This window comes from Bacillus paralicheniformis, assembly GCF_002993925.1.
Classification (GTDB): domain Bacteria; phylum Bacillota; class Bacilli; order Bacillales; family Bacillaceae; genus Bacillus; species Bacillus paralicheniformis.
In genome coordinates, this window is record NZ_CP023665.1 from 197,501 (window position 1) to 253,500 (window position 56,000).

Annotated in this window: 60 protein-coding genes, 6 tRNA genes and 1 pseudogene (2 of these 67 running past the window's edge); 47 read left to right on the top strand and 20 right to left on the bottom strand. The window is 42.6% G+C overall.

Annotation, left to right across the window (positions count from 1 at the left end):
- Window positions 1–16, top strand: a tRNA-Thr gene (locus tag CP943_RS01135); it begins 57 nt to the left of the window's first position.
- 433 nt (window positions 17–449) lie between these two features.
- Here the strand turns inward: CP943_RS01135 and CP943_RS01140 are convergent.
- Window positions 450–1,619: a serine hydrolase domain-containing protein gene (locus CP943_RS01140; RefSeq protein ID WP_023857673.1), complete on the bottom strand. Its 1,170-nt coding sequence runs from the start codon at window positions 1,617–1,619 to the stop codon at window positions 450–452.
- 175 nt (window positions 1,620–1,794) lie between these two features.
- Between CP943_RS01140 and CP943_RS01145 the strand changes: the two genes are divergently transcribed.
- The 3 genes from CP943_RS01145 to CP943_RS01155 all read left to right on the top strand — a co-directional run bounded on the left by CP943_RS01145 (window position 1,795) and on the right by CP943_RS01155 (window position 3,557).
- Window positions 1,795–2,016, top strand: coding sequence for a hypothetical protein (locus tag CP943_RS01145; RefSeq protein WP_020449908.1), 222 nt, complete (start codon window positions 1,795–1,797; stop codon window positions 2,014–2,016).
- 151 nt (window positions 2,017–2,167) lie between these two features.
- Entirely contained in the window at window positions 2,168–3,109 is a 942-nt protein-coding gene (locus CP943_RS01150; RefSeq protein ID WP_095292699.1) for a bile acid:sodium symporter family protein, read from the top strand.
- Window positions 3,110–3,143: 34 nt separating this feature from the next.
- Window positions 3,144–3,557: a DUF5391 family protein gene (locus tag CP943_RS01155; RefSeq protein WP_026580420.1), complete on the top strand. Its 414-nt coding sequence runs from the start codon at window positions 3,144–3,146 to the stop codon at window positions 3,555–3,557.
- 29 nt (window positions 3,558–3,586) lie between these two features.
- Here CP943_RS01155 and CP943_RS01160 read toward each other — a convergent pair whose 3' ends face one another.
- The 8 genes from CP943_RS01160 to CP943_RS01195 form a co-directional block, all read right to left on the bottom strand.
- On the bottom strand, window positions 3,587–4,456 hold the full coding sequence (locus CP943_RS01160) for a PhzF family phenazine biosynthesis protein (RefSeq protein ID WP_025810886.1): 870 nt from the start codon (window positions 4,454–4,456) through the stop codon (window positions 3,587–3,589).
- Between the two features lie 118 nt (window positions 4,457–4,574).
- The gene (locus CP943_RS01165; protein WP_105980632.1) at window positions 4,575–5,804 is read right to left on the bottom strand and encodes an exo-beta-N-acetylmuramidase NamZ family protein; all 1,230 of its coding nucleotides are present in this window, start codon (window positions 5,802–5,804) and stop codon (window positions 4,575–4,577) included.
- Window positions 5,804–7,735 (bottom strand): glycoside hydrolase family 3 protein, encoded by a 1,932-nt coding sequence (locus CP943_RS01170; protein WP_059231532.1) that lies wholly within the window; start codon window positions 7,733–7,735, stop codon window positions 5,804–5,806. The genes CP943_RS01165 and CP943_RS01170 overlap by 1 nt, the downstream gene beginning before the upstream one ends.
- 14 nt (window positions 7,736–7,749) lie before the next feature.
- Window positions 7,750–9,099, bottom strand: a complete 1,350-nt coding sequence (gene pbp4b, locus CP943_RS01175; RefSeq protein WP_105980633.1) for a penicillin binding protein PBP4B — start codon at window positions 9,097–9,099, stop codon at window positions 7,750–7,752.
- A gap of 66 nt (window positions 9,100–9,165) precedes the next feature.
- The gene (locus tag CP943_RS01180; protein ID WP_020449915.1) at window positions 9,166–10,533 is read right to left on the bottom strand and encodes a PTS transporter subunit EIIC; all 1,368 of its coding nucleotides are present in this window, start codon (window positions 10,531–10,533) and stop codon (window positions 9,166–9,168) included.
- A 16-nt stretch (window positions 10,534–10,549) separates the two neighbouring features.
- Window positions 10,550–11,407: a MurR/RpiR family transcriptional regulator gene (locus tag CP943_RS01185; RefSeq protein ID WP_020449916.1), complete on the bottom strand. Its 858-nt coding sequence runs from the start codon at window positions 11,405–11,407 to the stop codon at window positions 10,550–10,552.
- Window positions 11,408–11,425: 18 nt separating this feature from the next.
- Window positions 11,426–12,343, bottom strand: coding sequence for an N-acetylmuramic acid 6-phosphate etherase (gene murQ, locus CP943_RS01190; RefSeq protein ID WP_105980634.1), 918 nt, complete (start codon window positions 12,341–12,343; stop codon window positions 11,426–11,428).
- A 174-nt stretch (window positions 12,344–12,517) separates the two neighbouring features.
- A complete protein-coding gene (locus CP943_RS01195) occupies window positions 12,518–12,970 on the bottom strand; it encodes a 2-thiouracil desulfurase family protein (RefSeq protein WP_023857681.1) in 453 nt (150 codons plus the stop codon).
- Window positions 12,971–13,154: 184 nt separating this feature from the next.
- Here CP943_RS01195 and CP943_RS01200 point away from each other — a divergent pair.
- The 13 genes from CP943_RS01200 to CP943_RS01260 all read left to right on the top strand — a co-directional run bounded on the left by CP943_RS01200 (window position 13,155) and on the right by CP943_RS01260 (window position 22,608).
- Window positions 13,155–13,229, top strand: a tRNA-Glu gene (locus CP943_RS01200).
- A gap of 164 nt (window positions 13,230–13,393) precedes the next feature.
- A tRNA-Val gene (locus tag CP943_RS01205) sits at window positions 13,394–13,469 on the top strand.
- Window positions 13,470–13,528: 59 nt separating this feature from the next.
- A tRNA-Thr gene (locus tag CP943_RS01210) sits at window positions 13,529–13,601 on the top strand.
- Between the two features lie 8 nt (window positions 13,602–13,609).
- A tRNA-Tyr gene (locus tag CP943_RS01215) sits at window positions 13,610–13,694 on the top strand.
- A 4-nt stretch (window positions 13,695–13,698) separates the two neighbouring features.
- Window positions 13,699–13,770, top strand: a tRNA-Gln gene (locus tag CP943_RS01220).
- Between the two features lie 125 nt (window positions 13,771–13,895).
- On the top strand, window positions 13,896–14,810 hold the full coding sequence (gene rocF, locus CP943_RS01225) for an arginase (protein ID WP_025810878.1): 915 nt from the start codon (window positions 13,896–13,898) through the stop codon (window positions 14,808–14,810).
- Between the two features lie 223 nt (window positions 14,811–15,033).
- Window positions 15,034–15,597, top strand: coding sequence for an RNA polymerase sigma factor SigW (gene sigW / locus CP943_RS01230; RefSeq protein ID WP_003178438.1), 564 nt, complete (start codon window positions 15,034–15,036; stop codon window positions 15,595–15,597).
- Between the two features lie 13 nt (window positions 15,598–15,610).
- On the top strand, window positions 15,611–16,231 hold the full coding sequence (gene rsiW, locus CP943_RS01235) for an anti-sigma-W factor RsiW (protein ID WP_023857683.1): 621 nt from the start codon (window positions 15,611–15,613) through the stop codon (window positions 16,229–16,231).
- Between the two features lie 165 nt (window positions 16,232–16,396).
- Window positions 16,397–17,218, top strand: coding sequence for a diadenylate cyclase CdaA (cdaA, locus tag CP943_RS01240; protein WP_003178443.1), 822 nt, complete (start codon window positions 16,397–16,399; stop codon window positions 17,216–17,218).
- Window positions 17,211–18,527: a CdaR family protein gene (locus tag CP943_RS01245; RefSeq protein WP_025810877.1), complete on the top strand. Its 1,317-nt coding sequence runs from the start codon at window positions 17,211–17,213 to the stop codon at window positions 18,525–18,527. Before cdaA ends, CP943_RS01245 begins: the two co-directional genes overlap by 8 nt.
- A gap of 20 nt (window positions 18,528–18,547) precedes the next feature.
- Complete coding sequence (glmM, locus tag CP943_RS01250) at window positions 18,548–19,894, top strand: phosphoglucosamine mutase (RefSeq protein ID WP_105980635.1); 1,347 nt, start codon at window positions 18,548–18,550, stop codon at window positions 19,892–19,894.
- Window positions 19,895–20,335: 441 nt separating this feature from the next.
- Window positions 20,336–22,138, top strand: a complete 1,803-nt coding sequence (gene glmS, locus CP943_RS01255) for a glutamine--fructose-6-phosphate transaminase (isomerizing) (RefSeq protein ID WP_023857686.1) — start codon at window positions 20,336–20,338, stop codon at window positions 22,136–22,138.
- Between the two features lie 149 nt (window positions 22,139–22,287).
- Window positions 22,288–22,608, top strand: coding sequence for a hypothetical protein (locus CP943_RS01260; protein ID WP_025810876.1), 321 nt, complete (start codon window positions 22,288–22,290; stop codon window positions 22,606–22,608).
- 139 nt (window positions 22,609–22,747) lie between these two features.
- Here the strand turns inward: CP943_RS01260 and CP943_RS01265 are convergent, their stop codons facing one another.
- Genes CP943_RS01265 through CP943_RS01275 form a run of 3 tightly spaced genes read right to left on the bottom strand, consistent with a single transcriptional unit; the run spans window position 22,748 to window position 24,595 of the window.
- Window positions 22,748–23,356: an ABC-2 transporter permease gene (locus CP943_RS01265; protein ID WP_103750382.1), complete on the bottom strand. Its 609-nt coding sequence runs from the start codon at window positions 23,354–23,356 to the stop codon at window positions 22,748–22,750.
- Window positions 23,337–24,218 (bottom strand): ABC transporter ATP-binding protein, encoded by an 882-nt coding sequence (locus CP943_RS01270; protein WP_035337445.1) that lies wholly within the window; start codon window positions 24,216–24,218, stop codon window positions 23,337–23,339. Before CP943_RS01270 ends, CP943_RS01265 begins: the two co-directional genes overlap by 20 nt.
- Entirely contained in the window at window positions 24,218–24,595 is a 378-nt protein-coding gene (locus tag CP943_RS01275) for a GntR family transcriptional regulator (protein ID WP_023857690.1), read from the bottom strand. The genes CP943_RS01270 and CP943_RS01275 overlap by 1 nt, the downstream gene beginning before the upstream one ends.
- 159 nt (window positions 24,596–24,754) lie before the next feature.
- Between CP943_RS01275 and CP943_RS01280 the strand changes: the two genes are divergently transcribed.
- The 5 genes from CP943_RS01280 (at window position 24,755) to CP943_RS01300 (ending at window position 28,457) form a co-directional block, all read left to right on the top strand.
- Window positions 24,755–25,111, top strand: a complete 357-nt coding sequence (locus CP943_RS01280) for a DUF4870 domain-containing protein (protein ID WP_025810874.1) — start codon at window positions 24,755–24,757, stop codon at window positions 25,109–25,111.
- A complete protein-coding gene (locus CP943_RS01285; protein ID WP_023857692.1) occupies window positions 25,101–25,835 on the top strand; it encodes a MerR family transcriptional regulator in 735 nt (244 codons plus the stop codon). The genes CP943_RS01280 and CP943_RS01285 overlap by 11 nt, the downstream gene beginning before the upstream one ends.
- Window positions 25,836–25,925: 90 nt before the next feature.
- Complete coding sequence (locus CP943_RS01290; protein ID WP_023857693.1) at window positions 25,926–26,420, top strand: small multi-drug export protein; 495 nt, start codon at window positions 25,926–25,928, stop codon at window positions 26,418–26,420.
- Between the two features lie 411 nt (window positions 26,421–26,831).
- Window positions 26,832–27,134, top strand: a complete 303-nt coding sequence (locus tag CP943_RS01295) for an ArsR/SmtB family transcription factor (RefSeq protein ID WP_025810872.1) — start codon at window positions 26,832–26,834, stop codon at window positions 27,132–27,134.
- Between the two features lie 141 nt (window positions 27,135–27,275).
- The gene (locus CP943_RS01300; RefSeq protein WP_105980636.1) at window positions 27,276–28,457 is read left to right on the top strand and encodes an MFS transporter; all 1,182 of its coding nucleotides are present in this window, start codon (window positions 27,276–27,278) and stop codon (window positions 28,455–28,457) included.
- A gap of 131 nt (window positions 28,458–28,588) precedes the next feature.
- Here the strand turns inward: CP943_RS01300 and CP943_RS01305 are convergent, their stop codons facing one another.
- Window positions 28,589–29,113, bottom strand: coding sequence for a DinB family protein (locus CP943_RS01305; RefSeq protein ID WP_105980637.1), 525 nt, complete (start codon window positions 29,111–29,113; stop codon window positions 28,589–28,591).
- Between the two features lie 441 nt (window positions 29,114–29,554).
- Between CP943_RS01305 and CP943_RS01315 the strand changes: the two genes are divergently transcribed.
- The 6 genes from CP943_RS01315 to CP943_RS01340 all read left to right on the top strand — a co-directional run bounded on the left by CP943_RS01315 (window position 29,555) and on the right by CP943_RS01340 (window position 35,914).
- Entirely contained in the window at window positions 29,555–31,516 is a 1,962-nt protein-coding gene (locus CP943_RS01315; RefSeq protein ID WP_230368423.1) for a lantibiotic dehydratase, read from the top strand.
- 125 nt (window positions 31,517–31,641) lie between these two features.
- The gene (locus CP943_RS01320) at window positions 31,642–32,346 is read left to right on the top strand and encodes a lantibiotic protection ABC transporter ATP-binding protein (RefSeq protein ID WP_023857699.1); all 705 of its coding nucleotides are present in this window, start codon (window positions 31,642–31,644) and stop codon (window positions 32,344–32,346) included.
- 11 nt (window positions 32,347–32,357) lie between these two features.
- Window positions 32,358–33,116 carry a lantibiotic immunity ABC transporter MutE/EpiE family permease subunit gene (locus tag CP943_RS01325; RefSeq protein ID WP_105980638.1) on the top strand — a complete coding sequence of 253 codons (759 nt, stop codon included), beginning with the start codon at window positions 32,358–32,360 and terminating at the stop codon, window positions 33,114–33,116.
- Window positions 33,116–33,883, top strand: coding sequence for a lantibiotic immunity ABC transporter MutG family permease subunit (locus CP943_RS01330; protein ID WP_105980639.1), 768 nt, complete (start codon window positions 33,116–33,118; stop codon window positions 33,881–33,883). Before CP943_RS01325 ends, CP943_RS01330 begins: the two co-directional genes overlap by 1 nt.
- A 13-nt stretch (window positions 33,884–33,896) precedes the next feature.
- Window positions 33,897–34,565: a response regulator transcription factor gene (locus tag CP943_RS01335; RefSeq protein ID WP_023857702.1), complete on the top strand. Its 669-nt coding sequence runs from the start codon at window positions 33,897–33,899 to the stop codon at window positions 34,563–34,565.
- A complete protein-coding gene (locus CP943_RS01340; protein WP_023857703.1) occupies window positions 34,556–35,914 on the top strand; it encodes a sensor histidine kinase in 1,359 nt (452 codons plus the stop codon). Before CP943_RS01335 ends, CP943_RS01340 begins: the two co-directional genes overlap by 10 nt.
- 117 nt (window positions 35,915–36,031) lie before the next feature.
- On the opposite strand, the gene CP943_RS01345 is transcribed toward CP943_RS01340, so the two are convergent.
- On the bottom strand, window positions 36,032–37,768 hold the full coding sequence (locus CP943_RS01345) for an ABC transporter ATP-binding protein (RefSeq protein WP_105980640.1): 1,737 nt from the start codon (window positions 37,766–37,768) through the stop codon (window positions 36,032–36,034).
- A gap of 195 nt (window positions 37,769–37,963) precedes the next feature.
- On the opposite strand from CP943_RS01345, the gene CP943_RS01350 reads away from it, so the two are divergent.
- The 9 genes and pseudogenes from CP943_RS01350 to CP943_RS01390 all read left to right on the top strand — a co-directional run bounded on the left by CP943_RS01350 (window position 37,964) and on the right by CP943_RS01390 (window position 44,546).
- Window positions 37,964–38,608: a DsbA family oxidoreductase gene (locus CP943_RS01350; protein WP_095292716.1), complete on the top strand. Its 645-nt coding sequence runs from the start codon at window positions 37,964–37,966 to the stop codon at window positions 38,606–38,608.
- Window positions 38,609–38,682: 74 nt separating this feature from the next.
- Window positions 38,683–39,102: a hypothetical protein gene (locus CP943_RS01355; protein ID WP_023857706.1), complete on the top strand. Its 420-nt coding sequence runs from the start codon at window positions 38,683–38,685 to the stop codon at window positions 39,100–39,102.
- A 66-nt stretch (window positions 39,103–39,168) separates the two neighbouring features.
- A pseudogene (locus CP943_RS22915) lies at window positions 39,169–39,345 on the top strand (hypothetical protein); the annotation flags it as partial.
- Between the two features lie 4 nt (window positions 39,346–39,349).
- Window positions 39,350–40,489, top strand: coding sequence for an erythromycin esterase family protein (locus CP943_RS01365; RefSeq protein ID WP_023857707.1), 1,140 nt, complete (start codon window positions 39,350–39,352; stop codon window positions 40,487–40,489).
- Window positions 40,490–40,685: 196 nt separating this feature from the next.
- The gene (locus CP943_RS01370) at window positions 40,686–40,823 is read left to right on the top strand and encodes a hypothetical protein (RefSeq protein WP_153247060.1); all 138 of its coding nucleotides are present in this window, start codon (window positions 40,686–40,688) and stop codon (window positions 40,821–40,823) included.
- Window positions 40,824–41,058: 235 nt separating this feature from the next.
- Window positions 41,059–41,928: an aminoglycoside 6-adenylyltransferase gene (locus CP943_RS01375; RefSeq protein WP_020449938.1), complete on the top strand. Its 870-nt coding sequence runs from the start codon at window positions 41,059–41,061 to the stop codon at window positions 41,926–41,928.
- A 63-nt stretch (window positions 41,929–41,991) separates the two neighbouring features.
- The gene (locus tag CP943_RS01380; RefSeq protein WP_023857709.1) at window positions 41,992–42,939 is read left to right on the top strand and encodes an aminoglycoside phosphotransferase family protein; all 948 of its coding nucleotides are present in this window, start codon (window positions 41,992–41,994) and stop codon (window positions 42,937–42,939) included.
- Window positions 42,940–42,961: 22 nt separating this feature from the next.
- Window positions 42,962–43,669 carry a YjjG family noncanonical pyrimidine nucleotidase gene (locus CP943_RS01385; protein ID WP_026580432.1) on the top strand — a complete coding sequence of 236 codons (708 nt, stop codon included), beginning with the start codon at window positions 42,962–42,964 and terminating at the stop codon, window positions 43,667–43,669.
- A 148-nt stretch (window positions 43,670–43,817) separates the two neighbouring features.
- Window positions 43,818–44,546, top strand: a complete 729-nt coding sequence (locus CP943_RS01390) for an alpha/beta fold hydrolase (protein ID WP_039073121.1) — start codon at window positions 43,818–43,820, stop codon at window positions 44,544–44,546.
- A gap of 83 nt (window positions 44,547–44,629) precedes the next feature.
- On the opposite strand, the gene CP943_RS01395 is transcribed toward CP943_RS01390, so the two are convergent.
- Window positions 44,630–45,523 carry a LysR family transcriptional regulator gene (locus CP943_RS01395; RefSeq protein WP_105980641.1) on the bottom strand — a complete coding sequence of 298 codons (894 nt, stop codon included), beginning with the start codon at window positions 45,521–45,523 and terminating at the stop codon, window positions 44,630–44,632.
- 122 nt (window positions 45,524–45,645) lie between these two features.
- Between CP943_RS01395 and CP943_RS01400 the strand changes: the two genes are divergently transcribed.
- The 4 genes from CP943_RS01400 (at window position 45,646) to CP943_RS01415 (ending at window position 48,601) form a co-directional block, all read left to right on the top strand.
- Window positions 45,646–46,863, top strand: coding sequence for an ATP-grasp domain-containing protein (locus CP943_RS01400; protein ID WP_105980642.1), 1,218 nt, complete (start codon window positions 45,646–45,648; stop codon window positions 46,861–46,863).
- Complete coding sequence (locus CP943_RS01405; protein WP_105980643.1) at window positions 46,847–48,073, top strand: MDR family MFS transporter; 1,227 nt, start codon at window positions 46,847–46,849, stop codon at window positions 48,071–48,073. The genes CP943_RS01400 and CP943_RS01405 overlap by 17 nt, the downstream gene beginning before the upstream one ends.
- A 71-nt stretch (window positions 48,074–48,144) precedes the next feature.
- Window positions 48,145–48,393 carry a sporulation protein gene (locus tag CP943_RS01410; protein WP_105980644.1) on the top strand — a complete coding sequence of 83 codons (249 nt, stop codon included), beginning with the start codon at window positions 48,145–48,147 and terminating at the stop codon, window positions 48,391–48,393.
- Between the two features lie 16 nt (window positions 48,394–48,409).
- Window positions 48,410–48,601 (top strand): YbxH family protein, encoded by a 192-nt coding sequence (locus CP943_RS01415; RefSeq protein WP_003178500.1) that lies wholly within the window; start codon window positions 48,410–48,412, stop codon window positions 48,599–48,601.
- A 119-nt stretch (window positions 48,602–48,720) separates the two neighbouring features.
- Here CP943_RS01415 and CP943_RS01420 read toward each other — a convergent pair whose 3' ends face one another.
- From CP943_RS01420 to CP943_RS01440, 5 genes are all read right to left on the bottom strand, one after another.
- Window positions 48,721–48,987, bottom strand: coding sequence for a hypothetical protein (locus CP943_RS01420; RefSeq protein WP_039073125.1), 267 nt, complete (start codon window positions 48,985–48,987; stop codon window positions 48,721–48,723).
- Window positions 48,988–49,045: 58 nt separating this feature from the next.
- Window positions 49,046–50,923 carry a thioredoxin domain-containing protein gene (locus CP943_RS01425; protein WP_105980645.1) on the bottom strand — a complete coding sequence of 626 codons (1,878 nt, stop codon included), beginning with the start codon at window positions 50,921–50,923 and terminating at the stop codon, window positions 49,046–49,048.
- A 38-nt stretch (window positions 50,924–50,961) separates the two neighbouring features.
- Window positions 50,962–51,123, bottom strand: a complete 162-nt coding sequence (locus CP943_RS01430; RefSeq protein WP_076792961.1) for a DUF255 domain-containing protein — start codon at window positions 51,121–51,123, stop codon at window positions 50,962–50,964.
- Window positions 51,124–51,207: 84 nt separating this feature from the next.
- The gene (locus CP943_RS01435) at window positions 51,208–51,729 is read right to left on the bottom strand and encodes an ImmA/IrrE family metallo-endopeptidase (protein ID WP_105980646.1); all 522 of its coding nucleotides are present in this window, start codon (window positions 51,727–51,729) and stop codon (window positions 51,208–51,210) included.
- Between the two features lie 37 nt (window positions 51,730–51,766).
- A complete protein-coding gene (locus tag CP943_RS01440; RefSeq protein ID WP_076792964.1) occupies window positions 51,767–52,141 on the bottom strand; it encodes a helix-turn-helix domain-containing protein in 375 nt (124 codons plus the stop codon).
- 286 nt (window positions 52,142–52,427) lie between these two features.
- Here CP943_RS01440 and CP943_RS01445 point away from each other — a divergent pair, with 286 nt between their 5' ends.
- The 6 genes from CP943_RS01445 to CP943_RS01470 all read left to right on the top strand — a co-directional run.
- The gene (locus CP943_RS01445; protein ID WP_076792967.1) at window positions 52,428–52,622 is read left to right on the top strand and encodes an ICEBs1 excisionase; all 195 of its coding nucleotides are present in this window, start codon (window positions 52,428–52,430) and stop codon (window positions 52,620–52,622) included.
- 30 nt (window positions 52,623–52,652) lie between these two features.
- Window positions 52,653–52,865 (top strand): hypothetical protein, encoded by a 213-nt coding sequence (locus CP943_RS01450; protein WP_234026570.1) that lies wholly within the window; start codon window positions 52,653–52,655, stop codon window positions 52,863–52,865.
- A gap of 57 nt (window positions 52,866–52,922) precedes the next feature.
- Window positions 52,923–53,210 (top strand): hypothetical protein, encoded by a 288-nt coding sequence (locus CP943_RS01455; RefSeq protein ID WP_076792973.1) that lies wholly within the window; start codon window positions 52,923–52,925, stop codon window positions 53,208–53,210.
- A 354-nt stretch (window positions 53,211–53,564) separates the two neighbouring features.
- Window positions 53,565–53,951 (top strand): DUF961 family protein, encoded by a 387-nt coding sequence (locus CP943_RS01460; protein WP_105980647.1) that lies wholly within the window; start codon window positions 53,565–53,567, stop codon window positions 53,949–53,951.
- Between the two features lie 27 nt (window positions 53,952–53,978).
- The gene (locus CP943_RS01465) at window positions 53,979–55,421 is read left to right on the top strand and encodes a DNA translocase FtsK (protein ID WP_105980648.1); all 1,443 of its coding nucleotides are present in this window, start codon (window positions 53,979–53,981) and stop codon (window positions 55,419–55,421) included.
- Window positions 55,414–56,000 carry the 5' portion of a replication initiation factor domain-containing protein gene (locus tag CP943_RS01470; RefSeq protein WP_095646284.1) on the top strand. 472 nt of this gene lie beyond the right edge of the window, so 587 of the gene's 1,059 nt are visible here — the first part of the coding sequence; its start codon is at window positions 55,414–55,416; its stop codon lies beyond the right edge, outside the window. Before CP943_RS01465 ends, CP943_RS01470 begins: the two co-directional genes overlap by 8 nt.

Genomic DNA, 56,000 nt, shown 5'->3' on the forward strand with positions numbered 1-56,000 from the left:
AGCCCGCTTGGAAGCTTAAGTGAATACGTTGATATGACAAGGTTTCTCCTATGGTGGAGAAAGCTTTTTTGTTTTATGATATTTTGCTTTCAACTTATAGAATGTATAAAAGCAGGCTTAACGCCTGCTTTTATTGCTATATCCACTCATATAAAACGTTAATTGTGACTTCTAAGACAAGAAGGAACAACATATAACTCCCGTACTTTAACGTATCAGGTTCATGCTGTTTTGAGTCTTTAAAAGTCCATATAAATAATGCTACAACGCCAATAACGGTCACGATTTTGCTAAGCGTTAATAAAGACATGACAACCTTCCTTTATATTGAAAATTATTTATTATCCATCTTCCATATTTATAATTAAAATCCCTTTTAACCGTAAAAACTTTTTCTGCTATTAAACAAGCTCTCTGACTCGGATGACAGAGAGCTTGTTTAAATATGTTTAAAATCCATTTAAAATAGAGAAGATCCGATTGTTTACACTGCCAAAAGATTTGATGTTGTTTTGGATGTTAGAAAATAGAATGACGTATCTGCTCCCTGTCAGACTGAAGCTGTTTAATATGTTATAGCCGGGCATGACACCGTGACTAGAATAGCTTCCCGGCGACACATAAAAGCCCATACCGTATGTTGCTTTGTTTGGCGTAAACATTTTCATAAAACTTTCATTGGAAATGATTTTTCTTTCGTAAAGTGCTTTATCAAATAAATACATATCATAAGCGGTCATATAAATATCACCAGCCCCATAAAGCTGTGATAAATTCGGCATGTCAGGCGTATAAAGCTCTTTTTGCGGGTTTAATTTATACCCTGTCGACGGATTTGACTCTTTAGCAAATGTTTTATAAAAGCCTGCGTGTTTCATACCGGCAGGTTTAAAAACGTGCTTTTTGATGTATTGATCGACTGGTTCACCGCTTACCATGGAGACAATGTATGCCAGAACCGAGTAATTGGAGTCTCTATAATCCCATTTCCCAGTTGGGTATTTTACGCCTCGTTTTTCGATATCTTTCATTAAATCTTCCGGCGAAATATATCCGTGGCCTTCTTTGTGCCCCCTAATCCCTGATGTGTGTGTCAAGAAATGATAAAGGGTGATCTTTGAGCCGTTTGGAAAGTCAGGAAGATACTTAGAAACGGGGTCATTTACTGATAGCAATCCCTTTTCCTCAAGCTGTAAAATTGCCGTTGCAATAATTGCTTTTTGTGATGACCCAACATAAAAGACGGTGTCCGGTGTATTGGGGACCATTTCCTCGCGGTTTGCATATAAATACCCTTTGCTTGTCACAACGTTTCCGTCTTCTACAATTAATGCTGTGCCGCTGAATCCAATGCTTTTTAAATATTGATCCAATTGAGCATTATCATTTTTTGTGATGATAGGGTTCTTTTTTGTTTCATTTTGATTTGTCTTCTTCTTTGCTTCAGGCTGTTCTTTTTTTTCAGTTGCCTGTAGTTGATTTTCTTGGTGATCTCGCATACCGCTTGGAAGTGCAAGATAAATTACCCCACAAACAAGAAGAAAGGAAAGAATGATGAGCCTTCTTTTTGTTTTCTTCTTTTTTCTTTTCTTTATTCGCGTTCTGTATGTTCTTGCCATGGCGGGTACTCCTTCTTTTATATGTGACGTATTTACTGACGCAATAACCCCTTAAAAAGTTTCTTCAAAATGCTAATATTTTCATACATGGTTTGGGATAATGCCAAAATTTACATTTTGTTTACACTTGAATAAGAACAAATGTTCGCATAAAATAAAGATGTGAGGTGAGACGATGAATAAGCTGTTGTATCGTTCAATGGAAGACGGTTTTCCGGTAGAAATCATTTACATGAAAGAAAGTAGTTTTTCTAAACGGGCGATTCTCGTGAAAGAAATTAAAAACGGTTATGTGAAAGCATTTTGCTTCCAAAAACAGCAGTTCAGAATGTTTAAGATAGAGGCCATTTTAACCGTGTTCCCCTATAAAAAAAGAAGCATAGCTCATTATGCCTAAAAGCTGCTCTTTCATCTTGCTGTCTTCTTTTCTGTATTCCCTTCCTGTTTTGATATTCCATCTTTTGTTATAATGAATGTAAATTCGATTTAAAGAGAGCGGGCGTTTTACATCTATGCTTCAGACGATCAATAAAACACTTGGTAAGATTATGCCTTTACTGACGCCTTTAAGTGTTGTCAGCGGGGTGTTGCTTGCGGATTACTTAAATGGGCTGGCGGGTCTTGTGCCGTGGATTTTTGCGTTTATGACATTTGCCGGCAGCCTTGGGGCAAATTTTCAGTCGCTGAAAACAGCGATGGTTCATCCCTTGCCGATGCTACTCGCTTTATTTGTTTTGCACATATTTATGCCTGTTCTGGCATGGGGCACGGGGCATCTTGTGTTTAGCGGAGATTCATTAACGATTACAGGGCTTACCCTTGGTGTTGTCATTCCGACGGGTATTACGAGTATGATTTGGGCTGCCATGTATAAAGGAAACATCGGCTTAACCCTATCGATTATTTTAGTGGACACGATTCTTTCGCCTTTCATCGTTCCGTTCAGTCTTTCCATCCTGGCCGGGGCGCATGTTGAAATGGATGTAATCGGTATGATGAAAGGTTTAGTCGGAATGATTGTGATTCCTTCTTTGTTAGGAATGCTCGTCAATCAATTTTCAATACCGGAGCGGACAGCGCGTTTAAGCGCAAATTGCGCTCCATTTTCGAAAATCGGGTTAGCCGCCGTGGTGGCGATTAACAGCTCAGTTGTCGCTCCTTACCTGAAAAACGTCGATTTAAAGTTTTTAACGATAGCCGTTACGGTTTTTTTGGTGGCATTTACTGGATACATGACAGCTTGGCTGATCGGTCGGCTGATGAAACGGCCCCAGGAGGAAATCGTGGCTTTAATTTTTACCGGAGGAATGCGGAATATTAGCGCCGGCGCTGTGTTGGCCACCGGATTTTTTCCGCCGCAAGTGGCGGTGCCCGTTGTCATCGGCATGCTGTTTCAGCAGATCCTGGCTGCGCTATATGGGCATTTGCTTGCAAGAAGCGAGCTGAAAAAAACGTATCATTTAGACAAAAAAACGAGTCTGCCCTCATAGTTGGCAGACTCAAACCTTACAGGAGTGAAAAAAAATGAAAACCAATAGGGTAAGTGTGATGATGTGGACTTTAATTTCCGCATTTTTGTTTTGTTCTTTATTAGTCACAGCTTCACTTTCTCCGCTCGCTCATTCAGGCCCCCATGCTAATGAGTTTGGCACTTTGGGGATGTGGGCGGCAATCGGAACCGTTTTACTCTTTTATATCCTTCCCCTTGCTGTTTATATGGCCGGGTTTGATGCGATGAAGTTTGTAATGGCTGTTCTTTGCGGAATTGGATTAATCATCACGCTGACCATGATTCCAGTGGTTATGTTGATTGGCGCTTTTGGCGGATATGCTTCTGCTTTATTGGGCGTCGTATGCCTTTGCATTCTGTCAGCGATCGTGAATGTGATTTGGTTAGTCGCCGCTTTTCGCAGGCCGTCAGCGGCTGCTTCTTTCTAATATTTAAAAACCGCTTTCCCGCGTTGTGTTCAAGTTCGCCAAGTTCCTTTTGCGATCAGGTGGACGTTTCCCCCGATGTGAATTTCTATGCTGTTTTCCGTTGTATGCGCTTCAATATAAAGCAGGGAAGGCCGGTTTATTTCATACCCTTGTTCAGCCCTTATGCTGAGGTCATTTTGATTAAAATAACCGTGATGCAGTAAATATCCTGCGAGATCCCCGATCGCGCTTCCTGTTGCCGGATCTTCGGGAACGCTGAGACAGTCGCAAAAAACTCGTGTATTGATATGATTTTGTTCATGATAGGTTTCCGTAGAAAAAACGAGCAGACTGGCTTCTGTTTCTTTCATAAAAGCTTCAAACCGATCCTTGTTGATTTTGCATTTTTTAACTGCACTTAGCGAATTTAACGGGACGATAACTGCTGGCAGACCTGTGGAAACCTCTTGTATCGGGAAATCCAAATCCATATCACATGTGTCGATACCGAGTACTTCTGCCATCATTTCTTTATCAAAAGTTCGATTAAATACAGGCGGATTTTGCTTCATCCAAATGATCTGATCTTCACCTTTGTCAAACGATACCGGTATTGCGCCTGCTCGAACATTTAAAATGACGCTTGAAGATGGTTCAGTTTCGATTTCATTCTTTATGATAAACGCTGTGCCCAGCGTCGGATGTCCTGCAAACGGAATTTCTTTTTCCGGGGTGAAGATTCGGACATCATACCCGCTGTTTTCCTGTTTCCCTAATATAAATGTTGTTTCGGAAAAATTAATTTCCCTAGCTATTTTTTGCATTTTATCACTTGATAGGTTCTTTTCTGCTTTAAAAACGGCGAGCTGGTTTCCTGTATATTTTGTTTCTGCAAACACGTCCACAAGGTAAAATTCCATCCGATGTCTCTCCCCTTTAAAATGACCTTCCTGCCCTAAAGGCAGTTTTACATATCTTACATGAGATGAGAATCATTGAACAGTCTAAAAAAATAAAGAAGAGCGGATCCCGCTCTTCCTAATAAAGCAAATACTTCTTTCTGATATTCATAAACCGTTTTTGATCTGCTTCGTATTTTTTGACGATTTCATCAATTGAAGCGCCTTGTTCAATCATAGCTTTGACCCATCCATTCCCGATCAGACGGTTGAAATTGCCTGAAGGGAGGAACTCAAAGTCGTCCGGGTAGAGGTCATGGACGGTTTTGATGATCGCGATACCGGTATTTACAGGCTTAAAAGCGGACCTGTTTGTCACGTAAAGCTCCACCCCGTGGCACAGTTTATTTTGATGCTTTGAAAATGTCGGAGTGAACGAGGCGGCTCTGAATCGGACGCCAGGAAGCTTCAGACCGTTTAATTTTTCGGCGAGTTCCGTACTTTTCATGTAGGGCGCACCAATTAATTCAAAAGGCTTTGTCGTGCCCCTTCCTTCTGACATATTGGTTCCTTCAATTAAACCTGTGCCCGGGTAGACGATGCCCGTATCCGGCGTCGGCATGTTCGGGGAAGGCAGGACGAAAGGAAGACCAGTGTCTTCAAAGAACATCTGTCGCTTCCACCCTTTCATTTTGATGATGGTTAAATCGGCGCCGATGTTAAATTCGTCATTAAACAGCTTTGCCAGTTCTCCTGCGGTCATTCCGTGCTTTAAAGGGATGGGATACATTCCGACAAATGAAGAATAATCTGGATCAAGGACAGGTCCTTCAACTTTTAAGCCGCTTTGCGGGTTTGGCCGGTCAAGAACAATGAATGGAATGCTGTTTTCTTTTGCCGCCTCCATCGCATAAGCCATTGTGTAAATGTAAGTGTAAAACCGCGTTCCGACATCTTGGATGTCAAATAGCAGGACGTCAACGTTTTTCAACATCTCCGGTGTCGGTTTTCTCGTATCTCCGTAAAGGCTGTAGACGGGGAGACCGGTTTTTTCATCAATATAAGAGTCAACCTTATCGCCGGCTTGAGCGTCTCCCCTTACACCGTGCTCTGGACCATAGAGAGCGGTCAGCTCAATACCGGGGGCTTGGTGAAGCAAATCGATGCTGCTTGTTAATGCTGAATTGACACCGGTTGGATTTGTGATGAGACCGACCCTTTTTCCTTTTAATATGCTTTTCTTGTTCATGATCACTTCAATACCCGGTGAGACCTTTGCTTTCTTTTCTTTGTCCGGAAAGGCCGCTGCTGCGGTTAATGTACTGAAGACAAACATTCCCGCAAGCAGCCAGATCGCTTTTTTTCTCATTATGACCCTCCTTTGTGAAGCGGCTTGCCGTTTTTAATATTCAACCCGTAGCCGAACGGGTAAAGGGTTTCTCCGGGGCGTGTGACCGAAGGAATGTCTACGGGCAATGTTCCTTTAGGCTTTGCCTTTCCGAAGATAACTTCCACTCCGGCCGGAATATTCGGCTGCCTGAAGCCCCCGTTTGCATAGCCTTTAAAGCCATATACTGCGATCACGGCAGCGGCTTCTTCAAAATTTGCCGTGTCATAAGGGTTTCGTAAGCTCATTAAGACAAATTTTTTCCCGTTTGCCTGAGCGTATTTCATGGCGGCGCGCGGAAAAGCAGTTGCCCACTTGCTTGAGTCTTGAATGCTGTCATCAATGACACCGTCGTTCACAACAGGATCGTTTTTGACTACATATGATCCTGTGATGACATAATCGGCCTCGTCAATTTTCTTTTGAATCTCTTCATCAAACGTTTTTTCTGCAAATCGATATTCGACGACCTTGATGTTTTTCTTTATTTTGCTGATGGTTTTGGCGATTGCTGCTGTTTGCTCTTCGTATGGGGCGAGAATGAGGACGGTATCCCCTTTTTTCGGTTTGAATGGCAAGGTGCTTTTTTCATTTTTAAGAATGGTGACGCTTTCTCTTGCCATTTTCCTTTCGGATTTCATGTGTTTGTTGCTGCCGACCGTTTTCAAGGCGTATTTGATTTTTTTCTGAAGCGGTTCGGAGCCGGTGTGATCGATGATACCGCGGTTTATTTTTAATTGAAGGATTCGCTCCACCGACTGATCGATTTGTTCGATAGGGATCTCACCTTTTTTAACGGCTGTCAGAAGAGCTTCGAATACACGCGCTAGATTTTTTTCGGTCTCAAGCGATGTGACTTGTGCGGGCATGAGGGCGATGTCGACTCCTGCTTTGACAGCCATGACGACGGCTTCCTCCTGTCCGAAATTATCAGAAATGGCTTTCATATTTAAAGCGTCTGTTACGACAACGCCCTTAAAGCCGAGGTCTTTGCGGAGAAGGTCTGTCATGACTTTTTTGGAAAGTGTTGCAGGCACCATGATGTCCTCGCCGTCTTTTTTGCTTTTATAGGTTGTATTGTCAAAGGCGGGGAACTGGACATGCGCTGTCATGATCATGTCAATCCCTGCATCGATCGCTTTTTGAAATGGCGCAAGTTCAATGCTTCTCAGCCTTTTTTCATCATGCGGAACAAGCGGCAATCCGTAATGACTGTCAACCGCTGTATCGCCGTGTCCGGGAAAGTGCTTTGCTGTAGCGATCATTTGCTCGTCCTGCAGGCCCTTCATCATCTGGATGCCGAGCTTTGAAGTCAGCTCAGGCTTGGAACTGAAAGAACGAACGCCGATGACCGGGTTGCCGGGATTGTTGTTGACATCAAGTACAGGACTGAAGTTCACGTTGATGCCCAGCGATGCTAATTCTTTTCCGATGATTTTTCCTGATTTGAAGGCATTTTTGCTGCTTCGCGATGCACCGACTGCCATATTGCCGGGCAGGTTTGTGCCTGATTCAAGTCTGGTGACAATCCCGCCTTCCTGATCGATCGTGATAAAGAGCGGAATGTCAGGACTCGCTTTTTGCAAGCCGTCCGTTAACCGTACAGTCTGCTCTGTGCCTGTGACATTTTCAGCAAAAAGAATGACACCGCCGAGCCGGTATTTTTGAATGATTCCCGCGACTTCGTCATTCATTTTTGTTAATCCTTTGGCGTTCGATTCCCCTTTTTTCTTCCAGTTTCTAAAGTCAGGCATCAGCATTTGTCCGATTTTCTCTTCAAGCGACATGCTGCTGACCATTTGTTTGAGGTGTTGTTCCGGCTGCTGTTTCGCTTCTGCTTCGCGAGCGGCGGGCTGCAAAGCGAGAGACGATAACAGCAATGCAATCAACGCGCATTGAAGAAATCTTTTCATATAAGGGTCGCCTCCTATTGGTGATGTAACGCCTCGTAAATAGCTGTAATGGCGCTGCCGTACTTTCCGGTTGCAAATGCGTCACCTTCAAATTGATTCGGGTTTTCTTTAGGGTTGATGACAGGAGAGTGCTTTTTATTGGTTAACAACACAATGCCGATTTGATACACGGGATCGATGATAGTGACGGTTCCCGTCCAGCCGGTATGGCCGTATGCCTTGTTGCTGGCGTGCTTGCCGAACATCCACTCCATATCGGTATTGCCGTTAAGCCGCCATCCTAGTCCATATGTGGGATTTGTTTTTGACGGCTCAGTAAATTGTGAAATGACCGAACGGCTGAATAGATGTTGTTTCCCGTAACCGCCGCCGTTCAGCATGACTTGAAGGAGCACTGCTGCGTCGTCAACGGTGGAAAAAAGGCCGGCATGCCCAGAGACGCCTTCCATTGAATAGAACGCTTTTTCATCGTGGACTTCCCCTTGAAGCGTGTAAGTTCTGATATTTGGAAACAAGATGGTGCCATCTCTGGTGTTTCCCTTTCGTTCCGTAGCTGCAAAATGCGGCGGTTTAAAGCCCTTTTGGAGCGGATTAAACAAAGTATGCCGCAACCCGAGAGGCCGGTAAAATTGGTTTTCAACAAAGGTATCTAAACGCTCGTTTGTGACTTTTTCTATGATCAGCCCGAGGAGCATATAGTCGATGTCACTGTAAATTTGTTTTGTGCCGGGTTCATATGACAAGGGGGTTTTGACAAGATATTCAAGCGTTTTGCTCCGTGACTGAGAGTAGAGGTGTCCGGCTGCTTTCGGGTCGTAATAGTTCCAGCTTGCAGGGAAGCCTGCGTTATGGTGGAGCAAATCAATGACGCGGAGCCGGTTTTTTCCCTTTACATCGTCTTCCGGGTGATCTTTGAAATCAGGAAGATAATGTGAAATGTTTTTGTTCAAGTCAAGCTTTCCGGTGCTCACTAAATGCTGCAAGGCAAAATTGACGGCATACATTTTTGTATTGGAGGCGAGGTCAAACATCGTGTTTGCTTTCATTTTTTTTGGATGTTTGAGCGTCGAGAGGCCGTTGTATTTCTGCTTGTAGCCGTATGCTTCTTTTTTGACGATTTTTCCGTCTTTTATCAATATCAAGGCAGCCCCGGGAAAGCCCGCTTTGACATCCTGTTCGATCAGACGGTCCACGACTTTAAGCTTTTCCGAAGAAAAACCGGCTTCTTCAGGTGTTTTCGCCTTCGTTAATACGGGATATGTCAGCTGACCTGTTGTCTCGTTCGCAATTGCAGTCTGTGCTGATGACGGAAGCGGGAAAAAGCATGTCAGCAGCAATAGGGACGATGCTGCAGCGCTGATCATAAACTTTTTCAGCTTGCTTCACTCCTTTCTGTCAAAAAATGCATAGTGGGAATTTTAAACAAACGTTTAATCAAATTCAACTGCCATATCGTCTTTAAAACCAAAGAGATATGTTAAGGCAAAGCCGGCAGCATAGGAAATAAACAAACCGAGAATATACAAAAGAACTTGGTGGGTATGGACTAAAAATGACAAAGGAAGACCTGATACGCCTATCGATTCGGTCGCGATTTTGAAATACGCTTGAAAGGCTCCACCTACTCCGGCGCCGAGGCACGCGGTTAAAAACGGACGTCCGAGTGGAAGAGTCACACCGAATATGAGCGGTTCACCGATTCCGAGCAGGCCTGACGGCAGTCCGCCGGCAATGGCTCTTTTGAGCTTTGCTTTTTTTGTTTTGAAATAGATCGCAAAAGCGGCGCCTACTTGACCTGCGCCCCCCATAGCCAGAATCGGCAGCAACGGGTCATCGCCGATTGAATTGATTAATTCCATATGAACGGGTGTCAATCCCTGGTGCAGTCCGGTTACGACGAGCGGAAGGAAGGTGGCCCCCAGTACAAAGCCGGCGATAATGCCGCCGAGATCTAAGATGGCGAGAAGTCCTGACGTAATGGCGTCAGATATCAAGCCGCCGACAGGCATGAAGACAACGTAAGTGACGATTCCTGTGATGAGAAGGGAGACTGTAGGTGTGATGATGATGTCGAGTGAATGAGGTACAAGGCGCCTGACCCGTTTTTCGAGAAAAGCGATAAATGCAGCTGCGAATAAAATACCGATTAAACCTCCGCGTCCCGGCAAAAGCGCTTCACCGAAAAGCGAAATATCACCAACGGCCGGGTTAATGATTAAAATACCAGCTAATCCGCCGAGTGCGGGGGAGCCGCCGAATTCTTTCGCCGTATTGACCCCGACCAGGATGCCCAAATACGTAAATAAACCTGAACCTATTACCGTTAAAATAATGGCGGTTTGTGATGTTTCAGCGAGCCAGCCTGCTTGGATAACGGCTTTGGTGATTCCGGTAATCAAGCCTGAGGCGACCAAAGCGGGGATCAGCGGTATAAAAATGCTTGCGATCCGCCGAAGAAACAATTTAAAAGGCGTCGCGTTTTTCTTGGAAATCTCAGCTTTATGTTTGGCTGCGGATTGTTTTAAGTCAACGTCTTCCGCGGATTGAAGCAACTTCCCGAATTCGTCTGATACGTGCTGTACGACGCCGGTGCCGAGGATAATCTGAAGCGTTTCCTCCTCAACGACGCCAATCACGCCTTCAAGCGCTTTGATTGAGCCGATGTCGGTTTTTTGACTGTTGACAGGCGTGATGCGCAGGCGCGTCATACAATGGGTATAATCCGCGACGTTAGACGGGCCGCCGATGTGTTGTAAAATCAATTTTGCCAGGCCGGCATATTTTTTCTCATCGCTCATTTTATATCCCCCTTTTTTACAATTCGCTCATTCCCATCATGCGGATGGCCGCTTTTGTTTGATCAATATACTGAATGATGTCCTCGTAGCGCTCCGCGGCTATGCCTAAAAACAGAATGTCAATCATGTAAAGCTGAGTTAAACGAGAGGAGGTGGCGGCGCTGCGAAACGGCGCTTCGTTTGAGCATGACGTATACAAGGCGATATCGCTTAATGAAGAGACAGCAGACTGTCCAAACCGCGTCAGTCCAATGGTTTTAATGCCATGTTTTTTGGCGAGTCTGACTGCATTGGCGATTTCATGTGTTTCTCCTGAATGGGATATGGCAAACAGAACGTCATTCTCGCCGGCATTGGCGATTAATGTCGCGACAAGATGCATATCACTAAAAGCGGTGGCTTTTTTATTGATGCGCAAAAATTTCTGCTGGGCATCTTGTGCGACGATTCCTGAAGCCCCGATCCCGCAAAAATGAACCGTTTCTGCGTTGATCAGTATTTGAATCGCTTTTTGAAGATCTTCGTGGTCAATGTTTTCAAAGGTATCGCGAATCGCCTGAATCGAATTGCTGGTTGTTTTTTGAACGATTGAATGGAGCGGCTCTTGCGGTTCGATATCCCGGTATCCCTGATCAGACGGTTTCATTAAATCGCCGGCAACCCTCATTTTTAAATCTTGAAAGCCTTTCAGCCCCAGAGATTTGCAGAGCCGTATTGCCGCCGCCCCGCTTGTCTTAGCCGAAGAGCTCACCTCTTGAATGGTGCCGTTTACGACCTCGTGTGGGTTTTTCAAAATGTATTCGGCAAGCTTTCGTTCAGATTGCGGCAATCTGTGAAGCATATTCTGAATGATTTCCAACCCTCCTGCAGCCATTGTTTCTTCCTTTCTTCTTTAAACTTGGTCTTCATAAATGGATAGAGCTTTTTCGATATCGCCTTCTGATTTCTCAAGCAGGTTTTCGGAAGCGGCCGCATCTTCGTTTGTTTTCAGCATGATGATGGCGGTTTTGACCTGGTTATGGGATTTTTCTAACGCTAGTGCCGCCGCTTCTTTTGGAACACCTGTGACCGTTTGGATGATGCGAATCGCCCGCTCCTTTAATTTGTCATTGCTTACTTTTACGTCTACCATGAGGTTTTCATAGACTTTTCCCATTTTGATCATGGCCGCCGTTGAAATCATGTTTAAAATCATTTTATGAGCGGTTGCTGCTTTCATTCTCGTCGATCCGGCAATAACTTCAGGGCCGACGACCACTTCTATGCTGTGATCTGACACCTGGCTGATCGCCGAGTTTTTGTTGCATGTCAGTGAGACGGTCTTGGCGCCACTTTCCCTGGCATACTTCAAAGCGCCGAGAACGTATGGAGTCCGACCACTGGCGGCGATTCCGATTACGGTATCATTGTTTGAGAGGTTAACGGCTGATAAATCCCGTCTGCCGAATGCCTCGTGATCTTCAGCGCCTTCGACGGCTTTGTACAGAGCTTTTTCTCCTCCTGCAATGATGCCAATGACCGACTCGGGAGATATGCTGAACGTCGGCGGGCATTCAGCTGCATCGAGTACGCCGAGTCTCCCGCTTGTACCGGCACCGATGTAGATGATCCGTCCCCCTTTCTTTAACGACCCGACGGCGAAGTCAACGGCGGTCTTAACTTCTGGTAAGACTTCTTGTACAGCTTCGGCCACAGTTTTGTCTTCATCATTGATGATTTTCAAAATATCAATCGTCTTTGCCTGGTGAATGCGCCTGGATCTTTCATTCCGGCGTTCGGTCGTTAATGAACCTAAATGGCTGTTTTCCATCGACAACTCCTCCTGATAATGAAGTGCATATATTTCTTAATTTTCAGTATATTAAGAGTGGAATATTATTTCAATAACAAAAGGTAAATATTAAAATTTTATTTCAATGAAGTTCTAAACAACGGATTGCCGACATAAAATAAAGCGCAGATGAACTGCGCTTATGTTCAGGTATTACAGCTCGTCTATTTGGTGTTCGGAAATCACGCGGAAGCCTTCTTTTTTCAGAAGCGCCGCCGTAACGCCGTTGCCGGCTATTTTTTGGCTTGAGAAACTTCCATCGTATATATGGCTGCTGCCGCAAGACGGGCTGTTTTCCTTCAACACGATCGTATCAGCCTTGATTTGCCTTGCCATCTCCAATGTTAGATAAGCTCCTTTTATATACAGGTCTGTTACGTCTTTTCCCGATTGTGTGTTGATCACCGCCCTGCCGTCTAAAACGTCTTCTCCCGACCCGCCTATAATTTCGGCCGGTTCCCTTGGCGTTTGAAATCCGCCGAGCAGCTCGGGACAAGCAATCACCGCTTTTTTTTCTTCAACAAGCTTATTGATTTTCCCCACATAGCTGTGCGATCCGTTATAGCGGCATTCCACCCCGGCCAGACATGAACTTACCAGTATCATTTTTCGCGTCCCCTCTCTTGCACATCAGATAGCCCTATTTTAAACAAAATTTCTGCGTTTTTCTCAATGTTTATGAATAAAAAATTTGAAAATAAAAATTTTAATTTACCCCTTTACAAATGGGGAGGAACCTGTATATAATAACTTTTGTCAGCTTTACGAGAGCTGCTTGAAACACGATGATGGCCCGTTGGTCAAGTGGTTAAGACACCGCCCTTTCACGGCGGTAACACGGGTTCGAATCCCGTACGGGTCACCATTCTTTTTTGGACAGCACGCTGCGAATGCCGGAATTTTTAAAAGGAAGGCATGCTAAGGTCGCAACGTCCTGTTGCAACGCGCACTTGTACTTTAAAGGCAAGGAAGGCATGCTAAGATCGCAACGTCCTGTTGCAACGCATGCACTTGTACGTCCTGTACTGCGGAGGATTAGCTCAGCTGGGAGAGCATCTGCCTTACAAGCAGAGGGTCGGCGGTTCGATCCCGTCATCCTCCACCATTTTTTCGGATCGGTTTTTGTCACAACCGCGCCGGTAACTGCATAAGATACCGTATCATGCCGGTCTAGCTCAATTGGTAGAGCAACTGACTTGTAATCAGTAGGTTGGGGGTTCAAGTCCTCTGGCCGGCACTGTTTTTGGAGGGGTAGCGAAGTGGCTAAACGCGGCGGACTGTAAATCCGCTCCCTCAGGGTTCGGCGGTTCGAATCCGTCCCCCTCCACCATTATTGGGCTATAGCCAAGCGGTAAGGCAACGGACTTTGACTCCGTCATGCGCTGGTTCGAATCCAGCTAGCCCAGTTTTTGGACATCCTGTTAGGATGTCCTTTTTATTTTGTCTTTTTTGTATAACTATTCAAAAAAATGTCTTGTTGAGTCAATTCCGAATTGGAAGGTACAATGAAGGTCTGAAAGGGGGATATCATATGTTAAAACAGCAGATTTCAATGATCGGCGTACCGATGGATCTCGGTCAGCTGAGGCGGGGAGTCGATATGGGACCGAGCGCGATTCGCTGTGCCGGTGTTAATGAACGGTTGGAAAGCCTTTGTCAGGATATTGAAGACCTCGGCGATATGACAATCGGGCAAAGAGAGGATGAGAAAGAAGGCGGGGAGCCGGCATCTGAAGAGCTGAGAAACTTGAAAGCGATTACAAAAGCGAGTGCAAAACTTGCTGAGACCGTTGATAAGATCGTGGCTTCAGGTGCTTTTCCGCTCGTGCTGGGCGGTGACCACAGCATAGCGATCGGAACGCTAGCCGGCCTTGTGAAGCATTATCAAAACCTGGGTGTGATCTGGTATGATGCCCATGCTGATTTAAATACGAAAGAAACGTCTCCTTCAGGCAATATTCACGGCATGCCGCTCGCCATCAGCCTGGGGATCGGCCATGAAGGGCTGACAGGCATCTATGGAAAAGAAACGAAAATTAAAGCGGAGAACATCGTCATCATCGGTGCGAGGTCACTTGATGACGGGGAAAAAGAATTGATTCGCGACAAAGGGATCAAAGTGTATACAATGCATGAAATCGACCGCCTCGGTATGACGAGGGTGATGGAAGAAACGATAGACTATTTGCGCGGCAGAACGGACGGTGTCCATCTGTCACTCGATTTAGACGCGCTTGATCCGAACGATGCCCCGGGTGTCGGAACCCCGGTAGCGGGAGGCATCAGCTACAGGGAAAGCCACCTGGCGATGGAAATGCTGGAAGAATCGAAGCTGATTACGTCCGCTGAGTTTGTCGAAGTCAACCCGATATTGGATGAGAAAAACAGGACGGCTGAAGCGGCAGTCGCCTTAATGGGGTCGCTGTTTGGCGAAAAGCTGCTTTAGGTGCGGTTGAAGAGCGGCCTTAGGCTGCTTTTTTTATAAAAAAGTCTCAGTTTCATAATATTTAGATTGTATAATAATTTTAAGCTAATATTAAGCGCATGATCCCTGTCAAAGCATCTACACCCTGCCAAAAATTTGATAAACTATTTTTATGAATTTAATGAAACCTTATAAAAATCAATTCGTATACATAAAGACCGGTGAAGGCAGAGGTTAGATAAATATGGAAACAATGATTAAAAAAAGAATCAAACAGGTGAAAAAAGGCGATCGTAATGCATTTGCAGACATCGTGGATATTTACAAAGACAAAATTTATCAGCTTTGCTACCGTATGCTCGGCAATGCGCATGAGGCGGAAGATATTGCGCAGGAAGCGTTTATCAGAGCATACGTGAATATCGACAGTTTTGATATCAACCGGAAATTTTCCACATGGCTTTATCGAATCGCAACCAATTTGACCATCGATCGTATCCGTAAAAAAAAGCCGGACTATTACTTGGATGCAGAGGTGGCGGGGACTGAAGGACTGACGATGTATTCCCAGGTTGCGGCGGATGTTGCGCTTCCAGAGGATGAAGTGGTTTCTTTGGAGCTGCACAGCACCATCCAGGAAAAAATCTTAAGGCTTCCCGATAAATACAGGACGGTCATCGTATTAAAGTACATTGATGAGCTCTCACTCATTGAGATCAGTGAAATCCTTAATATTCCCGTAGGTACGGTGAAAACGAGGATACACAGGGGCAGAGAGGCTCTCAGAAAACAATTAAGGGATCTTTAAGTGGGGTGATGAAATGAGCTGTCCGGAGCATATTGTTCAGCTTATGCATAAATACCTTGACGGAGACATACTACCGGAAGATGAATCGCAATTAAAAGAGCACCTCCAATCATGCGAAGACTGCAAAAAGCACCTTCATGAAATGGAAAAATCCATCGCTCTTGTCCAGAGCACGTCACATCTTACAGCTCCGGCGAACTTTACAGCCGATGTGCTGGCGAATCTGCCGAAGGAAAAGCGAACGGCATCGATCAACAGGTGGCTTAAAGCCCATCCGTTTTTAGTGGCGGCAGCTTTGTTTATCATTTTGATGGGCGGCAGCTTTTTCTCCAGCTGGAAAAACGATCAGGATTTCAGCGTATCCAGCCAGCCCAATCTCGTAGTGAAAAACAACACGGTCATCGTACCTGAAGGCAAAGTTGTCAAAGGCGATGTGACCGTGAAAAACGGAAAGCTGATTATAGAAGGCAAAGTCGACGGCGATGTCACGATTGTTAATGGCGAAAAATATACGGCTTCAGCAGGACAAGTCACTGGTCAGATCCATGAGATCAACGAAGTGTTCGACTGGATGTGGTATAAGATTAAATCGACCGGAAAATCGGTTTTTGACATGAAGGAGTCTAAAGAGTAGAGCAAAGCGGGCGAATGAGCTTTGCTCTTTTTTTATGAGGGGCCGCCATTTCACTTGGAAAATCAATTTGTGCTATAATAGCGTCTGTATATGTAAAAATAATAGATCATACCATTTTGAAACATATTAACCTTACTAATGACTGAATTCTTGGAGGACGAGGAAATGGCTTTTGAGGATATCCCTTTCTTGCAGTACCTCGGCGATGCCGTTGATATTCTCCTTGTTTGGTACGTAATATATAAATTAATGATGGTCATCCGCGGGACAAAGGCGGTTCAGCTTTTAAAGGGAATCGTGGTCATTGTTCTCGTCAGGCTGGCCAGTCAATATTTAGGATTAAGCACCCTGCAGTGGCTGGTTGACCAGGCGATCACATGGGGGTTCCTGGCGATCATTATCATCTTCCAGCCTGAATTGAGGAGAGCGCTGGAACAGCTGGGGCGGGGGCGCTTTTTTTCGAGGAGCGGAACACCTGAGGAAGAGCAGCAGCAGAAAACGATTGATGCGATTACAAAAGCGATTAAATATATGGCGAAACGCCGGATTGGCGCGCTTCTGACGATTGAACGGGAGACGGGAATGGGCGATTACATAGAAACGGGGATCCCTTTAAATGCAAAGGTCAGCTCTGAGCTATTGATCAACATCTTTATTCCGAATACACCGCTTCATGACGGCGCCGTAATTATGAAAAATGATGAGGTTGCTGCAGCCGCCTGCTACCTTCCGCTTTCTGAAAGCCCTTTTATTTCAAAAGAGCTTGGGACGAGGCACAGAGCAGCAGTGGGAATCAGTGAAGTGACCGACAGTCTGACGGTTGTCGTATCCGAAGAAACGGGCGGCATCAGCGTCGCCAAAAACGGAGACCTTCACCGTGATTTATCGGAAGAGGCATTGAAAAACATGCTTGAAGCGGAATTCAAGAAAAATTCGCGAGAAACTTCCTCAAATCGCTGGTATTGGAGGGCGAAGAAAAATGGATAAGTTCTTAAACAATCCCTGGGCTGTCAAAGTAGTCGCATTATTATTCGCGTTTCTTCTTTACTTTGCGGTCCACAGCGCTCAAGCGCCGACTCCGAAGAAACCAGGTGAATCGTTTTTCCCGACATCGACGACAGACGAAGCGACGCTCACCGATATACCGGTCAAATCGTTTTATGATGATGAAAACTACGTCGTAACAGGCGTGCCGCAGACGGTGAATGTCACGATTAAAGGCCCGACAGGAACCGTCAAGAAGGTCAGACAAGTGAAGGATTTTGAGATTTATGCCGATATGCAGCATCTGAAAACAGGCAGGCACAAAGTCGAGCTGAAGGCCAGAAATGTTGCCGAAGGCCTCACTCTGACCATCAATCCATCGGTGACAACCGTGACCATCGAAGAAAAAACGACGAAGGAATTCCCGGTCGAGGTTGATTTTTATAATAAAAACAAAATGAAAGACGGCTACACGCCGGAGCTGCCGATTATCAACCCGAAAAACGTCAGCGTCACCGGCTCAAAAGCCGTGATCGACAGAATCCAAAACATCAAGGCGACGATCAATTTAGAGGGCGTCGACCAGACGGTTGAAAAAGAAGCCAAGCTAACAGTGTACGACAGGGACGGAAATGTTCTTCCGGTTGAAGTCAGTCCATCCGTCGTTAAAATCACCGTTCCCGTGACAAGCCCTAGCAAAAAGATTCCCGTCAAAGTTGACCGGAAAGGGAGCCTTCCGGACGGTATCAGCATTTCCAGCCTCGATATCAGTCCGGGAGAGGTAACCGTCTACGGGCCGCAAAATGTTCTTGATTCGTTAGAATTTGTCGAGGCCGATGAGGTTGATTTAAGTAAAATGAAAGATGACACTGAGTTGGAAGCCAACATTAAAGTGCCGGACGGCGCTAAAAAAGTGTCACCCGAAAAAGTGAAAATCAAGGTGAAAGTTGACAAGGAAGAAGAGAAAAAACTGAAGAACGTTTCAATTAAAACCGCGGGGCTGAATGACAGCCGGGATCTTGAATTTCTCGATCCGAAGTCAGGCAAGCTGGATATCACGGCAAAGGGCTCGACAGCCGCGATCGAAAAACTCCAGCCTTCCGACGTCGAGCTCTATGTCAATGTGGCGGATCTCGATGACGGCGAGCATAACGTGAAGCTGGAAGTAAACGGACCGCAGAACATGACATGGTCGCTGCCGCGGCAGAGCATTCGAGTGAAAATCTCATCTCAAACAACCCAAAACGAAAAAAATAATGGTCAGAATGAAGAAGAAGAGAATCATTCTGAAAAGGATTCACAACCTTCATGAATCAAAAAGGAGCGATATTAATGGGCAAGTATTTTGGTACAGACGGTGTAAGAGGCGTGGCAAACAGTGAACTTACACCCGAGCTGGCCTTTAAAGTCGGACGCTTTGGCGGATATGTCCTAACAAAAGATAAGGAGCGCCCCAAGGTGCTGATCGGCCGTGATACGCGCATTTCCGGGCATATGCTGGAAGGTGCCCTTGTTGCGGGCCTTCTTTCGATAGGAGCAGAAGTCATGCGTCTCGGTGTGATTTCGACGCCCGGCGTCGCATATTTGACGAAGGCTATGGACGCGGAAGCGGGCGTAATGATTTCAGCTTCCCACAACCCTGTCGAAGACAATGGAATTAAGTTTTTCGGCGGCGACGGATTTAAGCTTTCCGATGAGCAGGAGCTTGAAATCGAGCGTCTGATGGATCAGCCTGAAGATCACCTGCCAAGGCCTGTAGGCGCTGATCTGGGTATGGTGAACGACTACTTTGAAGGCGGACAGAAATATTTGCAGTTTCTTAAGCAGTCTGCTGATGAAGACTTCACAGGCATTCATGTCGCACTTGACTGTGCGCACGGGGCGACATCTTCGCTGGCGACCCACCTGTTTGCCGATCTTGACGCAGATGTATCAACGATGGGGACTTCTCCGAACGGATTAAACATCAATGACGGAGTCGGCTCGACCCACCCTGAAGCCCTGGCCGAATTTGTGAAAGAAAAGGGAGCTGACGTCGGCATGGCGTTTGACGGGGATGGCGACCGCTTGATCGCTGTTGACGAAAAGGGGAATATCGTAGACGGCGATCAAATCATGTACATATGTTCGAAGTACTTGAAGAGCGAGGGGCGCCTGGCGGACAATACAGTTGTCTCTACGGTGATGAGCAACCTCGGCTTTTACAAAGCGCTTGAAGCGGAAGGCATTAAAAGCGTTCAGACAGCTGTCGGCGACCGCTATGTAGTGGAAGCGATGAAAAAGGACGGGTTTACTTTCGGCGGAGAACAGTCGGGACATCTGATTTTCCTTGATTACAATACGACAGGCGACGGCCTGCTTTCTGCGATCATGCTGATGAACACGATCAAAATGACAGGTAAGTCTTTGTCAGAGCTTGCGGCAGAGATGCAGAAGTTTCCGCAGCTCCTCTTGAACGTGAAAGTAACCGATAAACATAAAGTAGCGGAGAACGAAAAGGTAAAAGCGGTCATCGAAGAGGTTGAGAAGGAAATGAACGGTGACGGCCGCATCCTTGTGCGCCCGTCCGGCACCGAGCCGCTTGTCCGTGTTATGGCTGAGGCGAAAACGAAGGAGCTTTGCGAGAAATACGTAGGCCGCATTGTAGATGTCGTGAAAGCTGAAATGGGAGCGGAGTGATTTTCCGCAGAAGACTGACGAACGAGACATGCTGATTTGACATAAGATAAAGGGAACCGTTCAATCTTGGAAAAAATGTGAACCATTTTGAAAAATGTTTGACGGTTCCTTTAGTGTATAGTAAAATCAGCTTGTCTTGTTTAATTTAAAAGGAAAGGCAGGGCAGAACCATTTTTTATAGTTATAGCGCCCGGACTAAGCGTGCGGATGAAACAGCTTAGTTGACGAGGATGGAGGTTTATCGAATTTTCGGCGGATGCCTCCCGGCTGACCACAAGATCACAGCCGCAAGGATTTCCTCAAACCAAAGAGGCGACTCTTTGAACAAAGGGAAATCGCATGATCTTCCATAAAAAACATGTAGGAGGGGACGAAGAATGTCCCCGCCTGATAAGCAGACTTTCTTCGTCTCCTGCCTGCGACTTTAGGAGGAAGAAAATTATGTGTGGTATTGTAGGTTATATTGGCCAGCTTGATGCAAAGGAAATTTTACTTAAAGGTTTGGAAAAGCTGGAGTATCGCGGCTACGATTCAGCTGGAATCGCTGTAGCGAACGAAGACGGCGTACACGTGTTTAAAGAAAAAGGACGGATTGCCGATCTTCGCGAAGTCGTTGATGCAAATGTGATATCGCAAGCGGGAATCGGACACACACGCTGGGCGACTCACGGGGAACCGAGCCGTCTAAACGCTCACCCGCATCAAAGCGCATCAGGCCGATTTACACTTGTTCATAACGGCGTCATCGAAAACTATGTTCAGCTGACGCGCGAATATTTACAAGATGTAACCCTTAAAAGTGATACGGATACAGAGGTTGTCGTTCAAGTGATCGAGCAATTCGTCAATAACGGTCTTGACACGGAAGAAGCGTTCCGCCAAACGCTTATGCTGCTCAAAGGCTCTTATGCGATTGCATTATTCGATCATGAAAACAAAGAAACAATCTATGTTGCGAAAAATAAAAGCCCGCTTCTTGTCGGCCTTGGAGACAATTTCAATGTGATCGCGTCTGACGCGATGGCGATGCTTCAAGTGACAAACGAATACGTGGAGCTTATGGATAAAGAAATGGTGATTGTCACAGACAAAAAAGTTGTGATCAAAAACCTTGACGGAGAATTGATGTCACGTGCCTCATATATTGCAGAGCTTGATGCGAGCGATATCGAAAAAGGCACATACCCTCACTACATGTTAAAAGAAATCGATGAACAGCCGCTTGTCATGCGGAAAATCATTCAGACGTACCAAGATGAAAACGGCAAGCTTTCCATTCCTGGAGACATTGCAAATGCTGTTGCAGAAGCGGATCGCGTCTATATCATCGCCTGCGGAACGAGCTATCATGCCGGTCTTGTCGGCAAGCAATTTATCGAAACATGGGCGAAAGTTCCGGCTGAAGTCCATGTCGCAAGTGAATTCTCTTACAATATGCCATTGCTTTCCGAGAAGCCGCTGTTTATCTTTATTTCTCAAAGCGGAGAAACGGCTGACAGCCGCGCGGTTCTCGTACAGGTTAAAAAGCTCGGACACAAAGCGCTGACATTGACCAACGTACCGGGATCCACGCTTTCCCGTGAAGCGGACTACACGCTTTTACTGAATGCCGGCCCGGAAATCGCGGTAGCGTCAACAAAAGCATATACGGCGCAAATCGCAGTTCTCGCTATTTTGGCAGCTGTGACTGCGGAAACCCGCGGCAAAGCACTCGGCTTTGATCTTGTTAAAGAGCTCGGCATCATCGGAAACGCGATGGAAGCCCTTTGCGACCAGAAAGACGAAATGGAAATGATCGCGCGCGAATATTTGACAGTAACACGCAATGCTTTCTTCATCGGCCGCGGCCTCGACTATTTCGTCTGCCTCGAAGGATCCTTGAAGCTGAAAGAGATTTCTTACATTCAAGCTGAAGGCTTCGCCGGCGGTGAATTGAAGCACGGTACAATCGCATTGATCGAAGACGGCACACCAGTCATTGCCCTTGCGACACAGGAGCACGTCAATTTAAGCATCCGTGGAAATGTCAAAGAAGTGACAGCCCGCGGCGCCAACCCTTGCGTGATCTCCTTGAAAGGCCTGGAAGAAGCAGACGACCGCTTCGTCCTGCCTGAAGTGCATCCGGAGCTCGCACCGCTCGTCTCCGTCATCCCGCTGCAGCTGATCGCATACTACGCAGCGCTGCACCGCGGCTGTGACGTTGATAAGCCACGGAACTTGGCGAAGAGTGTGACGGTGGAGTAAGGAGACGTTTGAAATAATAGTTTGTACCCCTCTTGGATTGGATGATCCGGAGGGGTATTTTTGTGTTTGAAAGAGAAATAAGTCTTATCAAAAATCGAACTCTGGTAGTCTGAAAGTGCGCTAGATTATAATTGAAAGGATGTGTAACCATGAACAACGAGACGTACATTGAAGTCAACAGAACATCGCAGTTGATGAATAAAATGAGAAAATTCTCAGTGCTGATTGATGGTGTCGAGGCTGGGAAAATCAAAGATGGCGGGAGGCTGCGAATTGATTTGGAGCCTGGCGAACATGAGATCCAAGTGAAAATTGATTGGTGTGTAAGCCAAACTTTGAGGTTTACGTTAGATGAAGGAGAAGCTTTAAAGTTTAGATGCGGAAGTCCGGTTCGTGGATGGAAGATGTTCTTCGGACTTTTTTATGTATTGGCCGATCCAGAGAAGTATTCGTTTATTGAGCAGGAATAGGCGGTTGCAAGCAGCTTTGGTCTGCATCATCGCCATCATACGCTGCACCGTAACAACCTGACGAAAAGTGTGACGGTGCAGTTTTTTATCCGCAGATGAACATGAAGCGGTGTCAATGAAAGAAAAAGCCTCATCCTTTTTAAAACACCTTATTTCTATAAATCCGAATCGACAGAAGCCATGAACATCCGTACAGCGTAATAATTGATATGGCAACGATCAGATATAGCAGAGCATTTTGTAAGGTTAGAAGCATGTGAATCAACTCTCTAATTTGATCGTTCAAATTTTGGACAACAAAATTAACCGTTAGCATATACAAGCCAAATGCAACAATAGAAGCAGTCAACAAATAGTTACTTTTGAATTTATAACAGAATGGCAGCATGAATGAAGCAGCTGTCATCACAATAGCGACCATTAGCAAAATGTCTTTCCAGATCGTAAGTTCCCGGTGAATGATAAAGTTTACGATCAATATGGCTGCAGCCACCATAGATGTAAAGAGAACGACGACAATATACTTTGAACTGACAATTTCTTTTCGTGTATAAGGCAAAGAATTGAGAAGCATATGTATAGAAGACTTTTCATCTATTGACATGGCATTCATAAAAATAGCAATACTAAATGCAATTCCAACCCAGATGGGAGAAACGTCTAATGTTAAATAAACACATAACCCCAAAAACAAAACTGCCAATGTTTTTTTCTGCAAGACAATGTCCTTACGTATTAAGTTGAACATGCTCTTTAGCTCCTTTCTTCGTATAAAACATGATATCTTCCAGAGTCGGTTTTTCAATTAACACCATATCCCCAAAAAGGTTTTCTGTTCGTGATTTATTCGCAGTCAATGCTTCAAATCCATGAGTTGATTTTCGAACCGCTATAAACTCCTGTTCGGTCTCCCGGTCTAACAACTCCATGCCGCCTTTTACAATTGCATATTGTTCTTCAATCTCGTAAAAGTCCTTTGTAAAGATATGCTCTCCTTTATGAATGAACGTGATATAATCTGCAATCTTATCTAAATCAGTTGTTATATGAGTTGAAAAAAAGATCGTCTTATCCCCATCTTGCATGAGCTGATGCAAGATTTCCAACAGCTCACGGCGGAAAATCGGGTCCAGTCCGGCCGTCGGTTCATCCATAATAATTAGTTCCGCATGATGGGACAAAGCGACGGCTAATGATGCTTTCATCATCATCCCTTTTGAGAACGTCTTGATTTTTTTAGTGAGCGGCAAGTTAAATGTGTTCACATAATCATTGAATACTTGTTCATCCCAATTGACATAGGATCTTTTCACAATATCTTTCATTTCAGTCAATGTTAAATGTTCATAAAATATGTTCGAATCAAATACAAAGCCAATTCGTTGTTTGATTTCTTTCTCATGCTCCTTGTAATTCAAGCCAAATACCGTAATCGTTCCGCTGTCAGGCTGCAATAAGTTCATGATCAGTTTAATCGTTGTCGATTTCCCCACGCCATTTCCGCCGATAAATCCGGTGACAAAACCTTTTTTTACATTCATTGAAAAGTCCTTTAGTTGAAAACCATCGAACGATTTATGAACATGCCGGAGTTCAATTACATTGTCCATCATTCTTCCTCCTGATATAAAATGGTAAGCAAATCTTTTAATTCTGTAAGGGGAACGCCAATGTCTTTGCTGTTTTTTATCGCTGCTGTCAACTGCTCTTCAATTGCTTTCATTTTTCCTTCTTTCATCATTTCGTTATTCTGATCTGATACAAAAGAGCCTTTCCCGACTACGGAATAAATGAAGGCATTCTTCTCAAGTTCTTCATAGGCGCGCTTTGACGTAATAAGGCTGACATTTAGATCTTTTGCCAATTGGCGCATAGAAGGCAGCGGCTGTCCAGGCTTCAATTCATCGGCAAGAATATGATCCTTAATTTGGGTGTAAATTTGTTCATAAATGGGTTGCTTTGAACGATTCGAAATTATAATTTTCATTTCAAAACCTCTTTTATTTATACACAATATATACAATATGTACAATATACACAAAAATTGCCTGAATGGCAACGATTTTTTGTACTGAAATTTTCTTGATACTCTACTCACGTCACCTTTTACACTTATATTGAAGAATAGATAGGAAAGGTGACTAAAATGGATGAAGAGCCATCAAAAAAAGCAATCTTTTCAGTACAATTAATGCTTGGAATTTCACTTATTCTTGGAGTTATACCTCCCCTTATTATGTTTTTAATTTCAAGAAAGAAAGACTTATATTACGGTGAATCAAGTCGCAAAGCACTTAACTTTCATTTGACGATTTTCCCATTGTTTGTAATTGGTAGTTTTCTGCCTTCATGGGTTAAGTACGTTATATTGGCTATAGAAACATTAATAATCATGTATGCTATTATTCGAATAGCTTTTCAAAAACCATATTATTATCCAGCCATTCCTTACATTAAAAGTAAAGATGAAAATATAGAAAAGAGGTATTCGCATGTCAAATAATATGTTGACAATCGGACAATTGGCTAAACGAACAGGAGTTTCTATAAGAACACTTAGGTATTACGATAAAATTGGTTTGCTAATACCAACCGACTACAAAGAAGGAGGACACCGACTTTATAGCCTTGATGAACTCTCACGTTTACAACAAATACAATCTCTTAAATTCATAGGCTTTTCACTTAAAGACATCGCAGATTTATTAAAATCGCAATTTATAGAAGAACAGCAACTTAGCTATTCAATTTCATTCAAAAAAAGAGAACTTATTGCAGAACAAGAAAGAATTCGTCAAACGATTGATCAGTTGGATCATATGAAAACTATTATCTCAGGGTATGAAAAGGTAGATATAAAATTATTCAGCTTTATTATTCACTCTATTCTTTTTGAAGAGGAAAATTTTAATGAATATAGTCAAGCTAAAGGTTCTATTCACAATTTTAGAAGCAGTGAAAGAGCTAATTTAGATAAAGAGTACTTTTCATTGTTTATGGATTTGAAGGAACTTATAGCAAACGAAACAAATCCTGAATCCGATGAAGCATTAAAATTTATCAAACAGTTGGTAGATATTTCTAACCGAACGTTATTAAAGATTGATACAGCAGAAATAGAATCAACGGTTCAATATAATGAACCCAATATACTCAATCCCTTCACGGAAGAAGAAAGAGCCTTTCTTAAAAATGCTTTTGCTTATATGTCAAAGTTACAAGAATGATTAATTGAAAAAGAGTACACCCAATGGCTAAAGAAAAAAATTGGCGCTCCCACTTTCTGTGTATAAAGCTTATTTACGGAGGTTTTAGTTTTGGTTCAAGAAATTTTCCAAAGGGTAGAAGAAGTCAATATTATTTATCAATTTATAGCAGTATTTATAATTGGATTTGTGCCTTTCCTTGAGGCTTTCGTAGCTGTACCAATCGGAATACTTTTAGGCCTACCATTTATTCTCGTAGTTTTAGTGGGGGCTACCGCTAACTGGCTGTCTGTTATGGCTGTAATAGTATTTTCTTCTTTTATGAGATCTTGGTTTTCCAAAAAAGAAAAGAATAACACTGATCATTACATTAACAGACGTTTTCAAAAAGCAAAGTCATACTTCAATAAGTACGGAGTTCCCGGGATCTCACTTTTGGGTCCTATAATAGGAACAAATCACATTGGAGCATTGGTATGTATAATAGCGAAAGCAAATAAAAAAAGGATCATCGTTTGGCAAACTGTCAGTATAGTTATGTGGGCTGCGGGAACTGGAGTTCTGTTAATTTTCGGAGTTGATATCTACAATAATATAAAGAACTAGAATATACTCAATACACCAAATTTTATAATTCTCGATTTGGAAGAGGGTATCGCTTTTTGTTAGAAATATTATCTTATCCTTCACTCCGTCCAAAGTGTGGTGCTATTGCAAACTTATATAAGTATGGCAACTAACAATTATTTTTCGATCTAAAAACGTATGCGTGTTGGTATTCATGTCAAACGCCAACGGTAAAAAGGTAGGGAATGTGTCGTTCAAGAAGTAAAAATTACCGTTGTATCATCACATGTTATGAGTGATTTTATAAAGAAATATATGTTGCTGTCTTTTCCAAAAAGCAATGGTGGAAGTTTTTTTAATCCTCTTTCACAATATTTCAATTACCCGAAGAAAAAATAAACGGGCATATAACATATTGACAATTTGCGATATGAAGATATAATGATTGGTATGGAACCTATTGAAGTTTTCAAAGCTTTATCAAATGAATCAAGGCTGCAAATTTTGCAATGGCTGAAGGAGCCTGATCGTCATTTTGAACCCCATGAAGGGATTGATATGAACACAATCGGGGTATGTGTCAGCCAAATCACAGACAAATTGAAAATGACGCAATCAACGGCTTCTCAATATCTCGCCATTCTTTTAAGAGCCGGCTTGATTAAGGCGGAACGAATCGGAAAGTATACGTACTACAAAAGAGACGAAGAGGCCATCAGAAAGCTTGCTGACTTTCTTAAAACAGAGATATGAGCATTTAAAAAATAAACATCTCTAGATGATGTTTATTTTTACACCATACATATCGACATATTCCGATGTGTTTATTTTTTGATTTACATATCGTTATTTCGTGATATGTAAATATATAAAGCGAAGAAGGAGCGAACGATGATGTTTAGTGCTTGGAAAATTTATGTTTTAGCGATCATCAGTTTTTTGGTAGGGACCTCAGAGTATATTATCTCCGGGATTTTGGATCAGATCGCCCACACACTCGGGATAACTTTAGCTGCTGCGGGTCAGCTGATTACGATCTTTTCACTTGTGTATGCAGTTTTCACACCGGTTCTCATGGCGTTGACGGCAAGTATGGATAGGCGCAAGTTAATGATGTATGCTCTCGGTTTGTTTGTGATAGGAAATATTCTGGCCTTTACCCTGCCTGGCTATGGCTGGTTTGTTGCAGCGCGGGTCATTATGGCCTTGGGGGCAGGCATGGTTGTGGTCACGGCATTAACGATTGCCGCCAAAATCGCTCCGGCGGGTAAGCAGGGCAGTGCAATTGCTACAGTTGTCATGGGGTTTACCGCTTCTCTGATCATAGGTGTTCCACTCGGAAGAATGACGGCAGAAGCATTAGGCTGGAAGTCTGTATTTGGAGGAATTGCTTTACTGGGATTCATCGCAATGATTGTTATATTCTTAATCTTGCCGCATACCGAAGGCGATAAGCCTGTTCCTTTGCTTCAACAGCTTTCTCTTTTAAAGAACCGGAAAGTAGCAATGGGGTTATCAATCACTTTTTTCTGGCTCGGAGGGTATTCCGTTGCATATACTTATCTGTCTCCTTACCTTCTGACCGTTTCAGGGATAAGCGGCAATTTGCTTAGCGGCTTTTTGCTTATATTTGGAATCGCCAGCTTGGTTGGATCGAAGTTTGGCGGATATAGCACCGATAAATGGGGCGTTCCTTTTACACTCGTTGGCGGGATGGCGCTGCATATCATCGCACTGATTTTACTGTCGCTTGTCACCCATTCCTATGTCGGAGTACTGTTGATTCTCATATTATGGTCGTTTGCCGCATGGTCTACCGGCCCGACACAGCAATATCACTTAGCGACGCTCGAACCGGAATTGTCAGGTGTATTGCTCGGCATCAATCAATCGATGATGCAATTCGCCATGGCCGTAGGTGCAGGAATCGGAGGGATTTTTGTAGAAAAAATATCGCTCGCTTCTATTACGTGGTTTGGGGCACTGGAGGTTACGATTGCGATTGTCGCTGTTTTGGTGACTTTCAGTTCGCATTACAAACGGAAAGCAGGACCTGTAAGAGAAATCGGCTCATAATACGTTGCCTTGATTGGTGTTGAAAATTCAATGGTTTCATTCCTCATATCTTACCTGTGCTGACAGGTGATGTTGTGAGGAGCCGAAAGATCTAACATCCGCCCGTTGTAAAACGAGCGGATGTTTTTTATTTAGTCCGCTAAAATCCGCAAATAAGCCTTCCAAGGTCCGACATCGTCCTGATACCGTTTCGCCAGCACTCTTGCGATTTGCGAGATGTGAGTGAGGTCGTGGGCAACCCATGTTGAGATCTGTTCTCTCAGCTTGACGATTCCAAACTCAGGGTGCATCCCCGTTTGTTCGAAGTCGGTTTCAGGATCAATGATCTGCTGTAATGTTTTCAGATTCGCCCGTCTGATATCTGCAAACTCGTTAAGCAACTGTTCCATCGTTTTTCCGTCGTTTTGATTCAACTGGCTGAAGCGGTCGAACGGCGGAAAAGGTTCCGTTGCTCCTTCTGTCACGATCAATTTGATGCGCGGTAACCAATTGTTTTTTTCTCCTTCAATCAGATGGCCGACGACATCAAAGGCGTTCCACGTGTCTTCGCCTTCATTGCAGCTGATCCAGGGACTTGATAATCCGGTCAGCAGCTGACTCAGCGTTTGTGGTGTGCGCTCCAGGATTTCGATTGCTTCCTCGAGTTGAAAGTTCATGTGGGTGACCTCCTTTGCAATTTGAGATAAAAGGATGAGATAGGACTGACGTGTTTTACATTTATTTTAATTGAATAGTTGGAAGTATTCACCCAATCAAGAAACTCTAAACAGGCTAAAATACTTTCATTTATATTTTTATAAACCTGAGTTTTAAAGACTTCCCATGGGTGGACATCCAGCTTCGATCTTATTTGGATAGCTTCTTTATCTTTAAAACACTTTATTTCTGTAAATGATTCGACAGAAGCCATGAACATCCATATAGGATAATAACCGACATGCCGACGATCAGATACAACGGAGTATTTTGTAAGGTTAGAAGCTTGTGAATGAACTCTCTAATTTGATCGTTCAAGTTTTGGATAACAAAATTAACAATCAACAAATACAACTTACGTTGAAGTACCAATAGCGGATGTTTTAGATGAAGTTAATGGAATTGGTGCTTTAACATCTTATAGTAGGCCTAAAAATAGATTTGCTCAAGATACTCCGGTAACAACTGAAGAACATAACCTTTTGAAAAGATATTTTATGAATAAGTATTTAGCTGCTGTTGAAAATAAGCATCCTATTATCATAACAGATGAAGAAATTAACAAGTTAAATATGAAGGTAGACGAGAAAAGGTTACCGAGTTCTCTCGAATTAAATTTTATCATAAGAAAAAATAATAACGGAGAAAATCTTCTTTATTTGGGACCCAATATAGGTTCATCTGCTGCAGGGAAAACATTTGGAAGATTTAGTTATTTGGGCGATGAATTTTCTGAAGTGTTGGACGAAGTAGGCAGAGAGTTAAAAGAAAGTGAAATCGATCAAGTGGAGCTGTGTTTTGTTCCATCAAACATTAGAATGGCGAATGTTACCCGTATCAATACACCGAGAGAGTATAACCTTTCAATGTTTACTAATTCATATAATCCGAACAATGAATTAACATTAGCTGATATTCTTGTTGGATGTGACAATGAAAAGTTTTATTTGAAAAATAAACGGAATGGAAGATTGCTGAATATATCAGGAATGAATATGCTCAATCTGAGCTCTTCAAGCAATATCATTCGATTATTGAGCGATATCTCCTTAAATCAGTATTTAGAATGGAGTAATACTCCATGGGGTGTATATTATAAAGAATTTATTCATATACCAGAAATTCGATATGAAAATATTATTCTCTCAAATGAGAAATGGAGTTTACAAAATCTGCGAGGGCAGTTTGAAAGAACCCCAAAAATTGAAGAATTTATGGCGGAGTTCCAAAAGTTCAGAAGAGTTTATTCAGTCCCGGATAATGTTTATTTTCAATTTGCTGATAATCGAATTTTATTGGATTTATCAAGAAAAACTAACCTCAACTTGTTGTATAAGAATTTATTCAAGTTTCCAAGTACTGCTTTAGAGAAAGCAGAGGCTGGAAACCCCGCTATTACCTTAGGTGAGGAATATTTCTCAGCAGAGGCGGTAATTCCTTTTGTTCTAAAAGAGGAATACAGAGACAATAAGAGTAAGAAAGAATTCTTTAATGGAAGTATATATCAGCAGGTTAGCTATCCTCCTTTTAAAGAATGGCTGTTTTTAAAACTCTATGGCCCTGAAGACCGCCAAGATGAATTAATAGAATACATGAAATACTTCATTTCAACACAACTGGATAGGAGTGTTTATGATAAGTTTTTTTATATGAGATACAATGACCCAAAACCTCATATAAGATTGAGGTTTCGTTCAATAGAACCAAACAATCTTCAGATTATTTACGACAAGCTGAGTGAGTACATAATTGAATTACAAAAAATGAGCATCATTTATGAAGTAACCATCAATACTTATTTCCCTGAAATCAACAGGTATGGTGGGTCGGTGCTGATAAAGGATGCTGAAAATTTATTCTACCATGATAGCTTAGTTGTGATGGAAATTCTTAAAGTCATGAAACAAAATAGTCTGAGCCAAGAACAAGTTGGAGTGATTTCCTTACTTCACTACTTGATTGACTTTGGATTATCTTTTGAAAATCAATTAAATTACTTGCAGCTAAACTTAAAAAACAGTGACATTCATAAAAAGGAATTCAAACAAGAAAAGTTTGATTTCATCAATGAACTAGATTCTTATAACAATTGGGAAAAGGCTAAAAAAAGAGAAGACCTAAAACAAATTATTGATATCCTAGAATATAGGAGCAAAAGTATTAATGTCTATAGAGAACATATTAACAGAAGCAATAAACATACGAGTGATTTCATTAACATTATGGGGAGCATCATTCACTTGCATTTTAATAGGTTGTTTGAGATTGACCGCGATTTCGAAAATAAACTATATGTTTACGCATACCAAACATTATATGGCCAGAGAGTTCGAAGAAAGATGCTTCATTTACAGGAACTTTAAAAAACATCTTAAACAGATGGTTGAACAGATTAACTGATCAATCATCTGTTTTTTTCGATATTGATGGAGTCTTGATTTTTTATTGCTAAACTCCATTTATAAAGACGAAAAGGAGTTATTTGAAGATGAATAATGAGTATATCTTGCAAACGAGGCACTTAACCAAAAAATACAAAAAATCGACCATTTTAAACGGTGTATCAATTAATGTAAGAAAGAACACTGTTTACGGCCTTTTGGGTCCCAACGGGGCAGGTAAGTCAACGACGCTAAAAATAATATCCGGTTTGCTCAAACAAACATCAGGAGAGGTAATTTTCAATGGAAATCAGTGGACAAGGAAAGATTTGATTTATATCGGATCTTTAATTGAAAATGCTCCGCTTTATGGGAATTTAACTGCTATAGAAAATCTTGAGGTGATAAATACGATTCTTGGCCTGCCAAAAGAGCGAATTCAGGAGGTTCTTCAAGTTGTTGGGTTAACAAATACGGGAAGTAAAAAAGTGATGAATTTTTCTATGGGAATGAAACAACGACTTGGCATTGCCCTTGCCATTTTGAATCGTCCCAAGCTATTAATTTTAGATGAGCCTACTAATGGATTGGATCCTATTGGGATTCAAGAATTAAGAGAATTGATGGCTTCATTTCCGAAGCAGGGAATGACCGTTCTTTTATCCAGCCACTTGTTATCGGAAGTTGAACATTTAGCTGATGATATCGGCATTATCAGCAATGGAATACTCGGTTATGAAGGTAAATATCATTCATATGATAACTTAGAAAATCTATTTACAGATGTTGTACGAAAGCATAGAGCCCAATAGGAGGTTACCGAATGTATTTATATTTAAAATCAGAAATGATAAAAACAAAAAGAACAATGATTAGAAAAATGTTGTTGGTGATACCCCTAATATGTTCCATTCTTGCACTAGGTTTTAATTTTCTAGGCGGCCCGGATATCGTAAGGCTGAGTGTAGAAACGATCATTAATCATTGGGGAATATTATGGCTATCCGTGTTCGTAGCCCTTTCCACTGGGCTTTTAAATAATCTCGAAAAAAAATCGACGAATTTTAAAACGATTATTGGCTTACCAATAGATCTTCAAAAAAAGGAAATAAGCAGAGTTTTATTTACAACTGGATTAATGGGGCTAGGGTCTCTTCTGTTAATAATTTTTATAATCCTAACAAGTTTGCTGGTTAATACAAGTCCATATTTGGTTTCACTTTCTTCTTGTATTTTAGCGGTTACCTTAATGTTTATAGCTTCACTATGGCAGATCCCGTTTTGCTTGTGGCTTTCTAGAAAAACGAATCTTTTTATCACCTTACTGTTGAATAGCATGCTTAATTTAAATTTAGGTTCAGTTTTTGCTCCTACGGGAGATTGGTGGTTTGTTCCATGCAGCTGGCATTTAAGAGTGCAAATGCCTTTAACGAAGCTACACTCTAATGGAATCCCTTTGCCGCAAAATGATGAACTTCTGAGCTATTCAGTTATTCCGACTGCTCTTGTTTTAAGCCTTACATTTTTTTTCATACTGACATTGATTACTGTTAGGTCTTTTAATAAACTTGAGGTGAAATAATGCTGCAATTTTATAGATGTTTTCTTAGCGAATGTAAAAAAAGAAAGCGAAGTATATTTTCATTATTACACTTAAGCATTCCGCTCGTTTTATCTGGTGTTTTGGTGATGTACTTCTTATTCAGGAATGTACCCGTAGGTCCGGAAGCAAGCTATATCATTTTTTTCGAATTAATAGGAGTAGGTACACCGGTCATCATTTCGATTATTTGTGGTCTGGTGGCTGATTCTGAAAACGAGGCAGGCCATTTTCAAAATATACTTGGATTAATTCAGAGCAGAACCGTTTCATTCACAAGTCAAACAACAATGATGATATTCTCTTATTTTGCTGCGATGTTTTTAACGATATCAATCTATACCCTAGCTCTGAAGCACCTGATTGGAGTAGGTGAAGTTAACTTTACTCTCTACTATTTAACAGGTATAATTTTTGCAGGAACTTCCATCTTTCAATATTTCTTCTATCAATTCGTTGGTTATAATTATGGGATAGGAATGTGCAGTATATGTGGGTTTGGAGGAGTGATTATCGCAGCTCTGTGCTTGACCACAATAGGAGATAAAATCTGGTGGCTCCTGCCTTGGGCTTGGGCAAACCGATTCGGTGAATATGTAATGGATTATTTGAAAATGACAGGTGTAAAACCGGTTGGAAATTCTACACTTGTAATGGGAGGTTATTCTTTTTTAATTATGACAACAGGAATAATTCTTCTAAGTATCGTTTGGATAAATAGGTGGTCCGGAAAAAAAACAAACGATTAAAGGGTGGTTCAATTTGGCCAAAATCTTGGCGGTTGATGATGACGCTGCAATTCTAAGACTGGTCAGGAAAATGTTGAGTATAAAAAAACATGAGGTTACAACTTTGCAAAGTATTAAAGATATCACGATAGAGGAGTTAAATAAATATAATCTCATTTTATTAGATGTCATGATGCCAGATGAAGATGGATTTAAAATATGTGAGAAGATTAGATCTTTAATTGATATACCGATCATCTTTATGACTGCCAAAAGTGATGAATCTTCAATAATTAAAGGTTTATCCATTGGCGGAGATGATTATATTGTAAAGCCATTCAGCATTCATGAAGTGAATGCACGTATTGAGGCCCATTTAAGGCGGGAAGCAAGGCCGAAAAAGGATACAAAAAGTGTATTTATCGATGGTGACATCCTTATTGATTTGGAAGCAAAAAAAGTAATGGTGAAAGGGGAGGAAGTAAACTTTACTAAAACTCAATACAAAATTTGTGAACTGCTCGCATTACACAAGGGGAAAATCTTTTCCAAAGAAGATATTTATGAGTCTGTCTATTCAATAGAAAGCGATTCTCAAATTTCAACGGTTGTTGAACATATCAGAGTGATAAGGAAAAAAATTGCCCAGTTCAATTTAGCCCCTATCAGTACGGTCTGGGGTGTAGGGTATATATGGGAATAAAGAATACGTTATCGGTTTATTTTATTAAATGGATTACAAAATTAGGTTTTGCAGGTTTGTTTATTTTGACCCTGAATATTGGATTCGTGACTTGGGGAATTAATCATCATTTTTTCCTTCCGGCAAATGAACCGATAAAAAAAGCGGAAAAAATACAGAGTAAAGTTGAAAATGCCAATTATATTGATCCCAGCATCATTCCTCCGGAACTGGATTATACTATTTTTAATAAGCAAACAAACAAAATTGTAAAGAGTAATATGAGTTCCAGAAATAAACAAAGATCAATAGAAGCTTATCTGCATCCTAGTAAGGATAGAATGAGCTCTTTTATAAGATATGACAGTCGATATGAAAGCATTTTGATTCATTATAGCTTGAAAATCCAGTTTGCAAATATTGAATTAAGAAAGGTATTTCCGAACCCTGGTGTATGGATATCAGTTTTTTCAATTTTAATTTATTGTGTTTATTTAGTTTGGAATATAAGAAGTTTTTCTCGAATTATTGTCCAAGAAAACCAAAAGCTTATCCAAGTAGCCCGTAAAATAAAAGAAAGAGATTTAAATATCGAATTTCCGCGAGTTCGATTTAATGAGTACAAAGATGTAATGGGCGCAATGGAGAGTTTATCGGAAGCACTTGTTAAATCCATTCAGAAAGAAATTGAGATTACCAATTCAAAGTCAGAACAGATCAGTTATTTAATCCACGATATAAAAATTCCACTGACTGTGATAAAAGGGAATATAGAACTTTTGGAGACAATGGGAGATGAGGATGCTAAGGAAAATTTTAGCGACATTATGAATTCTATACAGCAGATTGAAGGATACATTCAGGAAGTTATCGATATCAACCTGGACAACAAACAAGACAATACGAATATGGAAGAAGTATCTGTAACCGATTTCTTGTGCAAGCTGGAAGCCGAAGTTAAAAGCTTGGGTAATAATATCATTGTCGAAGATTGGACACATAAAGAGGCTACTAGCCTTTATATAGACGTAATCCTGCTTATTCGAGCAATAAATAATATTGTATTAAACGGAATAGAAAGAACGCCGCCGCATGAAAAAGTGCAAATGATCGTCAAGCAGGATAAAGACCGTATTCAATTTGTTATCATCGATCAAGGACCCGGTTTTTCGGAAGAAGCTCTAAAAAAAGGTACTGAGCTTTTTTACACTGAAAACTTTGGACGGACTAATAACAGCCATTATGGATTAGGATTAACGTTTACCGAAAAGGTAATCAAGCAGCATAATGGAAGAATGAAGCTTAGAAATAATGCCAACAACTCTGGGGAGGTACTGGTAGAATTACCGATTCTATCGAGAAAGGGATAATACAAAAGATAAGTTCATTTTAATGACTAAAAGAGAATACTTGACAGCTTTTGTGTGAAATTTTAATTTTAAAGTGTCCCGAATCCTCGTTCGGGACACCCTTTTATATTTTTGAAACTATGTCAACTGCCGCTCAGCAAACTCACGATACAGCGCATGCGAAGCAATCAGCTCGTGGTGCCGCCCCCGCCCTGTGATCTCGCCTTTTTCGATAAATATAATTTGGTCCGCGTTCACGATTGTCGATAGCCGGTGGGCGATGACGAAGGTGGTGCGGCCTTCCATGAGGCGGGCAAGCGCCTGCTGGACGATGGCTTCTGATTGGCTGTCGAGGCTGGCTGTCGCTTCGTCCATCATTAAAATTTTTGGGTCACGCAGAAAGGCGCGAGCGATGGCGATCCGCTGTCTTTGTCCGCCGGACAGCTTGACGCCGCGTTCGCCGACTTCCGTATCAAGCTGCTCTGGAAATTGTTTAATAAATGTGTCGGCATAAGCCATTTCCGCGACTTTCCACAGTTCTGGATCGTCAATGCTGTCGGCGTAGTCCAAGCCATAGCATAAGTTCTCACGGATGGTGCCGGACATCATCGGGCTGTCTTGAGATACGTAGCCGATCTGGCTGCGCCACGATTTCATCGACAGCTTGTTGATCGGTGTTTCCCCGATATTAATGACCCCTGAGTCCGGTTCGTAAAATCGTTCCAAGAGGCCGAACATCGTCGTTTTTCCGCCGCCGCTCGGACCGACAAATGCAATCATCTGCCCGGGATCGACGTCAAAAGATACCTCCCGCAAGACAGGCTCGTCATCGCCATAAGAGAAAGATACATTCTCGACGCGTATCGGCAGATTGGAGATGTCCATCTCAAGTCCTTCCTGGCCCTCTTCCTCTTCAGTATGCAAAATCTCGATGATCCGCTCTGTTGCCCCTTTTGCTTTTTGCAGCTGAGTGAAAAACATTGTGAACGATGTGATCGGGAAGATGATTTGAAACAGATAAAGCAAAAAGGCGATCAGCGAGCCTGCCGACATCGTCCCCTCAGAGACGCGGATGCCGCCGTAGCCGATGATGGCGACGATCACAATCATAATGACAAGGTGCATAAACGGGGAGACAAGCGCAAATATACGGGCTTCCTTGAGTCCGTATTGAAAGAGCTTCGAAATGCCTGATAGCCCTTTCATTTTTTCTGTATGCTCGGCGTTTGATGCTTTCATTAATCTGATTTCGCTTAATGTCTGCTGGACATGTCCGGTGAAGGAAGCTGTTTCATCCTGCAGCGTTTTGGAGATGCGCTGCATTTTCATGCCGAGCGGGATCATGATGAAGGTCGTGATCGGAACGGAGATCAGCATGAGCAGTGTCATTTTCCAATCCATGATCAGCAAAATGATCACCGATCCGACAATGGTGATGATGCCGGAAACAAACTGCGGAAAATGGTCGGAAATCAAGCTTTCAATAATGCCGGTGTCATTGACAACACGGCTGACGGTTTCACCGCTCGTCTTTTCGTCAAAGTAGCGGACAGGCAGGCGCAGCAGCTTGAACCACATACGCTCGCGCAGGGAAGCGACCACTTTTTGCCCGGCATAGGAAAGAAAATAGGTCGAAAACCCGTCGCAGACCGCTTGAACAATAAAAACGAGCGCAAGGATTCCCGCTAAGGCCAGATTGATCGAATGGACGGAAAAGCCGTCAACCATTTCCCTTGTCAACAGTGGAATGGACAGGCCGACCAATGTAGTGACGAGGCTTGCGGCCAAACCGACGGTTAAAGCCAGCCTGGGTACGCCGGATGTGAGAATCATGGTGAAAAACGGTTTCATGCTATTGTTGTTTTCTGTTTTCATTTGATAAACTCCTTATCGATATAATGTCAAAGAAGTGGATGGCGCAAGCTGTAACTCATCATATTACGATATAAACAGCAGAAAGTTCCCGATCATTGCCGATTTTAACTTCATGCTAAAAAGATTGACAGGAGAGATAATTGTAACTATTATTGTTACATAAAGTTGATTGAATGATAAGAAAGGAAGAAAAACATGACGATAAATATTAAAGTATATTCCGATTATGTCTGTCCATTCTGTTTCCTCGGAAAAGACCAATTCGAAAAAGCGATCGAAGGCAAAGATGTGGAAGTCGAGTGGCTGCCATTCGAACTGAGGCCGCGTCCATCTGAGCAGCTTGATCCGTTAAATGATCCATCAAAATTGGCAATGTGGGACGGCGCCATTAAGCCGCGAATCGAGGCTTGGGGCGTCAACATGAAGCTGCCAAACGTCTCACCGCATCCTTATACAGATTTGGCTCATGAAGGCTATCACTTTGCAAAAGAACACGGTAAAGCGAAAGCGTATAATGACCGGGTTTATCAAGCGTTTTTCCAGGAAGATCAAAATATTGGCGACATCGAGGTATTAACAGCGCTGGCTAAAGAAGCCGGACTGGATGAGCAGGCTTTTAAAGAAGCTTTAAGCTCCAGAACATATCAGGACGTGCAGCGGAAGGCGCTCCAACACGCTTACGAAGAAGCAGGCATTACGGCCGTTCCGACATTTATCATTGGCAATGAACGGATCGCCGGGGCCGCTGCGAGGGAAGTGTTTGAACAGGTGATTGAAAAAGAAAGCAAACAAAAGCCTGCAGCCGGCTTGCAGTGCGACCTTGACGGAAATAACTGCTGAGCAGGAAAAATGAGCGATTTGAAGAACCCTTTAATAGGGTTCTTTTTTTATACAGGAAAGAAGAGGGAAGACAGTTGACACTCCACCATTTTATTGCAGCCGATCAGGAGCTTCCGTTGGGGAGCTTCCAGGACCAAACAAAAGAAGGTTTGATTAGTATCGCTGAGCTTGATCAAGGGTACGAAATGGTCAAAACAAAATTCAGCAAGCCGTTTGTATATGAGGCGACCGGCTGTTTACATAGACCGGGAAATGACATAAGGGCGCTATTCAGCTATATCAATTCAAATATGCCCGAGGGTGAAGATATAGAAGTTTACTCTTGCTGGGACGGTGAGGAAGACAGAGAAAAAGACGACCGCTTAGACTTTTTCATTGATATAAAGGCTCTTCAGCTGGGCAAGCATGTCAAACTGGATAAAAAGAAATACATCGATGAAATTACCGGCATGTTTTATTTTGAGGAGCGGCAGCTGGTCAAGATTCGTAAATAAAACATTTGCTGGCGCAGGGTTTTCACACCTTTTTTCGGCCGGTTCATTTAGATGTTCAATCAGTGCACGCGCATTGTCATAGCTCACAGGCTAAGTACGATTAAGGATGCAGATCTCATATTAGTGCTAAAAGACGGAGAGATTCAAGAGATGGGCAACCATTTACAATTGATTCGCAACCAAGGGTTTTACACCAAATTGTACAATTCAAACAATGACCAAGCGATTGTGGGAGGAGGCTAAAACAGTGAATGATTTATTTGATGAAATAAGAGATGAGTCGATTAATATTGGGGGGATTGATGGTTACAAATTCGGCTCCTTAAAAGAGATATTGCGAAATAAAAGATTTGTATTTCTTGGTGAAAGCAGCCATTGCGTCAAAGAATATATTGAGGCGAAGGCAAGCTTGATCAAATATCTGCATCAGGAATTAGGATTTCGTATTCTTGCTTTCGAAAGTGAATTGGGAGATTGCAGCATAGGAAATTATCTTTCAGAAGAACTTAGTGCCAAAGAAAATATGTCCGGTTCCATCGGGAAAGTTTGGCAAAACGAATTTATGCTTGATTTGTTTGAGTATATGAAGGAAACTCAACAGCGGCAGCCTTTGCATTTAACAGGCGTTGATGTTCAGCAGAGCATGGATAAGCACTTTTCCTCCTACATGCGTTCGCATTTGACAGGGGATCTCAGGAAAACGTTTGTAACATTTGATACGCGTACAAATGAGATGCTCGATAAAGATTATATGTTAAAGCGGCGTTTTAGGAAAACAGTAGAAGAAATTGAAAGAATAGGCCAAGGACTGATAAGGGAGCTTGAAAAACAGACTTTCCCCTCTGCTATGCTTCGTGATGTCGTGTTACAGACGATGAAAAACAGACTCAATTATTTTAAGGCGAATTTTACAAAAGGTTTTTCAAAATTGTTTGAATATCGTGATGAATTAATGGCGAAGAATCTTGAATTTTTATCTCAGCATGTTTATCCTGATGAGAAATTTATCATTTGGGCTCACAACCTTCACATCAAAAAACAAAGCAGCGTCAATCGGTTTTCACCATATCGATCATTTGTAGAAAACCTTCCGGAATTTATGAAAGAGGACAGTTTTGTTATTGGTCTTTACGCGGGAGAAGGAAGAATGGGTGACAACCAAGGAGGCGATCATCCTATCAAAAAAGTTAACAAAAAGCACATGGAGTGGCTGCTCAGCAATTCACCCCATCCCAATTTTTTTATACCATGTGCTTCAAAGTGGGGGGAAAAAAAGTGGAAGGCTTTTGAGGGAGGAGGCTTGCGTATTTCTTTCAAGCCGGTTCAACAGTATGACGGAGTTTTATTCTTTAAAAAAGTAACCCCAGCAGTTGTTAATGTTGAATAGGATGTTGACGGGTTAAGCATAACCTCTAAGGTGAAGATCTCTGCTTATAGGAATTTTTTGTTGGGAAAAGAACTTTTTCGTTATATTAAATTGCTGGTGGCGGCCAAAGGGAGGAAAACTGAAAGCTGTTTTTTTGGTTTTCAATGGTGAATGGGATTATTGCATAGAGTGCACAAGTCAGACCCAGGGTAATTTCATGGACGTATTAACTTTTGGTAAAGGCGTTTATCAGGACATCCATGAAAAGATATGTTCGGCAGATGAGGAAGGGAATCCTGTTCCCGAGATGCCGGAGATGGTGGTTGAGGAGAAATATGAAGAACTCCAAAGGTAAATTGGTAACGCGTTCACAGTTTCTTGAGAGGAAGATCTTCAACAAATCATGATAAAGGGATGGCCGAAGGCTTTTCTTCACAGCTGGATCGCCTTGAAGACGATCTGAAAGCCATTCGTTAAAAGAGGGAGGGTATATTGATGACGACGTTTCCTGAGCATTTCATATAACCACGTAATCGCGGACCTCCTCATCAAGTTTTTCTATAACCATTAAAAAGAGGAGGTTGATATACATGCGTACAGAGCAGGAAATCATCGATTTGGTGCTGAAGGTCGCACGGGAGGACGACCGCGTTAGAGCGGTCGGTATGAACGGTTCGCGGACGAATCCGAATGTTCCGAAAGACCCTTTTCGCGATTATGATATGGTCTATGTTGTAACAGATATGCAGTCTTTTCTTGATGAGCCGGGCTGGGTTGACGTTTTTGGGGAGCGGATCATCATGCAGACGCCGGAAGCGATGGAGCTGTTTCCGAATGAGCTTGGCAACCGCTTTTCTTATTTGATGTTATTTACTGACGGTAGCCGCATTGATTTGATTCTTGTGCCTCTTGAAGAAAAGCTGGAATACTGCCGGGAAGACGGATTAACCGTGATCCTGCTCGATAAGGATCAGGACCTGCCCGTTATCCCGCCGCCGACGGATCGGGAATATTGGGTGCAAAAACCGTCCCCGCAATGCTTCGCCGACTGCTGCAATGAATTTTGGTGGACGTCGACATATGTGGCCAAAGGGTTGTGGCGGCAGGAAATTCTTTATGCACTCGATCATTTAAACCTCGTCAGGGCCATGCTGCTGAAAATGCTCGAATGGAAGGTCGGTTTTGAAACGGGCTTTTCGCTGAGCATAGGCAAGAATGCAAAGTTTCTTGATCGCTATGTTGATCGAAATACGTGGGAAAGGCTTTTGGAGACATATCCGCCAGCTGGTTATGAGCGTGTATGGAACAGTTTGTTTAAGATGTGGGATCTGTTTGAAGAGACAGCGGCAGCAGTCGCTGAACATCTGGCTGAACAATATCTTTTCGCAGAAGCCGAGAAAGTCAAACAGTACGTGAGACGCGTTCAGCAGCTGAAGCCTGATGCAAAGGTAATTGACTAATCAGATGATGGCCGCACTCCCGGCAGGTGAGCCGGGAGTGTGTTTTTTGCGGAGGTGAACGCCATGTTCAGTCTTAAAAAAATATTGAAGGGCCATTATGGAATCGACAGTGTGAACATTTCTCCCGAGCAAGGGGGATGGACAGCACTCGCTTATCAAGTAACCGATGGAAAAGCCGCTTTCTTTCTAAAAGTGTATGATAAAAATAGGGCATCGACAGCGAAATGGACGGCTCTGATTGATGATTATATGCCTGTTCTCAGGTGGCTGAGTGACCGCACCGCTCTCAGCGGGAAGCTGCCTGTGCCGCTTTTAACAAAAAATGGAGAATACAAGTGCGAAGATGATGATGCGGTTTATGTGCTTTATGAATACATCGCCGGGGAAACCATTGGTGGCCGGCCGCTCGGCAAAGGCTGCGCGAAGAAGCTCGCCAGCATCATAGCGGAGCTGCACCGATATGACGAGACGATCCCGGTGAAGACAGAAAGAATAAAAGAAAACTATGATATTTCGTTTATAGGCGAGATGAAACAATGGCTTGATCACCTTCCTTGTGAGCTGGCGCCACTCATTCAACCCTACATCGGATCAATCCGCGAGATGATGGAGGCAGCCTTGTCCCTGGCGGATGATTTGAAATGCAGCGACAGAAGATTGGCTTTGTGCCATACAGATATTCATGGATGGAATATGATGAAAACGGGCGGGGAATTGATTCTGATCGATTGGGAGGGCTTGAAATTGGCCCCTGTTGAAGCGGATCTGATATTTTTTGCCAATCAACCGTATGTACAAGAGTTTTTGCGGGTTTATCGCGAGACTCATAAAGGGTTTGAAATTGATCAGAACGCATTGCGGTTTTATCAGATCAGGCGAAGACTGGAGGACATATGGGAGTTTACAGAGCAGCTGGCGTTTGACATTCAGACAGAAAATGAAAAGGCAGAGACGATGAGCTTGCTGAAAAACGAGCTTGAGGCCATAGAGGACAGCAAGATCGACTGTTAAAAAGCTAAATGGAGGAACATCTGTGAAAAATTATCGTACTTTATTTTTTGATGTGGATGACACACTATTAGACTTCGGTGCAGCGGAAAAGTCAGCACTGCGGAAGCTTTTTCAGGAACAGCAAATTCCTTTAACAGCTGAAATAGAAGCGAATTATAGACGTATCAATCAAGGTTTATGGAGTGCGTTTGAAAAAGGGGAGATAGACCGCGGCCAAGTGGTCAATACGCGTTTTTCCCTTTTATTCAAAGAATATGGTCTAGAGGCTGACGGCGTTTTGCTTGAGGAGAAGTATCGCAGCTTCCTTGAAGAAGGGCATCAACTGATAGACGGCGCTTTTGAATTAATTGAAAGCCTGCAGGATCAATATGATTTATATATCGTGACGAACGGTATTTCAAAAACGCAGTATAAGCGTCTGCAAGCTTCGGGATTATACCCGATGTTTAAAGGGATTTTTGTTTCAGAGGACACCGGTTTTCAAAAACCGATGAAAGAATACTTTGATTACGTTTTTGAACGAATTCCTCATTTTTCTGCCGATCAAGGGCTGATCATCGGGGATTCATTGACAGCGGACATAAAAGGGGGGCGGCTGGCCGGATTGGATACATGCTGGATGAATCCAGACATGTCAGCGAATCATACGGACATTGAGCCGACTTATCAAATTCAAAGGCTTAATGAACTCCAGCACATTTTAAATCATGGAAAAGTACCTTCGGCCTGATTGCTGCCGATACGAGTAAATCGGTTTTCCATTACCTTTGTATGCAAACTGCAACAGGGAGGATGCGGAAGCTGAACTTCCGACGGCCGAGTTGCGGTGGATTTTCCGGGAGCTAAATTAAAACCAAGCAGAGGAAGCCTGGTGAAACATGCAACGAAGAAAGGTTTTGAAAACTGCGGTTTTTTCGTTAGTCGCAGTTTTTGTTCTGTTATTCAGCGCGTTTTTTGTGTGGAGCCGTTTCACATATGAACCATCAAACAAACTCAAAAAGATGATCAACCTTGATCAAGTCGAAAGTAAAAACGGTGTTTACACTTTTCAAGCGGATGGGGCAAATACCGGGATCATTTTATATCCTGGGGCAAAAGTTGAACCGCTTGCTTATGCTTACATCGGCGAAAAGCTGAAACAAAATGGTTACAGTGTCTTTATCCCGCGCATGCCTTTTTCTTTGGCCATATTCAATCCGAATCAAGCAGAAAGAATGATAAAAGATAACAGTAATATTGATCATTGGTATCTCGGGGGACATTCTTTAGGAGGTGCGGCAGCAGCCATGTACGCCAAAAAGCATCCAGATAAGATTGACGGGCTTTATTTTCTCGCCTCCTATCCTTCTGATTCGCAATCGATAAAAAGTGCGCCGTACCGTGTTCTTTCTATATCAGGTGAACGCGATGGCCTTTCAACTCAAGAAAAAACAGCAGCCTCCAGAAAGAACCTGCCTGATACAACAGTGTTTGAGGAAATCAAAGGGGGAAACCACGCCCAATTTGGTATGTACGGCGAACAAAGGGGGGATCGTCCCGCGAAGATCCCAGCTGTTAAACAGCAGGAGGAGATCGTGAACGTGATGCTTGACTGGATCAAATCATAAAGAAAGCTCTCGCTTTTTGCGAGAGCTTTTTTGTTTATGATCCTCTCCTTTAAAGCGCTTTAACCCGTTTCTTCATTTGCCGGCTAAGGCCTATACGAAGCCGTTTGAATTATTTGAATAAAGTTGCTGGCGGAAGGAGCAAGGTGATCATCTCTTCTAATGCATAATGAAATAGGATTTTTTAAATCGACTTGTTCGACATGAACCCGCGCTATATCTCCCCGGTCAATATATTCGTTTACTTCAAGAGAGGATGTGAAAGCGACTCCATAACCTTCCATAACCGTTCTGATCGTTTCATTCAATCCGTTTATTTGTATACCTATTCTGGGTTTGTCGACATGATGCAATGTGCATAAAGAAATTAATTTCTCCCGGGAAAGACTTCCTTCTTCACGAAAGATAAACGGTTCTTTCACCACTTCTTCCAATGTCGTGTACTGTGTTGCAAGCCTATGATTTTTATTGACGACAAACAGCATGTCATCTTCTAAAAGCAGCGTCCCTTTTATGAAAGGATCGAATTCCGTTGTCCCGCCGATCAGGCCAATGTCCGCTTCATAGTTGATCAGCTGTTCACAAGCTTTTTGAAAGTTCGTTGTCGTGATTTCAACTTCTGTCTTGGGAAATTGTTGTTTATAGCGGCTGAGCCATCTTGGCAGCAAATAATTGGCGGGGAGGAAGGTGGCGGCAATACGCAGTTTTCCAATTGACCCTTCCCTTAACTGTTCCACGTACAATTCAATTTCTTTTTCAAGTGAAAACAGCCGCTTTGCCTGTTTTGCAAGCTCTGCGCCGGACTGTGTCAGCAGAATCCCCCTGCCTTTAGGAACGAATAAGGTACAGTCGATCTCGCGTTCTAATTTCTTAATTTGCGAGGTGACGGCAGGCTGGCTGATGTTTAGCTGTTTGGCAGCTTGGGTGACGCTGCCTGTTTCAGCGACCGAATAGAACAATCGCAGTGCATGAAGATTCATATTTCACACCTCTATTTATAAAAAAAAGTTATCAATATCAAATAAAGATATATTAGAGTTATCTAAATACTTTTACTATTATAAAGTTGAACAACATGTTTTACAAGAAAGGAGAAACGGCTATGAGTACGCTTATCCTAAATAAAACAGCTTATTGCAAGTCTCCGTATGATGTATGGATGGAGGAATTGAACGAACCGGTGGCCATGCTGACTTCAACCGATCGTGCGGATGAATGCAGAAATTATGATGTGATCGAAGCGTTTGACGATTATCCGGTTAATGGATGCATCGAAATGCGTGCTTTGGAGCTGAATGAAACGTATCACTTTAAAACGATTATTGCATCATCAGAATTTGATATGTTGAGGGCGGGGAAGCTGAGGTCGCTTTTGGGTATAAAAGGGCAGTCTTACGAAAGCGCTCTGTTGTTCCGCAACAAAATATTAATGAAAGAGCAGGTCAGAAAAGCCGGTGTAAAGGTTCCGGACTTTAAGAAAATCGACTCGGCGGCCGACTTATATACGTTTGTTCAAACTTTCGGTTTTCCTGTGGTCGTTAAGCCTATTTGCGGATCGGGGTCTGTTGATACAACCGTTTTAAGGGATCGGCAGGACGTGTGGAATTTTCTTTCGAAAGGTCTTCCTGATCATCTGGAGGTTGAGTCGTTTATCGAAGGGGATATGTATCATATAGACGGTCTGATCCTTGATGGAGAGACTGTCCTCAGCTGGCCGTCGCGTTATATCAACGGATGTCTAGCTTTTCAGGAACAACAGTTTTTAGGCAGCCTCCAGCTTGAACGGGAAAATCCGCTCACCCGGCGGTTGACTGATTTTGTTCAAAAAGCGCTTGCTGCCCTTCCTGTTCCGGATATTACAACATTCCATGCTGAAGTGTTTCATACACCGGATGATGAACTGGTGTTTTGTGAAGTGGCCAGCAGAACCGGCGGCGCTATGGTCCGTGAAGCTACTGCGCAGACTTTCGGCTTTGATATCAATGAAGCGTGTGTTAAAGCGCAATGCGGCCTGGACTTTCATATTCCGGCGGTGAACAACAATCCGCGCCGCCTAAGCGGCTGGCTGTTGATTCCACCAAAAGACGGCGTGCTGAAAGAAATCAAGCCGGCACCAGCTACAGACTGGCTAGCGCAACAAAATATTTTCGCTCAAGCCGGAGACAGGTTCCACGGCTCGTCTTCCAGTGTAGACGCAATTGCAGGCTGTTTGATTACCGGGCACACAGAAGCCGAATTAAGCGGCCGCATCAGCTGGCTTGCAACGTGGTTTTATGATCATACCGAATGGGAAAAGACTTCGGATGTTTGCGCAATTTAAAGTATTCAGCCGCCTTCACCCGTTGATCCGATTTTTGCTGATAGGCACGCTTGTCACAAAGGCGGCTAAGTCGATGACAACCCCGTTTTTGGCACTCTATCTTCATATGAAAACGGGATCCGATTTTGGAACCATCGGGCTTGTGATCGGTTTCGGCTATTTTTCAAGCACTGTAGGAGGGGTAGTCGGAGGAGCGCTTTCAGATAAAATCGGCAGAAAAAAAGTGATGCTTTCATCCATTTTCATTTGGAGCTTTGTATTCATTCTTTTTGGACTTGTCCATGATTTCATGTGGTTTTTATTGCTAAATATTTTAAGCGGGCTTTGCCATTCGTGTTTTGAACCTGTGTCAAAGGCTTTGATGGCTGAGTTATCGGAACGGGAGATGAGATTCCGCATTTTCTCTTTGCGGTATTTGGCCATTAATATTGGAGCCGCTGTCGGACCTTTATTGGGCACTTATTTCGGTCTTGCCAAAACCGGAACGCCGTTTATCATCACAGGGCTTGTCTATTTTGGCTATGCTGCACTTTTAAGCTTGATGATGATTCGGCTGATCACGGTGAAAGAGACAAAAACCGCTTCTGAAAAAATTCAGGCAGGTTCCGTTTTAAAAACGTTAAAGCAAGACAAGGCTCTTCGATTTTACATAGCCGGCGGCATCCTTTTTTTATTCAGCTATTCGCAAATGGAAAGTACCTTGCTGCAGTATTTAAATAACGACTTTGCAAACGGAGTTAAAATATTTTCGACTTTAATTACGTTAAACGCAGTGACGGTCATCCTTTTACAAGTGCCGCTCACCCGTTTATTTGAGAAGTATAAATCCTTAACAACAATATCAATTGGAACCGTTTTTTGCATGTTGGGGAATGTCGGTTTTTCTGTCGCAAATGGCTGGATTGTTTTTATGCTTTCGATGTTTGTTCTGACAATCGGCGAAATTTTATGTTTTCCTTCAATGAATGTCCTTTTGGACGAGCTTGCTCCGGATCATATGAAGGGCGCGTATTACGGCATGCAAAACTTATACAACATCGGTGAATTTTTAGGGCCTTGGCTGGGGGGAATGATGCTTGCCTTGTACGGGGGAAAAGCCGTCTTTCTCATTGCTGCGTGTTCAGTCTTCTTCGCTCTAGGTGCCTACCATCTGGGAAGGAGAAAGTTTTTATCTGCACAGCATCATGGTGTATCACCTTTTTCTTATTGAAAATTTAGGCTGCTCATGCATGAATCATCAAGAATTCACCCAACCTATAAGGTAAAAAAGGAGATTGAATCATGGACACAACATTGGGCTACCTCCGTGAGTCACTGTCGAATCACCTTGAACGCGGCATAGGACAAAACATTTACAGAAAAATCGTTTCCGGGCGATATGCCAATGAGGAAGAGTTTGTCGAGCACTTGGAGGAGCGGGAAATGGAATTTCTGAATCAAGTGCTTGAACATGAGATGAAATATGCGCTGAATGAACAGGACCATAAACGAACAAGAGAATTAAACGAAGTGTATGAACTGTTGTTTTGAAAGGCGGGCATGAACAATGGGTGCAATAGAGCGGAACGGATACACGTTTGAACCGGAATACAGCGTGACCAGACAAAACGGCGCCATCCATGTATACCGGCGCGGCCGGTTTGTCGAGGAGATTCCCTTTGAGTTTCACGGAGAGTTTCCAGAACATGATTTAATTGAAGAGCTTGTCAATCATTATTGCTATGAAAATAAAATATAAGGTTTGAAGAGGCTGCCGACGGGCGGCTTTTATTTTTGGATTTTTTGATATCTATCATCCGCTTGCAGTTTTTACACGGCAGCAGAAAAGCTGCCATAAATATGACAGCTCATGCATCGCTATTTTTTCTTTTCATCGTAGTATTGAACAGGGTACATGGATCCTTCCGATACCATTTTGTTATCTTCGATATCATGCGGAGACGGATGGCCTGCTTTTTCAACCGGGAATGAATCTACGTTGTGTTTTTCCGAAAAGTAAGGGATCTTTTCTTTGACGCTTTGCAAGTGCGATTTCAGTTTTTGTCTTCTTGTTTCGTCTTTGAGCATATATGCGGTGACTCCGGCGGCAACGGCGAGACCTGAGATCAGATTCTTTTGCTTCATGGTCATAACCCCTTTCTGATTAGGTGTTTGCAGATGTTATTCCCATGATGGCATCCGTTTAAACCAACTGATCGAGCGCTTCGTCTATATTCGTCGTCGGCTGTCTGCAGGCGAAGTTTTCACAAATATAGACAGTCGTTTTGTTATCGACTGCTTTGTATTCGGCCGCAAAGTCGGCAATCCCTTTGAAATCGTCAGGCGATTCTGCGGCGAGGACGGCGTAATTCGGCTGGAAAGCCTGCTGTAAAGTGCTTACGATCTTCTGTCTGTCCGGGTCATGGCGCTTTCCGAGCACAACGATTTCTTTTTGCGGCATGACATGGCTCAACAGGCCTTGGAGAAAGTTTGTATGGCCGCTCGGATAAGCGGAGACATCTCCATTGAATGCAGAAAACATTTTTGCCGCTTGATCATGGAGCGTTAAATCGCCAGTCAACCGACCAAGCCGAGACAGCTGCACGGCCAGGACGCCGTTTCCGGACGGGAGGGCGCCGTCGTATACTTCTTTATCCCGCACGATCAAAGCCTCGGCATCTGTTCCCGTAAAATAAAAACCCCCGTGCTCTTCATCCCAGAACAGCCCCGTCATGTCCTCTGCGAGCTTTTTGGCTTTTCGCAAATCGGTTAAATCAAGTGATGCTTCATACAATTCGATGTAGGCCCACAGCAGGAAGGCGTAGTCATCGATAAACCCTTTATGTTTCACCTCGCCGTCACGGTAGCGGACCATGACGCGTCCGTCTTGAATCAATTTATTCTCGATGAACGCGACTGCAGCTCGCGACATCTCCAAGTATTCGGGCGCATTGTAGACTTTCGCCGCTTTGGCAAGAGCCGCGATCATCAGAGCGTTCCAAGATGTCAGCACTTTGTCGTCGACATGGGGATACGTTCTTTCCTGCCGTTTTTCAAAAAGTTTTATTCTCGCTTCTTCAAGCTTGTTCTGAAGCTCTTCATCTGTCAGCGCGAATTCATCCTTGATGTTTTCCAGCCTGGTGTAGATCAAATTTGGGATATTGTGGCCTTCAAAATTCCCTTCTTGCGTGATGTTGTAAACAGCGCAATACAATTCGCCTAGTTCATCCCCGAGCGTTTCGAGGACTTCGTCTTTTGACCACACATAATATTTGCCTTCCACGCCTTCTGTGTCGGCATCAAGCGCTGAATAAAAAGCGCCTTTGTCATCGGTCATTTCGCGGCGGACAAATGTGATGATCTGCTCGGAAATCTGTTTATACCGTTCGTTTTTCGTGATTTGATAGGCTTCAGTATATGCGATCAGCAATAAAGCATTATCGTAAAGCATTTTTTCAAAGTGGGGAACGAGCCATTCGTCGTCTGTCGAATAGCGGGCGAACCCGTAGCCGACATGATCGTAAATGCCGCCGTTCGCCATGCTGTCCAACGTTTTCGTCACGCTGTACAGCGCGTTCTCCTCGCCGCTGTATTGATGATAGCGAAGCAGAAATGCCAGCATATGGGGGATCGGAAATTTCGGTGCGCTTCCGAAACCGCCGTACGCCGCATCGAAGCTGTTGATCAGCTGTTGATACGTCCGTCTCAACATGTCTTCGCCGAGCGAATCGCCGGCATCGCTTTTCGCTTTGATTCTCAGGTTGTTGGCGGCTTTTTCAGCAATATCCTCAACATGTTCCCGGTTGTTCGCAAAAGTATCGGAAAGCTGCTTCACCACTTCAACAAACCCCGGCCGGTTAAACCTGCTCGTCTTCGGAAAATATGTACCCGCATAAAACGGCTTCTGATCAGGCGTTAAAAACACGTTCAGCGGCCAGCCGCCCTGCCCCGTCATCATCTGGCAGATCGTCATATAAATTGAATCCACATCAGGCCGCTCTTCGCGGTCCACTTTAATAGAGACGAATTTTTCATTCAGGAGCTTCGCAACTTCTTCATCTTCGAAGCTTTCATGAGCCATGACATGGCACCAATGACATGTGCGTATAGCTACCCAAGCTAGCTATACCCAATAGATACAAGAACAGGCTTGTTCTCGCGTTTCGCTTTTTCAAATGCTTCTTCCCCCCAAGGGAGCCAATTCACAGGATTGTAAGCATGTTGAAGTAAGTAAGGAGACTTCTCGGCGATTAATCTATTGGGTTTATTGTTAGTGGGCATGGAATCACCTTCTTTCTTAGAATGGATTTTTTGGCACTCTATATAGCATACCAAAAAAATAGCCGAATAATTCCTTGGAATGTTTTAGGCGAACCTAGCTATTTTTCTTTGTTCTGTTAGTGATGTCGAATTTTGATGAAAAAGGGTTATTTGAGAGATTTTCTGTTCAATAACGAATAATGGGACTTTGAAAAAAGACGCTATTTGTTTATATGTCCAATTTTTTATTCTTGGCATTTCATCCATTAACATTTTGTCAGTGATTAGAATTTCGGAGGCGAAAATGTTTGCTTGGTGTTCAAGTTTAGCTCCTAAGACGAGGGAGCATTTTTCCATTTGGAATGTGTTTAAATTTTTATGGAGAAAATAGTGTCCTAATTCATGTGCAATAATGATATGGGGGAGTTTTGACTTTTTGTTCACATGGATAATGTATTCATTCTCTTCCTTGTAATATTGGAGAAATCCGTGAACACATCCCAAATTCTCTTTTAATATGATTATTTTTAGGTTTTCGCAGATTTCGAAAACGTCATTTGTTCCATTATCTTGGATAACCTTTTCGGCCTTGTGCTTAATGTTTTTTGAGGTATAGATAAGGATCACTCTTTCTATATGGTGTTATTTGATATATGGATATGAACTACTCTTTCTTTTTCATTGCATCCACATATTTTATGCCATTAATTAATGCTTGTTTGATTAATCGAGCAGTTTCTTCATCAATATCCTCATCATTTTTCATAAATAATAAAGTTTCTTCGTTTCTTAATTCCTCTAGTGCCTCATTTACAGTCTCATCTAATTTTGAAGGTGTATGTGGTTTACGGCCTAATAAATAATCAGTTGACACATCATAAACTTCGCTTAACTTTCTTAATGTTTCTGGATCAGGCGTTCTGTAATTTCTTTCATAATTAGAAATTGTTTTTTCAGTGGAGTTAACTTTTTCTGCTGCTTCTTTTTGATTCAATCCGGTTCTAATTCGAGCTTTTTTCAATCTTTCTCCTAGTGTCATTTTAATCATCCATTCCACAAAAAGTTGAGTTACTTATATAATATCAGCAATTGCTGGCTTTTTCTCATATATGAAAAGAAAAGAACGAAAAGTGTACAAATACTCATTGACTCTCCGAATTGGGTGGGTTAATATTGTTCTGAAATTTTCTATGGGTAGTTTATTTTTGCATTTTTTATAAAAAAATCTCCGAAATGTTCATTTTTTTGTTTACATCTCCGAATCGTGGAGTTATAATAAAGATAACCACAAAGGGTTGAGCATTTTTCAAAGAAAGGAGGATTATATGAAGGAGTTCTATACCGTGGGTGATGTACAAATTATTCTGGGTGTTTCACGAGCGAAAGCTTATAAGATTATCCGCGGCTTGAATGAAGAAATGGAGGAGGAAGGTTATAAGACTTTAAAAGGGCGTGTTAATAAATCCAAATTTGATGATCGGTACATGTATAAAGGTAAACAAAGAAATGGGGTGGTCTGAAAGGTGAATAGAAAGGATACTCATTTGTTTATGAAAAGTGCAGTTTCTTTAGCAAGGGAAATGGAAGGTAATTGGACAGTGAGAATGAAAATGGCTTTAAACACTGTAATTGTAAAACATTATTTTAACAAGCCTTTATCTCTTGAAAATGTAAATGCTCTTCTTAGAAAGGGGGTATCTTATCGAAGGATTTGTAAACATTACGGTGTTGGCAGAAAAGACATTGCTTCATTAAAGGGCTAATCATAGTGTGAATTTATACCACTATAACGGCTCGACAAAAATAAAGGTGGTGGTGATTTGACGTTAATCGAAGAGTTTAATTATCATTTGAAAAAATTTGAAGACCATAGAGAACCTGTTACTTTAGCTTTAGCACAAGTGATTCAAAGGGCTATGGATGAAAAGTTAGTCGAAGAATACCAAGAATTTTATGACTGGTTTATGCGGTGTTTCTACGATGAAGGAAAACCGAAGGAAGTTTTTAGGTTTCCGGTAATTGATGAGGGGCCAATCTTACATGGTGGAAAACCACGAGTGATCATTTTTAGAGATTCGCATATTTCAAGTGTTCCGGTAATTCATTAATGGAGTGTTGCTCTTTGAAAATTACATATAGACAAAGAAAGCGCCTTGACGATTAAATCATCAAGAACGCCATGAAGACCTAGACACCTTCATTATACGGCATTTTTGATGAAAAGTCATGCGTGAGTATTTGGTGATGTACAGTAATCACTTTAAATACTGTAGCAGGCTAGAACAAGCGTGCGAGATAGCTGTAAACAGCTTGATGGCTATAAATAGCCTACTAGGTTGCCATGAGGGGCTTATGAGCCAATAGCGACTGAGAAGCGCCATGATGGAATCAGAACCGGAGCGAATTCAAAAATTGATCTTATAAATGAAAAAAATAAAACTAAAAGAAATGGGGAAATGAAAATGAATTTAAACTTTATCGTACCGGATATCAATATGACTTTTGGAGAAATGAAATTTATGGGGCTAAATCGTGAGCGTTATGCTTATGTGAACGGAGAAAGAACAGATGAATTAGAATCAAGAATTTATAATCTGGCTTCCGCTGTACAAGGTGGTCAAGTCGAGGTAACAATCCCGGGGTATGTTGATTTAAAAGAGATTCCTGCATTTGCTGATGTTGAATTGAAAAATCCGAAGATTAGAGCTAGTGCTGCTGCATCAAGTAGTACAACGGGTAGAACATTTGCTAATCTGAATTGGTATGTTGAAGCTGAGGATATTGTTGTAAAAGGTGCTTCTGCTTCCAAACCTACGTCGGCAACCACTGCGTCAAATGACAAAAAGTAATGTTATTAAGTATAACGGGTGATCCGTATGAAGAATTTTCTTGAAAAAAGATTATGGAAGTATAGAGGGAAACGTATTCGGCCATTTATGAGGAATAACATTAAACTGGCAGGCGCATTAATATTTGTGCCTGCTTTTTTAATATCTATGTTTTTCTTTTGGAAAGATCATTTGATTCATTTGAACATTGTGGAAACTGTAGAACATTTCGAGTGGAATGTACCATTGATCGGCAAAAGTATTATGTGTTCTGTGCTTATTGCGTCTGCATGTATTGCTTTAGCTTATTTCTTGCTTTTTGATTTCTACAAAAAATTGCTCCACAGGCAGAAGATTGCAAAAATGATTTTTTCAAATAAGTTTTATGAAAAAGAAAATGTTCAAGTGAAGAAGTTTTTTTCGAACGGAACGACCACGAAGGAAAAGATCACATACTTTCCTAAAATTTATTATCGGGTGAAAGACAACTATATATTTATTCGTGTTGCAATGGATATGAGCCGTTTTCAAAATCGTTTTCTTGAATTGGGAAAAGATTTAGAGAACGGCTTATTTTGTGACTTGGTCGGTAAGGAAATGGAAGACGGATTTGTCTGTTTTAAACTGCTCTATGATGTTAAGAAGAACCGTATTTCAATTGATGAAGCGAAGGCTGAAAAAGGCGCTCTTCCATTAATGAAGCATATTGCATGGAATTTTGATAAATTGCCGCACATGCTTATAGCTGGGGGAACTGGTGGTGGAAAGACGTATTTTATGCTGACGGTAATTAAGGCTTGTGCCGGTTCAGGTGCAGAGGTAAGGGTATTTGACCCGAAACATGCAGATTTAGCTGATCTAGAAGAAGTGTTTCCGGGAAAAGTTTATTCGAAGAAGAACGGCATTCTCATGTGTTTAAGGAAGTCGGTTGATGGCATGATGGAGAGAATGGATGAAATGAAGAAAATGCCGAATTATAAAACGGGTGAAAACTATGCTTATTATGGGTTGAAGCCTGTTTTTATCTTCTTTGATGAGTATGTGGCTTTTATGGATTTGCTGGATATGAAAGAGCGAAATGACGCTCTATCTTACATGAAACAGTTAGTCATGCTTGGAAGGCAAGCGGGCTATTTTCTTGTTTTAGGGGCGCAACGTCCAGATGCGAAATATTTGGCTGATGGTATACGGGACCAGTTTAATTTCCGTGTGTCGTTAGGTTTAATGTCTGATACTGGTTACGGCATGATGTTTGGGGACAGTGATAAAGCATTCGTGAATAAAAAAGTGACAGGGCGAGGTTATGCAGACATGGGAACAGGAACAGTATTTGAATTTTACAGTCCGTTTGTGCCTAAAGGTTACGACTTTATGTCATCAATTAAGGAATCGCTGGTTGGAGTCGAGGGAGCGCAGGCGACGGCAGTCGCCAGCGGCAGCGAAAGCGACCAGACGGCCAGCGGTGAAGGAGTGAGCGAAGCGAATGACTGAACTAAAAAACCCCCCTCACGCTAACAGGGGGGTAGTAATCGTAAAAGAAAAAAATGAAGCCGTTGAAAATCCTTTAACATCAATGGTTGACTACATCCGAGTATCTTTTAAAACACATGATGTTGACCACATTATCGAGAATGTCCTTCACATCAGTAAAGATTTCATGGCAGAAAAATCATCCGGCTTTTACGGCTATGTCGGAACATACGAATTAGACTTTATCAAGGTTATGTATTCAGCACCAGGCGATAACAGAGGTGTTTTGATTGAATTGTCTGGTCAGGGATGTCGTCAGTTCGAATCATTCTTAAAATGCCGCAAGAAAACATGGTTCGACTTCTTCCAAGATTGTTTGCATAATGGTGGCTCGTTTACTCGTCTCGATTTAGCGATTGACGATAAGAAGACGTATTTTTCAATTCCTGAATTGTTGAAAAAAGCCCAGAAGGGCGAATGTATTTCTCGCTTTCGGAAGTCTGATTTCAATGGGTCATTCAGTTTGGCAGATGGAGAAACCGGAGGGACAACAATCTATTTTGGGTCGAAACAGTCGGACGCTTACCTCTGCTTTTATGA

Excerpts from the sequence above, each read along its gene's own strand:
- CP943_RS01300 (WP_105980636.1), top strand. The coding sequence starts at position 27,276 with ATGTTTAGTGCTTGGAAAATTTATGTTTTAGCGATCATCAGTTTTTTG.
- CP943_RS01395 (WP_105980641.1), bottom strand. The coding sequence starts at position 45,523 with ATGAATCTTCATGCACTGCGATTGTTCTATTCGGTCGCTGAAACAGGC.
- CP943_RS01460 (WP_105980647.1), top strand. The coding sequence starts at position 53,565 with ATGAATTTAAACTTTATCGTACCGGATATCAATATGACTTTTGGAGAA.
- CP943_RS01410 (WP_105980644.1), top strand. The coding sequence starts at position 48,145 with ATGGACACAACATTGGGCTACCTCCGTGAGTCACTGTCGAATCACCTT.
- CP943_RS01425 (WP_105980645.1), bottom strand. The coding sequence starts at position 50,923 with ATGGCTCATGAAAGCTTCGAAGATGAAGAAGTTGCGAAGCTCCTGAAT.
- CP943_RS01430 (WP_076792961.1), bottom strand. The coding sequence starts at position 51,123 with ATGCCCACTAACAATAAACCCAATAGATTAATCGCCGAGAAGTCTCCT.
- CP943_RS01265 (WP_103750382.1), bottom strand. The coding sequence starts at position 23,356 with ATGTTCAACTTAATACGTAAGGACATTGTCTTGCAGAAAAAAACATTG.
- murQ (WP_105980634.1), bottom strand. The coding sequence starts at position 12,343 with ATGGAAAACAGCCATTTAGGTTCATTAACGACCGAACGCCGGAATGAA.
- CP943_RS01370 (WP_153247060.1), top strand. The coding sequence starts at position 40,686 with ATGGACGTATTAACTTTTGGTAAAGGCGTTTATCAGGACATCCATGAA.
- CP943_RS01420 (WP_039073125.1), bottom strand. The coding sequence starts at position 48,987 with ATGAAGCAAAAGAATCTGATCTCAGGTCTCGCCGTTGCCGCCGGAGTC.
- CP943_RS01380 (WP_023857709.1), top strand. The coding sequence starts at position 41,992 with ATGTTCAGTCTTAAAAAAATATTGAAGGGCCATTATGGAATCGACAGT.
- CP943_RS01150 (WP_095292699.1), top strand. The coding sequence starts at position 2,168 with ATGCCTTTACTGACGCCTTTAAGTGTTGTCAGCGGGGTGTTGCTTGCG.
- CP943_RS01155 (WP_026580420.1), top strand. The coding sequence starts at position 3,144 with ATGAAAACCAATAGGGTAAGTGTGATGATGTGGACTTTAATTTCCGCA.
- rocF (WP_025810878.1), top strand. The coding sequence starts at position 13,896 with ATGTTAAAACAGCAGATTTCAATGATCGGCGTACCGATGGATCTCGGT.
- CP943_RS01440 (WP_076792964.1), bottom strand. The coding sequence starts at position 52,141 with ATGACACTAGGAGAAAGATTGAAAAAAGCTCGAATTAGAACCGGATTG.
- CP943_RS01305 (WP_105980637.1), bottom strand. The coding sequence starts at position 29,113 with ATGAACTTTCAACTCGAGGAAGCAATCGAAATCCTGGAGCGCACACCA.
- CP943_RS01405 (WP_105980643.1), top strand. The coding sequence starts at position 46,847 with ATGTTTGCGCAATTTAAAGTATTCAGCCGCCTTCACCCGTTGATCCGA.
- CP943_RS01375 (WP_020449938.1), top strand. The coding sequence starts at position 41,059 with ATGCGTACAGAGCAGGAAATCATCGATTTGGTGCTGAAGGTCGCACGG.
- CP943_RS01275 (WP_023857690.1), bottom strand. The coding sequence starts at position 24,595 with ATGAAAATTATAATTTCGAATCGTTCAAAGCAACCCATTTATGAACAA.
- pbp4b (WP_105980633.1), bottom strand. The coding sequence starts at position 9,099 with ATGATCAGCGCTGCAGCATCGTCCCTATTGCTGCTGACATGCTTTTTC.
- CP943_RS01180 (WP_020449915.1), bottom strand. The coding sequence starts at position 10,533 with ATGAGCGATGAGAAAAAATATGCCGGCCTGGCAAAATTGATTTTACAA.
- CP943_RS01345 (WP_105980640.1), bottom strand. The coding sequence starts at position 37,768 with ATGAAAACAGAAAACAACAATAGCATGAAACCGTTTTTCACCATGATT.
- CP943_RS01320 (WP_023857699.1), top strand. The coding sequence starts at position 31,642 with ATGAATAATGAGTATATCTTGCAAACGAGGCACTTAACCAAAAAATAC.
- CP943_RS01165 (WP_105980632.1), bottom strand. The coding sequence starts at position 5,804 with ATGAGAAAAAAAGCGATCTGGCTGCTTGCGGGAATGTTTGTCTTCAGT.
- CP943_RS01280 (WP_025810874.1), top strand. The coding sequence starts at position 24,755 with ATGGATGAAGAGCCATCAAAAAAAGCAATCTTTTCAGTACAATTAATG.
- CP943_RS01260 (WP_025810876.1), top strand. The coding sequence starts at position 22,288 with ATGAACAACGAGACGTACATTGAAGTCAACAGAACATCGCAGTTGATG.
- CP943_RS01445 (WP_076792967.1), top strand. The coding sequence starts at position 52,428 with ATGAAGGAGTTCTATACCGTGGGTGATGTACAAATTATTCTGGGTGTT.
- CP943_RS01295 (WP_025810872.1), top strand. The coding sequence starts at position 26,832 with ATGGAACCTATTGAAGTTTTCAAAGCTTTATCAAATGAATCAAGGCTG.
- CP943_RS01450 (WP_234026570.1), top strand. The coding sequence starts at position 52,653 with ATGAAAAGTGCAGTTTCTTTAGCAAGGGAAATGGAAGGTAATTGGACA.
- CP943_RS01325 (WP_105980638.1), top strand. The coding sequence starts at position 32,358 with ATGTATTTATATTTAAAATCAGAAATGATAAAAACAAAAAGAACAATG.
- CP943_RS01400 (WP_105980642.1), top strand. The coding sequence starts at position 45,646 with ATGAGTACGCTTATCCTAAATAAAACAGCTTATTGCAAGTCTCCGTAT.
- CP943_RS01340 (WP_023857703.1), top strand. The coding sequence starts at position 34,556 with ATGGGAATAAAGAATACGTTATCGGTTTATTTTATTAAATGGATTACA.
- CP943_RS01415 (WP_003178500.1), top strand. The coding sequence starts at position 48,410 with ATGGGTGCAATAGAGCGGAACGGATACACGTTTGAACCGGAATACAGC.
- CP943_RS01245 (WP_025810877.1), top strand. The coding sequence starts at position 17,211 with ATGGATAAGTTCTTAAACAATCCCTGGGCTGTCAAAGTAGTCGCATTA.
- CP943_RS01185 (WP_020449916.1), bottom strand. The coding sequence starts at position 11,407 with ATGGCTGCAGGAGGGTTGGAAATCATTCAGAATATGCTTCACAGATTG.
- sigW (WP_003178438.1), top strand. The coding sequence starts at position 15,034 with ATGGAAACAATGATTAAAAAAAGAATCAAACAGGTGAAAAAAGGCGAT.
- CP943_RS01160 (WP_025810886.1), bottom strand. The coding sequence starts at position 4,456 with ATGGAATTTTACCTTGTGGACGTGTTTGCAGAAACAAAATATACAGGA.
- CP943_RS01195 (WP_023857681.1), bottom strand. The coding sequence starts at position 12,970 with ATGATACTGGTAAGTTCATGTCTGGCCGGGGTGGAATGCCGCTATAAC.
- CP943_RS01350 (WP_095292716.1), top strand. The coding sequence starts at position 37,964 with ATGACGATAAATATTAAAGTATATTCCGATTATGTCTGTCCATTCTGT.
- rsiW (WP_023857683.1), top strand. The coding sequence starts at position 15,611 with ATGAGCTGTCCGGAGCATATTGTTCAGCTTATGCATAAATACCTTGAC.
- CP943_RS01170 (WP_059231532.1), bottom strand. The coding sequence starts at position 7,735 with ATGAAAAGATTTCTTCAATGCGCGTTGATTGCATTGCTGTTATCGTCT.
- CP943_RS01285 (WP_023857692.1), top strand. The coding sequence starts at position 25,101 with ATGTCAAATAATATGTTGACAATCGGACAATTGGCTAAACGAACAGGA.
- CP943_RS01270 (WP_035337445.1), bottom strand. The coding sequence starts at position 24,218 with ATGGACAATGTAATTGAACTCCGGCATGTTCATAAATCGTTCGATGGT.
- CP943_RS01465 (WP_105980648.1), top strand. The coding sequence starts at position 53,979 with ATGAAGAATTTTCTTGAAAAAAGATTATGGAAGTATAGAGGGAAACGT.
- CP943_RS01390 (WP_039073121.1), top strand. The coding sequence starts at position 43,818 with ATGCAACGAAGAAAGGTTTTGAAAACTGCGGTTTTTTCGTTAGTCGCA.
- glmS (WP_023857686.1), top strand. The coding sequence starts at position 20,336 with ATGTGTGGTATTGTAGGTTATATTGGCCAGCTTGATGCAAAGGAAATT.
- CP943_RS01145 (WP_020449908.1), top strand. The coding sequence starts at position 1,795 with ATGAATAAGCTGTTGTATCGTTCAATGGAAGACGGTTTTCCGGTAGAA.
- CP943_RS01330 (WP_105980639.1), top strand. The coding sequence starts at position 33,116 with ATGCTGCAATTTTATAGATGTTTTCTTAGCGAATGTAAAAAAAGAAAG.
- glmM (WP_105980635.1), top strand. The coding sequence starts at position 18,548 with ATGGGCAAGTATTTTGGTACAGACGGTGTAAGAGGCGTGGCAAACAGT.
- cdaA (WP_003178443.1), top strand. The coding sequence starts at position 16,397 with ATGGCTTTTGAGGATATCCCTTTCTTGCAGTACCTCGGCGATGCCGTT.
- CP943_RS01140 (WP_023857673.1), bottom strand. The coding sequence starts at position 1,619 with ATGGCAAGAACATACAGAACGCGAATAAAGAAAAGAAAAAAGAAGAAA.